A 57671-nucleotide genomic window follows, 5' to 3' on the forward strand; every position below is an offset into this window, starting at 1 on the left:
AGGCCGAATACATTGATGCAGCTCTCACGTTTGTCACTCTGCCAACATCATCTTGCGACGCACGGCCGGACCATACAAAGTGGCACCAAGCGGAAGTACGCAGAATGTCGGTGATGCAGCGATAACCGGACTTTGTTTGGGGCAACTGCCGATTGCCTAGATCATTCGCTTCGTGCAGGTTTGGATACGCGTCTTGCCGTATCTATTCGCCGCCATGTCCCATGTCGGACACCGGTACGGAATGGACCTTCTGATGGTAGTGGGTGACATCACCGATCAGGATCTCTGCGAGTCCATCGATCTCTTGCACCACGCGGTCAATCTGACGGTATTCCGGACGGCCGATCGGGATGTCGGCCAACGTCCGCGTGAGGAGATGGCGGGTCGGCCGCAGAGCCTCCAATAGCCTGTCGGCGACCTCCCGGGTCATGAGGCGCCGGGACTTTCTCGGATGACCGTGTCGCATGGAATCAAGCCCTCAAAGTTCCGTATTCGCTCAAGCCGATGACGGAGGTGACGATACCAACGCAGTGCGAAGGGCGATCAGGTGGTTTCACGATGGCTGGAACCGGAGTAGCCCGACGTGACACCAATCCGCCCGCGCACGTACCCGAAGGACAGCGCTGAGGCGAGGCGTTCGATTCTCTGCTCCTGAATGAGGTTCTCAAGGAGGAGGGCCTTGATGGCAGTTCTCGGATCGCCGCCACTGGCCTCGATTACGGCTGTGACATCAGCCTCTATCTGGTCCGTGTCGCACGCGGGTTGAACCTGATCAGTCACTGTCACCTCCCTTGAGAGCCGTGACGTTACTGATTTGGAATTCCAGTCGCCATCGAAATGTTCTTGGTTTGTTCGAGGCCTGTGGAATACGGGGAAATCCAGTGTTCCCAGTATCTCGGGCTTTTCGCATGCTGCTTGCGCTGGTCGAGCAAGGACTGCGTTCACTGGCGTTGATTCCTTGCTCCGGACGTGCCCGGGAGCAAGCCGGAGCCATGGCAGGCCCAACCGGTCGGCCGAGACCTCCGGCAGCAGGCCCGGACGGTCCATTTCCCGGAAGATCGCCGTCCCTGTCGGGTCAGGGCCGTCAATCCGATTTGCGCGTTTGGCCAAGGCATCCAGGCCGTACGCGAAACCCAGGACCGGACACGCCATCGTCCGGTTCGAATGTCACTCCCTTGGTCTCCAACGCCTCCTTGACCGCGCGGTGAAGACGCCTGTTCAGATCCAGACCGGCCTCCACGCGCGTCAACGACCGCAGCCCAATGCGTGCGGTATCGGCAAGTTCACGCTGGGTGAGGCCGATCGCAATGCGGGCAGCCTTGAGCAGGTCGGGCGCGGGATCCATGCGCGCCAATGAGCATGCGCCGCCAGAGAACGCCAGCTTGTCAACAATTGGCGCATAATACGCCTGTTCAGGCGCTCCATAAGCCTATTCTGGCGCACTATGCGCCAAAAAAGCTGGATCCAATCCTTTGGGTGGGCTATCGTCAGGCGAATCACTCGTTCCTGATCCCCGGGGAGACACATGACGGTTTGGGCATTCACAGGCTCCATGGACAAGAGACCGCCGACGATATCCGGCCTCGCGCTCGCGGCCGGCGCATGCGGTCTGGCACTTCGCCCTCTCCGTGTATGGGACCTTCCTCCCAGGCGTTCTCAGCCCCGGGGACGGTCCGCCAAGTTCCCTTCGGCACGGCCTCGATCCCGGCGGACGGTGCAGGGCTCGCCGCCCGAACCCGGCTCCTCGTCTAGGGAAGTCCCGAGTGCTTGCCCATCATCGTCAGCATGCCGTGCAAAAGGATTCGCACGACCATGCACATGCCGGCCAGCGGCAGGGCCCAGGCCGGCTGCCGATGCGGGACGGAGTCGGCAGGCTTGCAGATCGCACCTGCGCACATCCCGCGCGTGACGGATGAAGATCGCTCCGCGGCCGGAGCAACCCCGTCGAATAGGAGACTTCGAATGTTCGAACTCGTGGGCGAAGAATTCGCCGACGCCGATCAAATGCTTCTGACAGCCAGTCGGCTGGAGCGCCTCGCCGCAAACCTGAGGGCGATCCACGCAAGCGCCGGTCCAACCGCGGAGGACCTCTCCAACGCCCCGGTGATCGAGAACTGGGCCATGGAATACGTACCTGCCAAGGCTCTGTTCGGACGTGTGGCGAGCCACCTGCCGGAGAAGTATCTCGGCTTCTGCTCGACGGACCTTTGGGTCCTGGCCGAGCCGCGGGGCTGGGTCCTGACGCTGGAGCGCTGGTACCGTCTTGGGCGACCGGAGAAGCTCCAAAATTAACACGTACCCGGTGGGACGGGTGCGCCCGCTCCGCAGGGAGCCACTCGTCTCAGCGCACGAAGCCCTGATCCATCGTTCCGAGGAGTGGGCCTACCGCACGGCCGTGCCCCAGCCGTGCCGCACGTCCTTGCCGACAGACGCCGCTTCAGACCATAGGAGGGACTTGATGTTCGTAATCCTCAAGGATCGGATCCTGGGCCGGGACGCCGTCGCCCGGCTGATCGACGGCCTCGAACACCTTAGCGCAGTTCTCCGAGCAATTCAGGATGGGCATGGACCCACTGCCCAGGATCTGGCTGAGGCTCCAATCCTCAACAATTGGAGCATCGAGATCAATTACACGCCATCCCTGAGGATCATGGCCGACTCGACTGACGATCTGTTCCTTCGAAAGGGCGAAACCCTCAGGGAGATGCCGGATCTTTGGATCTTCGCTGAACAGCAAGGTTGGGTGAGGGGCCTCGCGGGCTGGTACCGCCTCGGAAGTCCGCTGGGCCCTAACAGTCCGTCGTGAAAAACAGGATTCGCCATGTCAGCAGACATGCCACCCCGGGATCGTGACCGAAGGCATTTCGACCGGAGGCGGAAGGCCGCTCTGGCAGGCCTTCATCTGCCGACGGAGCAAGAGCTCCTCGAGGGAATGCCATTCCTTGGCGACGACATCCAGCAAGACATGCAAGCTTTTGCTGAGCGGCTGATGCCTCGATTGCGTCGGAGGGCCGACCATGCCCACTTCGCCGCTGTCGTCAACGGCTTGGAGCAACTCACCGTATGCGCCGGAGCGGACGAAGTCAGGGCGCTTGCGGACGTCCTTGATGATGCCAAAGCCAGTCTGCCACACGGCGTTCGGTCCTGGCGACTGCGGGCCCGGATCTATCTCGCGCACCTTGGTGACCATCGCGCTGCGCTCGCACTCGCCCGCGATACAGTCGCGACGGCCACTACGCTGGAGGCATATCCGAGCGAGCGGGCGACGGCTCTCAAGATGGTCAAGGCCGCACTGGGTTGGCTCTTCTACGCAACGTTCGATCCTGAGTACGCCTATCTTGGACGTGAAATCCGGCTACGATGCCGGGACGAGCCAGCGACAATGGTTGACCGCTACGGGAAATTGCTCATCGAGTTCGTGGAGCACCAGGCACTCCAGACAGTGCTCGCCATGACGGATGGAGGGGAGGCTGCAAGCGGAAAGCTCCCAGCGAGCGAACCTGCGAAGGGTCCGGGAGGCTTATCCCCAACGGAACGCTCGGAAGTCGCCATGCCGGCATCAGCGGTTATTTTCAGCCACGTCGGCAACGCCAATACGGGGGAGGGGAAGAAGGTCGCAAAGGAGCTTGAGGGGCTCACCGGAAAGGCTCTGCCCCTGGTTCCAGTACCTGATCTCAAGGCGGCTCGCGCAACGTTGAGGGCGGAGTTCCCGTATGCGACGGACGTGATCGACGACGTTCTTCGGGACGTCGCGCTCCGATCCCATGTCCAGATCCGCCCGACGATCCTTGTCGGCACTCCTGGATGCGGCAAGTCCCGCTTCGCGACCCGCCTCCTGAAGGTTCTCAATCTGCCGCACGACATGATCCCATGCGGTGGGGTTTCCGACGGAACATTCGCGGGTACCCCACGTCGATGGTCGACCGGCGAACCGTCCCTGCCATTTGCCCTCATCACTCGCTACAAGGCCGCAGGACCGGGTGCGATCCTGGACGAGATCGAGAAGGTCGGGACCTCTCGTCACAATGGTCAGGCCCACGACGCACTTCTCGCGTTTCTGGAACGGGAGACCGCATCCCGCTTTCACGATCCCTATGTCCAAGCTCCGTGCGACCTTTCCCATGTCATATGGCTGATGACAGCCAACTCTCTTGAGGGACTTTCGGCCCCGCTCCGGGACCGCTGCCGAGTCATCCCGTTTCCTGAACCCGGACGGGACCACCTACCGACGCTCAGCCGCCAGATCCTCGCGGAACTCCTTGCCGAGCAAGGACTGGATCACCGCTGGGGCAGCCCGCTGGACGGGGTCGAGATCGAAGCCGTAGCGAAGGCCTGGCCGGGCGGTTCGCTACGCAAGCTGCGGAGCATGATCGAGGTGGTTCTGGCGAGCAGGGACGTGCGGCACTGACCTCGATCCGTGCGCATGGAGGACGGATGCATGGTCCGGTTATGGACTTCCGAAGGAAAGCGGGGTTCCCGACAGCGTGCCTGTCGGCGCGGCCTTGGGACATCCGCCGATCCCCGGGGCCGGACGGGTGGTCCGCACGTCCGGCATCCGGATCATGTCCGAGGCCTGTCGATGCGCTCGACGCCGTCGCGTCGGCAGCGTCCTAGCCGACCTGATGCGGCGGCTTACGAAGAACAGGCCTTGGGTGTCGTAGGGAGGCTCAATGAACAGCAGGATTATTTCGGACATCCGTGCGGGGCGAAGGCTCCCGAAAGGCGCGGAACTCGAAGCCGGATTCCCCTTCTACTGGAACAGCATCCGTGCCGATATGTGCATCTGGGCAGAGCGCATGTTGCGGCGGGAGCGGGAGGAGCCGGACACGGGCTGGGACCGCTCGGGGTATCTTGCCGCCCTCCATTCGTTGCGGGGCGGCGCGAGGGATCCCCGCACGGCTGACCAGCACTTGCTCGAACTCGTTCGCCAAGTGGTGGATGCCCTGCCGCCTTGGGCCCTCATCGAGCACCGCCGCTGCCAAGTGTATCTGAACAGGCTCAGGGCACATCCGCTCCCGACGGATGAGGAAAGCCGACGGAAGCCCAGTGGGTCGGCTGACGTGAATGCCGGCACGGGTGCCGATCGCCAGGCCGCACGTGTGGAAGCCGATCGCCATGTCCGACATCCGGCTGCCGTTGCGTCGCAAGCGAATGATCCTTCGGAACGCATGAGGGACATTCTCGCGGGACGCGGATGGCCCGAGGCCATGGAGCTCCTGCGAGGGATGCCCTTCTTCAAGGACAGCCTCCACGAGGACATGCGCCACTACGCCGGGCGCCTGCTGGGGGGCATCGAACGGGACGGCTACCAACCCGACGACTGGAGTGGCTGCGAAGCGACAATCATCCATCACGCCCGGCACCTGCGGCAGGTGGCAGGCAGTCGAGCCCCGACCCGGTGGGACTTGCGTCCGATTGTCGATCGTCTGATGCTCGCGTTCCCCGCAGCCTATCACGAGGGGTGGCTCCGGTGCAGCTACTACCGGGCGGCACTCGAGGTGAGGGAGGCCAAGATCGACATTGCGACCACGGCAGTCTCGTTGGCCCTGGTCTCGGCCGAGGCCGGATCGCCTCCCGAGGCAGACTGTCAACTGATTGCCACGGCGCTGGGCTGGCTGGCGGATGTGGCGGCGGGTGACCCTGCACTGGTGGGGCAACCGAGACCCATCCGCTGCGACGCGCCGGCACACACCGCACGACACCACGGGCAAACGCTCGTTGATTTCTTGCGTATGAGTCTGCGGAGGGATGGCTCATGACGGTCCGAACCGCTGAAATCCATGCTTACAACACCCGTCAGGGCCACATCCTGGCCGGACGAGCTCTTCCGTCTGCCGACGAACTGCTGCGCCTCATGCCCTTCTTTGAGGACAGCATCCGTGATGACGTCCTTACCTGGGTCAAGGGCGAGATCGCCCGCCTTGAGCGGCTCGACCCACCCGAGCGCCGGGCGCTCCTCCCATTTCAGGGGCTGCTCAACGACTTGGAAGACTCTGGTGTTGTTGGTGCAAAGCTAGCCCAGCGCATTGACATGCTGATGCTCGCACTGGCCGAAGAAGATCGTGAGGGGCGGCTGCGGTGCAGCGTCTACCGAGCTGCCCTCGGGCAGCGCGCGAGCATGATCACACTCGCCTGCAATGCGGCAATTGCCCTCGCGGCATCCGCCGAGGCGTCACCGGAGCCGACACTGGCGGATCTCACGCTCGCCTGGGCGGCACTGGGCTGGCTCGCCGCGCTTGCCACCGACGACGCGTTCGTGCCGCTGTCGGGGCACCCTCGGCCGGAATGCCTTGAGTCATCCGTCGACACTGCCCTGTGGCACGGCCGGGCGATCGTACGGTTCCTGACCGGAGAGGCGCCACCGAAGGTGCTGCTGCCGCAGAACAACCGCGGCGATGCAATCCAGCATCGCGACGTTGCCGAGTATAAGCAGTGGCTGATCCGCAAGGCCGGTGGCGTGGTGGAAGAGGATTTGGTGGCCGACTGGCTCGGCATGAGCCTTCCGGAGTTGCGGCGGTACACGGAAGGGGGCGAGCTGATCGCCGTCGACATGGACGGCCGTACCGTCTATCCGGCGTTCCAGTTGAAGAACCCGACGACAATCCTGCACATGCGCAAGATCCTCTCTGTCATGCCGATCAAGGCTCCGTGGATGCGGCTGGAGTGGTTCCTGACACCGGACAGCGCACTGGATGGCGACAGCCCATGGGAAGCCCTCAGGGCAGGGCGGGGGGAGGCTGTTCGTGGCTGTGCAAGAAGCCACGGCGCGGATTAATGAAGCCTTGGGTCGTGGTCCGGTGGAAGGTAGGACAACAGAAAGGCAGTCCTGCCACGGAGCGTGGCCGGGTAGAGTATGACCGACAACGTGCCCGAAGCTGCACACGCTGCATTGCCGGATGAATGCAATGAAGCAGAGCCAAAATGTCCAGATTCCTTGTGGGCCCTGGGTCACAAGTCGGCGGTATGAATTATCCTCTTGGCCCTGGAGCCACATTGCTCATCTGGCGTACCAGACGTCGAAGCATTGAAAGTGTGGTATCGTTAACTGTTCCACCATTCGAGGCTGAATACCCTCAGGTCACAACAGGGATCTCTCACGGCGGGCGGCCGTGACACAACCGACGGATTGCCATGGCCCTCAAGCATCTGACCCCAATCGACGGCATCTACATCAATGACGATGGTATTGAGGTCGAGCCGTTAAGCCGTTTCAAACAGTTCCTAGACCAGCGAGCGAACAGAGGGACGTCGAAGACGCGCTACCTGTATGCTGCCGCAAGGTTTGTTGATTACCTGATCGAGTGCCGTGTGTTCGGCGAGGTGGCCTCACCGAGTCGCATCTCAGAGGCGATGAAGATTTATCCGATATTCCTGAGAGATGGAGTTGGCATAGAGGCGGCTGAGTTCCCGGACCTTTCCGTCTATGCAGCCGAAATCGAATTCGTGGAGGGCCTCGCGAAGAGGAGCTTCGCACCGACCCTTGCTGCTGTGAACCTCTTCCTGCGACTTGCCCGCGATGAGGGATTGAAGGCGGTCTCCGCCCTCTCGGACGAAGGCGTCTGGGTAGACTTGCTGGACCTAAAGATGACCTTCTCGGCGATTGAGGGCGTCGTTGGGTGGTCCCGTGCCGAAAAGGACCGCTTTCGGCAGAAGGCCATGATCGGTGGGGTCGTACGGATCCAGGACAAGCTGGACCGTCCCAGGGGGTTGAGGAATCCGAAGCACGGCGGCGTTCAACGCGATCTGGAGGCCAAGGAATTTCCGCTCTCTCACCTCGCTGACCTCCTCGCTGCTGCCAATACAAGTCGTGATCGGGCACTGTGGGCGCTGCTTGCGGGCGGAGGTCTGCGTCTGCACGAGGCGCTGCGGATCCAACTCTCCGATTTTGACGTGAAAACAGGAACCATTTGGGTCATCGATCCCGATACGCGTCGCTTCGCAGGCCAGATGGAGGATGAAGACAAGAAGCGCTTCAAGGGCCGCTTGATGAGCAGGGTGTATCTGTACGAGCCGCTGCGAACGATCTTCTGGGAGGCGCTGCGTGACTACCTTCGCAATGAGTTCGTTCCATCCGGCATGGGCGATCACGACTACCTGTTCAAGATCCTCGATAAATCCCGGCGCGGCGAACCTCTGAAGGACGCAAGCGATACCGCGCTTGGGAAGCAATTCAAGGCGGCTGTACGCCGGGCGAAGGTGCCTGGGCCTCCCGAGGCACCCAACCATGTATGGACCCTTCACTCGCTTCGCCACAGTTACGGAGTCTACATGCACAACTACATTCCGGTCCCGGGCGGGCCAGGTCTCCGGCTCACGGAAGTCCAGATGCTGATGGGACATGCAGATCCGAGCAGCACGGCCATCTATGCCCGCAAGGACCGCTTGATCGTAGAAGCTAGGATCGAGGCAGCCGACGATATCATCTTCAACGGATTGGACCCGGCAACGGCGGAATTGGAGAGGTTGCCGGCGATAATTGCAGCCCGCTTTCGACGTGCCGCCGACGAGATCGAGTCTCGGAAGACCAACAGGGTTGGGCAGGTGAAGTCTGATTCACGATGAGAAGCCTACTGTTTCCTCGCCTGAACGCCATACCAGCGCACTACGGCGAGGGAACCCGCAACCGGAGACTTGGAAATGTGTCAATTGCCAGCGCGAACTGAGTTCCCGGGAGATCAACTCATCTGGCGGCACTGCGCGATGACGACCGAGGCACTTGATGCTTGACCATCCATGGTCCCGACAACTTCTCGCAATTCAATGGGGCCGATCATCTTCCCAAGGCGCTGCGGTTCGGTGCGGCATTGATGCTTGGCCCTCCGGCCGACAGCGGAGCGAACGCGGTATGTCCAGCCCGCTCTCCTGTCTGGGCGGGCTCCATCCCTGACGCCGCAGCAGAGGCGTGGAAGCGCTTACATCGGTCGCAGACGAATTCCGCTCCATCAAGCGCCAAGCCGCGATAGACCATCCGAAGGCTGCTCTCAGTCTCTCAGGGATATCTGACGCCTGTCAGACCAAGCCGGGCCCGGCCTTTCACAAGTCAGACCGAGTACATGCCCCCGGAAAACTGTTGATAACGCGAATTTTATCACAGGACTCGCGAAATCAAAGGTCAACTCCAAATACTTGTCAACAATTGTCGGAAGCATGGTTGCGGCGCAGCCAGAAAACGATGCGGCGTATGCGTCGTGAAGGACTCCACGAAGTCTTCTTGCTAACCCCACGTGTCGCGACGAATCCTTGCAAATAATTGTAACCACGCATTCGGTGGCAATATTTACACTGGAGATCAATTGGTACAGCCTGCGGCGCTTTCAGATTGGAGGGAGCATGCAGGCCACACAGAAACCCGGCGGACTTCGGGCATACGCGGAAATACCAGAAGAAGAGGATCCTATCAGCGCCACGATGTCTTTTCCTGGAGAGCTGCGATCAGGTCTGGCCGCCGTACGGAGCGCCAATGACTATGGGGCCGTAATCAACGCGTCACCGGAGTTGTTGCTGACGGCCCCGATCGAGGAGCTCCGATTGCTGTTCGCCCGGTTCGTGCGCGAGGCTGCCTGCGCAGACCGGCAACGCCGGGAGGAGGGCATGACCTCCACGCGGAGCCAAACCCTTGATCATGTCCTAGCTGAGCGCCTAGAGAACATCGGCACCCTCTCGGAGGACGATCTCCGGGTCGCGTTCACTTTCTTCGAGGGACATGCCCAGGGGAAAAGGAATGAGCAGATCGTGTCCCGTGCTCGTGCGGCCCTAATGATGACAGACAGCCCAGCCAGCCATGACGCGATCATCAATCGGTGGCTGAAGTACGTCTTCCTTCAGCTATGGAACAATCGCGCCGTCCAACTTCCTCTGCACTTCAAAGTGGAGCGTTCCTTCTCCAAGGACGAACTGAAGTGCATTCTCCCATCATTCGTGACATGCCACCTTGATCATCCCTCTAGGGAGCAGGCGTCCTTTGGCTTCCGCTTTACCCTGACCACGCCTTGGCATGACTTTTCCGAAGTTGATCTTGATGGCTTCGGACAACACTGTTTGGACCTCAGCAAGGATCGATTGAAGCGCGCGATGCTCGGCCTTCCCAGGAAGCGTCCATTCACGCCCTTCACGGCAACTCTTCGGACTTGGCGCAAGCACGGGGCGTCCCTAGGGTTTCCCTACACTGAGGAGGATATCCGCAATTACCTCTTTTGGGCTGAGCGAGCGCGGCGGGGAGCCACCGACCTCAAGCCTACAGAATTCATTCCCGGCGCCGTCGATCGGAAATTGCAGACGATAAGGAACGGGAGGGCACGCTATTCGAGACGTCGCGACGCCGCGCAGGTTGAACTCCTCGATCATGGCAACCGCGAGGAACTCAAGAGGCAAATCCTGGAAGGTGAAAAGACGCTTCATGAAACGAAGCTGGAACTCATCGCGGATAGCGTGAACGATCCGGGTGACATCATCAAGTACATTGTGATTATGCGACGAGGCACTGGTCCGCAGCGAAATAACTATTTTTCCCGCATGCACGCCTTTCCTTTCACGATATGGCCCACCTGGGAAACCATATTCGAACGCTTCCTCAATAACCGGCGGCGCTCCGGGTTTGAGGGGGAAAGCACCTGGAAAACCCTCCGCCTGCTATTTCAAGATTACATTTGCTGCTACTTGCCTTGGTGGCTCGAACTTCATCCAGGTATCGAGTACGCTATTCCCCTTGATCCATCCGATTTGCACCGCTTTGGTGGCTGGACAGATGGGATCGAAGACGAGACGGCGCCGCTCCCGCTGCTTCGATTCTTTGATCAGGTGCGCCGAGGCTCCGATCGTGGGGTCTTCAATGCCTTCATCAACGACGTTCACTCATTCTTTGAGTTCTGCCGGGGAAACGCCCATGCCCTCAAACTTCGGCGTCAAGACTTCCAGAATCCGGTTGTCAAGGAAGTAGACCGAGTCGTCGTGAGGAACCCCTCCAAGACAAACAAGAATCCCATCCCGAGAGCGGTGGTCCCCTACCTTCTTCGCTTTTCATACGCTGTTGAAGAATTCTTCAACAAGCTGACGGAGAGATTGCTCAATGTCGGCTTAAGCGAGGCCGATAGGGGGCGCTTAGCCGTGATCAGGCGTGGGGCCAAAGGCTACATTCCTAGCGAGTGGGACATCGACGTCGGCTTCGAGTTCAACGGAATTCAGTATGAGATCGACTACATTCCGGCACTTGTGGGTTGGGACTACCGACTCATTCGTGGGCGGGACGATCACAAGATACTTCTGCCGCAGGTATCAGCGCTTCGTATGGTGATCGTGGCCTTGGAAACAGGAATCCGGTTTCAGGGAATCCAGTGGCTGTGCCAAAGGACATTCAATTCACTGAATGGCCCTCACCTAGCAAGTGCCGAACTCGTTCCTTTGGTCGTCAGCACGGACAAGGTCAAGGAAAAGCCGTGGAAGACGATAATTGTACGGCGCGCCCATGATGTCCTTCTGCGGGAGGAGGCATTTCAATCTCTCATGGCCGATGCGGACGTGGAGTGCTTTGTGTCGTATGAACGGCGCGAACATTCCCGGTTCGCCCCCGTCATGCCACTGTTCCGCGCTGCTTTTTCTGACTACCCCATTTCTGACAAGACCTATGCGACGGCGTGGGAAAGGCTCATCGTCGCGTTCGGCCACTGGTACGCAGGAGCAGTGCGGGGAGCAGAACCACTTCGGATGTGGCGTTTCGAAGCTGACATCGATCCGATTTCTCGAAAGCCGCGCGAGGAGATCCACGTGGACGGTGACGAGCGGCGTCCATGCTGCCCGATCAAATTGCGTCTCAAGCACACGCCCCACTCCGCACGCTCCACGTTCATTACCTCACGGTCCGTGATCCTGCCCATCGAGGTGACGGGTGCGCTCGTGGGGCAATCTAACGAGGCAACGACGCAACACTACACGGTAGAGCCTGAAAGCGAAGCTGCGGCAAGGGTCCTCGCTGCTGCCAACAGCCTTTGGGAGCCGGATCCAGATAACCCGGTGCACATCCGAGCGGACCGGGTCAACAGCGCGCTGCGGCGGAGCTTCGAGGCAGACCGCCTCGGAACCGAGAAAGCCTTTGGGTTTCATACCCTGTCGCTGCTGAACGAGAGCACGTCAGACACCCAGGGAATTACGCTGTTGCGCTCGAGCGGGATGGCGCAGATCGCGTTTCGCGAGACACACATCTGCCCGGTCGGGGAACAGTGCCCGTCGGATGTCCTGGAGATCATCGTCACGCCCCGGCGCTGTGGGATATGTCCGATCGCCGTTAAATGCGTCGAGCACGTGACTGCGATTGGCGCCAAGAGGCGCGTGCTGCTTGAGCAGGTGAGAGAGGCGGAGACAGTCCTCAGGATCATGCAGGAGCGAGGCGAGCCGGACGCCGCAATGTCCGACGTGCAGGAGCGCCGCAAGCTGGACATGCTGGAGGCCGAGGGCTGGCGGACGACACTTCTCATCCTTGAGGAGACACGCAGGACGCTTGCGGCGTCAGCTCCTGACTTCTTCGTCACAGGAATGCCGGATGCCGTACGGCTGCACCTGAGGCTAGTTTCCAAGCACGCAGGGCCCGCCGAGTTCATAATGCACCGACTCGTCGACAGCCATGCCTATACCTCGTTCGAGACCCCCATCATGCGGGCTCAGGCCGCGCGGCTCCGGCAAAGGCTCTTATCGTCGAGCGAGGCACTCAGCGCGGAAATCGGCAAGCTGGACGGCGACCCAGTAAGAGCATTCCTCTCGAGCCTCAGCGTCGCCCTGCAAGCGCACGGCGTTGCACCCTCCTTTAAGGCGTCCCTAGCGACAATCAAGGAGGACCTCCTGTCACCACCTGCGGATTCGGGCCGTCCCGACATGCTGGAAGGCATCCAGAGGGACTGAGCAATGGGGGCCCGCAAAGGACAAAACAATTTCAAGGTGCACCAATCGGACGTGATCAATGCTGGCTTGAATCGGGTGAAGCTGGCCTTGAAGGCTCTCCCGGGGCGCACGCGCTTCGAGGATTTCAATGCATTGGCGCGTTATGTCGCCAACGCTGCCGGAATGCACCCGACCACCATGACGAGAAACCCCCGGTACAGGAAGGCGGTTTGGGATCATATCCACGCCAAACCTAGAATTATCTCAGGAGAGCCGGAGCAGGTCCAGGCATCTGTGGAACTCGAGGTCTTGAGGATCGAAGCCGCTCTGCTGAAGCGCCACAACGAGCGGCTTCAGAAAATGCTGTCGAACCGGTTGTCTCACGAGTTTGAAGCAACCGAAGCTATTTCCTGCACAAACGACGGGGAGGCGAGGACGAACGACCTGCGACGATCGTTCGAACTAACCGCGACTGTGCTTGCGCGCCTATTGAATTGGGCGGCCGAGAAGGAGATCGGGATCGTCGCCGACCTGGACCGGGGCGAGATCCTGGATGCTGCCGAGATCGGCGGCAATCGGGTGATTGCCGCGCGGCCGGATACGACGGCCTTCATCGATTGGCTGAAGCGACATTCCGGCCACGCCTATGGCTCGGACCAGTCCTAAAAGGAAGGTATGCATGGCTCGCCCCTCAAAGATTCGCGCTTTTCAGGAGCTTTTAGAGAGCTATCTCGATGGAAAGGATGCCGCTTGGACACAACAGGATATTTCTAAGGAAAAACGAGTTCCAACACTGCCTCAGACATCTGACGGCAAAGTCAACGTACGGGCACTTGCGCGAGAGCTTCAGGCATTCGCGATTAAACGCGGCGAGGACGCAAACCTGGTTCCGGCCTCGGCATGGCAATACTTCTACAAGCACGAATCCTTGGCGGTGATGGTCGATCTCATAGCCAGCGAGCAAGGACTGGCGAAGATTGCATCTCGGACACGCGATGACGCCAAGGACAATGCCGCGACCGAGAAGATCTCCCGCCTGAGCAAGTGCCTAAAGGGACAGGCCGAAGGACATGTTCAATCCAAGGTTCGTGTCACCCAACTCGAACGCGATCTGGCTAACGCTCAAGCTGAAAATGATCGCCTGAGAGAACGTCTAGGAATCATGCAGCGAACCGGGCTCATAATCCGGACGGGGGACACAACACATTGAGCGCGCCGAAAATCACGTCATTGGAGCGCCTCACGGTCCAAGTGGCCTCGATCTTATGGTCGGGGGACACAGCTACAGCCTTCACCGGGCGGGTCTCCAGAGCTGAATCCATAAGGGTTGTCGGAAGGGGTCGGCTCTTCCGGCCAGCCATTGGGGAGGTCTATGAAGTCATCGGCGAATGGTACGACAGTCCAAAATATGGCCGACAGTTCTATGGCGACGGTGCCGGGTTCCGGCGTCACCTACCGTCTGGGACTCTCCTTGTGCCATGGCTCCAGAGCCTCGATGGCGTCGGGCCAACCCGTGCCAAAAGAATCGTGAAGGCGTTCAAGGGCAATCTCGAGGGCGTGTTCGAAGGTGGCGTGGCGCTCGATAGGCTGGCCGACATCATCGATCCGGAGCGTCCAAACCTCGCGGCCCGTGTGGCGGTTACGGTCACCCGCCGTTGGCAGGAAATCAAGGACGAGTACGAAACCATCCGGTGGCTTGAGGACCAAGGGGTCGAAGACGTTCACATCGCCAAACAGGCAGCACGCCTGCTTGGGCCAGGTGCTGTGAAAATACTGAGCCGAAACCCTTACGTCCTGGCTACGATCCTGCCGTGGGCTCGGCTCGACCAGATGGCCAAGCGAGTGCTCCGTCGGCGGCCGGATATCGACGATCACATCCGATGCCCTGAACGACTGGTTGGAGCGATCGACGTTGTTGTCCAGGAGCACGTTTCCGAAGGCCATACGGCCTTTCCGAAAGCCGACTTTGCGGCAGCAGTCGCTCGCAAGCTCGGTCTCGACGAGACGCCCGATCTCGCAGCCTGTATCAGGCGCATCGGGGAGGCAAATCGGGCCGTCGTTGATGGAGATGATCTCTGGCGGGCACCTGGTTGCGCTATCATGGAGGATGAGATCCGGGCCCGCTTTACCGGGATGGCCTCCGGTACCAAGAAGGGCGGCGTTAAAATCCCAGGCGAGGTTGATCTACGACGGATCCTGGCCATGGTTGAACGCCGGGGCAGGTCGCTTCACCAGGAGCAGCGTGAGGCGGTTCTGAAGGTTATGAGGAATCCGATCACATGCCTGACGGGTGGAGCAGGAACCGGCAAAACAACGACCTGCCGGGCCATCGTGGATCTCTGGGAAATCCTTGGCGGACGTGTCGAACTCGCCGCCCTATCTGGAAAGGCTGCGTTGCGGCTGACGATCGGTGCAGGCCGTGATGCTCCCGGGCGTCGGCCCGCGCTGACAATCCACCGGCTGCTCCTGGGCCTCAAGAGACGCGGCGAAGGGCAAACCCATTGGGGACAGATTACGGACGACGGCGGGCCGCCGAACCCGGCTCGTGAGCTCCCCCAACTCACTGACCGCACGCTGCTTGTCATCGACGAGGCCTCAATGGTCGACCTAGGGCAGATGCATCAACTCGTCGAGCTCATGCCGCTCGGCGGTCGCTTGCTCCTGGTTGGCGACGCTTTTCAACTGCCTCCGATCGGGTTCGGCTTAGTGTTTCATCATCTTGTCTCTCAGCCGGAGATCTCGGCCACTCTGGAAACGATCAGGCGGCAGCAGGACGGGACCGGAATTCCGGAGATCTCCCGGATTATTCGTTCGGGGCAGAAGCTTGATCTTAGTCCTTATCATCCCGGCAGGGGCGGGGTCTCCTTCGTTCAAGCGGCGGAGGGGCGGATCAGCGAGGCGATCGAGGCGGTCGTCCGTGACCTTGGAGGCTTCTCTGCCGGACCACAAAGCTTAATGGTGCTGGCTCCGGTCAACCATCGACCTACTCGCCCCGATGGGACAGTTCGGGACCTCAATCGGCGCTTTCATCTGCGAAACCTCGGCGATCAGGATCTATCGGAGGAGGAACTCGAGACCTGCTCGGTCCGCGGTTATCTCGGGAATGCCTTCGCGGAAGGCGATCCCGTTAGCTTCCTTCGCAACGATTATGACGTTGGCTTGAGAAACGGGAGCCTCGGCCGGGTCGTGGCCATCAACGCGAAGGCTGGCACCGTGACCTGCGACTTCGAGGGTGACGAGAAGGAGTTCGGCAACAAGGATCTCATCGACCTATCGCTCGCCTATGCTCTTTCGTGCCATCGAGCCCAGGGAAACCAAGCGAAAGCCGTCGTCATCTCCTTGCTCGACGCGCCGAACGTGGACCCAAGTTGGATCTACACGGCCGTGACGCGGTCTGAGGAGAGTGCCGTGCTGGTCGGAGATCTGGCCGTTCTTGAGCGTACCCTAGACCGTACACCAGCCTTCAACCGCCGTCTTACCGGAAGTATTATGCGTCTTTCGCCATAGTCAGTCGATGCAGGGAACGGGGCATCCCCGTTCCCTGCCTGTCTGGCAAGGGCCGGGGTGGCAAGTGCCCGGGCGAAGGACCAGGAGGGAGATCACTAGGTCTGCACAGAGCGAAGCGAAGGAAGATCGGGAAAGCCGGTCCTTCGGCGGCTTGGCGGAGCCCGGCGTGCGCGAGGGGCGGAGCCCCTAAGCCGCTCGAGCCTGGCCGGACCTGTGACTCATGGTCCGATCTACTTCAGTGCGGTATTGATGGCGCTGATCAGGCCGCTCCACTGGCGTCGTTCAGTGTCCGACAGACCCCCCGCGCCATAATCCCTTGACCATCGCATGAAGGCCTTGGCCAGCTTGTACTTTGAAAAATCCTTGCTGGCCTTCGAGAGAAGATCAACGATCGGCCTTTCTGGCTGGGCGGCAGCTTGGGCGGTGACATCAATCCCAAGCGTGTCCTTTGCGATGACCATAAGCGTGTCGCGAAGTAGATCCTCAATCTCAGGCTTCGTGACATTGCCCTCGATGTAATCCTTCGTGCGAAGGATCGCCTTCTGTCCAAGAGAGTGAACGAGCACCTCTTGATTAGCGGCTTGGTCCCCGGCGCTGTCCGAATCAAGAAGGGCAGCCACCTTCAGGTTGTGTGCATGGAGGATGGTCGCGAAGTAGACCACCTTGCTCGCAGTGTTTGAGGGGATAAGGGCTATTTTGTCATTGAGTCTAGCGGCCCCTGCCTCGGCGAGGAGGTCTGCGACAGCCTCCAAGTACCAGTAATCGGTTAATCCCTCGAGAAGGAGGTTCCGCTGTTGCGCGAACAAGCTTTGGGCGAGGTCATAGCCAAGCGCCTCTTGGAGAGGGAGGAGCGCCGCAGGATCACTTGATGTCACGGAAGTATGGACCTTTGTCCCAGTCGTCCGGTCCATCATTTCGACAACTCGCACGAGGTCGAGTTCGTCTGGCCCAACCAAGAAGGGTGAGTGCGTCGTGTAGATAGTCTGGTTTTTCTCCGCCAGACGCGAGATCGTGTCACGGAAATCACGCTGCTTCAGCGCATGCAGGCTGAGCCCAGGCTCATCGAGCAGAAGGATAGCATTTTCATGCCGATCAGCCGCCTCCGCGAAAAAGACGATGAAGAACGAGACCAGCCACTGAAAGCCTTCCGAACGCTGATCGAGTTCGATCTCGACCCCAAGATCGTCTTCGACGACAACCTTAAGGTATTGGCCATCCGCCTGAACCCTTAACCTGTCAGCCTCAGCCCTACCCGGGTTAGGGTTCCAGACCGACCGGATCTCGTTGGTTAAGCGAACACTCGCAGCATTGAGCTGGTACGTTCTCTTATCGAGTTGATCACGGTAGGTCTGTAGAGCGATCGGGTTATTCGCGTCCGGTTCAGCCGCACGACCGAGATCCGAGAGGGCTTTGGCGGTGAATCCGAGCAACTTCAGCAGACAGGCGTTACCATAATCGTACTGCTCGTCATCGAGCACCTTGGTTTCGAGCCTTTGGGCAAGGTGCGCGAGATGGATGATCGGGCGCACTCGGAAGTAGTTGCTGAAAAGAACGAAGACTGGAATCCGCTTTTCGAGGGTTTCGAGGACTTTGCTTCGTTTGGCAGCAATCTCGACCTGCGAGAGAAGCCCATCGAGGCGCTTCTCCTCCTTCTCATCGTCCTCATTCACGAGAGCCACAACCGATTGCAACCACTTCTTCAGCGGTTCAACGGTGGCCTCGTCAAGGGCGGTAGTGTCAGACCACTCCAACGTGATCGTGGAAAGGCGGTCACTCGGTGTCTTCGGAACCGGCTGCCCATCGGCAGGCAGTTCAACTCGGTTATCAACGTGGGCGGCTAGGCGAAAAAGATCCTTCTTGAGGCCACCATAGGTCGGGATCCGCGGGCCATTATTGAGCCCATGCCTCGCGCTATTATCGAGGTAGCGTATATAGTAGTACTCGCAGTTGTGGAATTCCTCCGGGATGAGGGCCTTGTCGCTATCCTCCAGTTCGAAGGTTGCGGTCGTGACACGCACATTCTCCGGTTTGATCTTACCGGTAGTGATGTCATTGTAGAGCGCCCTGGGATAATCTCTCAAAGGGTCAAACCGCTTGACCTCTTTGGGCGCGTTGATTTGCTGAAGAGCCTGTAGGATTGCGGATTTGCCGGCCTCGTTTGGGCCAACCATGATTGTCTTGCTTGGCTCGATCTCGAACTCCCCTGTGTCGCGAATGCTGCGATAGTTTTGAACTCGGGCCTTTTTCAGTCTCACATTCCACCCCTACTACAAGTCCGAACCCGAACACATTGGTCGGGTCTCGTTTTGTTCCCTCATCGAGATGGGCCACGCTGTGCCCATCTTGCCTCTGATATTAGCGATGCAGTCTTCGCCCGAACCGGCCGAAAGGTGCTCAGCCTTAATCCCAAGCCCCGATCATTTGCTCTTCTTGCTTCTCAATCGAGCGGGTGACCGGATCAGGTGAATGCTCGGCCAGGAACTTCTCGGCCTCCAGGGCCGCCATGCACCCCATGCCAGCGGAGCTAATGGCCTGCCGGAACACTGGGTCGATCACGTCGCCGGCCGCCATGCACCCGGAAACCGATGTTTTCGTCGACCAGGAACTGACCTTGATGTAGCCGGACTCATCCATGTCGAGCTGGTCGCGGAACAATTTGGTTGCGGGATCATGACCGATGGCGACGAAGAGGCCATCCGTGGAGAGCTCCTTCGTCTCGCCCGTGTTAGCGTTACGGATTCGAACGCTCGTCACCGATTTCATCGGCTCTTGTTTGCCGATCACCTCGTCGATGACGTGGTTCCAGACCACCTCGACGTTCGGCTTTGCCAGGAGACGGTCCTGAAGGATTGGTTCTGCCCGGAAGCGATCACGGCGGTGGATAACAGTAACCTTGGCGGCAATGTTTGAAAGATAGAGAGCCTCTTCCACAGCAGTGTTACCGCCGCCAACAACTACGACATTTTTGTTGCGGTAGAAGAAACCATCACAGGTCGCGCAGGCCGAAACCCCGTGCCCGTTAAAGAATTCCTCCGAGGGCAATCCAAGCCACCGAGCCTGGGCTCCCGTTGCAATGATGAGCGCGTCGGCCACGTAGACGTCACCGGAGTCACCCTCAGCCCGGAATGGACGCTTGGAGAGGTCCACATTGACGATCGTGTCGTACACTAGATTGGCGCCGACATTTTCAGCCTGCTGCTTCATCTGCTCCATCAACCATGGCCCTTGAACGGGCTCCGCGAACCCAGGGTAGTTCTCGACATCCGTCGTGATGGTGAGCTGCCCGCCGGGTTGCAGGCCGGTCACAAGGAGCGGCTTCAGGTTGGCACGAGCAGCGTAGATAGCGGCGGTATATCCAGCCGGTCCGGCCCCGATGATCAGGACCTTGGTGTGATGCGTGTTCATAGTGAGATCTCAGGAATCCAAGGGTTATTGAATGAATGTGCATTACGCTGCGTGTTTATTCTCAGCGCCCGGAGCGTTGTCATTCAAGGCAGACAGGTTTGAATACACACACTCAGGGAGGTCATTTGGTTCAGAGAAAGGCTCGAAGACGCCCGGGATATTGGTGTCCGTGGAGCCCGGCTTCGTCACCAGATAGCCGCCGGACTTCATGTCGAGCTGTCCGACGAACAGTTCCGTGGAGGGCTTGTGGCCGATGGCGATGAACACGCCGTCAGTCTTGAGGTCGGAAGCCTCGCCCGAGACCAGGTTCTTCAGCCGCACATGGGTGACGGAGGAGGGGTTCTCCGTGCCGCAGATCTCCTCGACGGCGGAGTTCCAGACCACCTCGATCTTGGGGTGCTTGAACAGGCGGTCCTGAAGGATGCGCTCGGCGCGCAAGCTATCCCGGCGATGGACGAGGGTGACCTTGGACGCGAGATTGGCGAGGTACAGCGCCTCCTCGACGGCGGTGTTGCCGCCGCCCACCACCACGACCTCCTTGCCCCGGTAGAAGAAGCCGTCGCAGGTCGCGCAGGCCGAGACGCCGAAGCCCTGGAACTGGCCCTCGGAGGGCAGGCCCAGCCACTTGGCCTGGGCGCCGGTCGCAATGATGAGCGAGTCGCAGGTATAGGTGTCGCCGGAATCGCCCTCGAGGCGGAACGGGCGCTGCTTCAGGTCCACCTTGGTGATGTGGTCGGCGATCATCTTGGTGCCCACATGCTCGGCCTGCAGGCGCATCTGCTCCATGAGCCAGGGGCCCTGGATCACGTCCGCGAAGCCCGGATAGTTCTCCACGTCCGTGGTGATCATGAGCTGCCCGCCGGGCTGGAAGCCAGAGATCATCACGGGTTCGAGCAGGGCGCGCGCCGCATAGATCGCTGCCGTGTAGCCCGCCGGCCCCGAGCCGATGATGATGAGCTTGGCGTGAGAATGGGCCATCAGGGGGTCTCCAATGAAAAGGCGAAATCCGGCAGGCCAAGGGCACGGCGGTGGCGGCTGAAGCCCTCAGCGATAGCCTGCGCGACCTTGGGGGTTGAATTTAAGGGTTCATAGGGCCCTCCTACAAGACGGCCCTCGAACGGATGCACAATTCCATGGGCTTTAAGCTCACGCATGTAAACATCCAGTTTCGGGTGGCCGCCGGAGGGTTCGAAAACGACGATCGGGCGCCCCGTCGCAGCAGCCTCTCCGATCATGTTGAAGGAATCCGCCGTTGCGACGATGAAATCGGCCAGCGCAAGGAGGTCCACGTAAGGGTTCTCGCTCGTTCCGTCCCAGAAGAAGCCGCCATGCCTGGATGTGAGGGCCGTCAGGGCCTCCCGCAGGGCCGCAGGGGTGCGGCGAGAGGCCGTGACCATCAGCCCCGCTCCGGCCTCCGCGACGGAGGTCAGGTGCCGGACGAAACGGGCGACGTCGTCGGCCGTGAAACGGTGGTGCCGGCTGTTGCCTCCGGCCAGCACCGCAACACGAGGATGAGGCAGATGGGCGAGGCGCGGATCGGGCTGCGCGCGGGCAGCGGCGATGCGCCGTCCTGAGACCCGGTGGGGCGGGGTGAGGGTGGTGAGGACGTTCGGCCCGCGCAGACGGTCGTAGCTCGGAGACCAGATGAGATCGGCGGTCGTCGGGCCGATGCGGGGATCCTTCAGGAACACCGTGAAGGTGCGCCCGCCGGAGGCCCGCTTCACGTGGCGCAGATAGGCCACGGCCCGGCGGCCGGAGCCGATGAGAAGGTCGGGGAAGGGCGGGGCGAGGGGGCTGCCGGGAGCGCCCGGCCGCTCGCGCGGGTCGACAGGCCCCCAGGGCATCAGCCACGTGAAGGGCGGCTTCGGCCGCACCCTGCGGATCTCCGGGACCACGCCCAGCGCCTCGGCCACGCTCAGGGCCTGCAGCTCGTCCCCGGCCTTGCCGTCCGTCAGCACCCAGGCATTGAGGCCACTTTCCTTGCGCAACATTCGATCAATGAGCCTGTGGAGTTCATGAAGTTCGTTGCGACTTAAGCGCCCGTCCTCCTTGTGCGGAACCTTTATACGGTCTAGTCAGCCAAGACGAGATTTTTTGACCTGATACCGCATGATCCGAACGACAGGCCGGTTTTTCGCCCGTCCCGACCATGCCTACGGAGTTACCGTGCGCGGACGCCTCGATTCCATCGACTGGGCCATTCTGAAAGAACTGCAGGCCGACGGCAGCATCACCAACGTGGAGCTGGCCCGTCGGGTCGGCCTGTCGGCGCCCCCGTGCCTGCGCCGGGTGCGGGCGCTGGAGAGCGCCGGCATCATCAAGGCCTACCGGGCGATCCTCGACCCGAAGAACCTGGGCTTCGAGATCGTCTGCTTCGCCATGGTGCAGCTCGACATCCAGGGCAAGAAGGAGCTCAGGGAGTTCGAGCAGCGGGTAAAGGACTGGGCCATGGTCCGCGAGTGCTGGACGCTTTCGGGCGATATCGACTTCATCATGAAATGCGTGGCCCCGAACCTGTCATCCTTCCAGGGCCTCGTCTCCGAACTCACCAGCCTGCCGAACGTGCGCAACGTCCGCACGGCGCTCACCCTCGACCTCATCAAGGACGACCCGCTGGTGCCCATCGAGGACGTGGCGGCGGTCGAGGGCTGAGTCAGCTAAAACCTAAATTTGCCGCCTCAGCCAGCGCACCCAGTGCTGGGTCACGGCGACGGTGCGGCGCTGCTCGGCGGGATCCCGGCTGCTGGCATTGGCGTCGAGCACGGCCAGCATCGGGTGCCGCGCGAGGATCTCGCCCCGACGGCCGACCGCCAGGGCTTCACCCTCGACCGCGTCATGCCCTCCGCCTCCACCGCCGCGCCAGCGGAAGCCGCCATCGCCGCCGGGAAAGGGCGTGAGGGTCACGCCGGTCAGCCGCACCACGAGCCGGGGACCCCGAGGGTCAGTTCGGTCGGCAAAGGAGCGCCGCAGCTCGTCGAGAGCGACGTCAGCCACGAAATCGGCATAGGGCCCGAGGCCCTTGGCCTTCAGGACGCTCACATCCACCGCAAAAGACGAGAATCCTTGAGGGAAGCTCTGGGCGTGAGCGGGCACGGCGAAGCCTGCGCCGGCGAGGCCGGCACAGGCGAGAGCTTTCAGGATGGAGCGGCGGGAGAGAGGGGACATCATCGGATTTCTCACTGTTTGAAGCCCCCTTCTTCGCATCAGGCGCCGAACTGGACGCCGACAACCTCGTAGGACTTGCCGCCGCCGGGGGTCGAAACCTCCACCGTGTCGCCGATGGTCTTGCCCATGAGGGCGCGGGCGATGGGGGAGGCGACCGAGACGCGGCCGGAGCGCACGTCGGCTTCGGGCTCGCCCACGATTTGGTAGGTCTTCTCCTCCTCGGTGTCCTCGTCCACGAGCTTGACGGTCGCGCCGAACTTGATCCGGTCGCCCGAGAGCTTGGTGATGTCGATGACCTCGGCCCGGGAGATCAGGCTCTCCAGCTCGAGGACGCGTCCTTCATTGAGGGACTGGGCTTCCTTGGCGGCATGATATTCGGCGTTTTCCGACAGGTCGCCAAGCGCGCGGGCTTCCGCAATCGCCTGGATGATCCGGGGGCGTTCCACCTGCTGCCGGTGCTTGAGCTCCTCCTCGAGCGCCGCAAAACCCTTGATCGTCAGAGGGACCTTGTCCATCGTTTGTCTCGTCCAAAAAGAGGTACGAGGCCGCTGTTCCCAGCGCCCTCGCATGTCAACGAAAACTTACCAGAAGCTTCGCAGTTCCAATGTGAGGCCGGATGCCTCAGGCAAAGTATTCCTGAAGCGCCCGGACTTCGAGATCGCCGCTGAGATAGGCCTTGATGCCCTCGGCTGCGGCGACCGCTCCTGCAAGAGTGGTGTAGTAAGGTATCTTATGCAAGAGGGCCGCTTGTCGTAAAGACCGGGAATCCGACAGGGCCCCGGCCCCTTCGGTGGTATTGAAGACGAGCTGGATGTCGCCGTTCTTCATGGCGTCGACCACGTGGGGGCGGCCTTCCAGCACCTTGTTGATCCGCCGGGCCTTGACGCCCTGCTCCTCGAGATACCGCTGGGTCCCGGCCGTGGCCACGATCTGGAATCCGGCTTCCTCCAGCATCTTCACCGCCGGCAGGATGCGCGGCTTGTCCGAGTCGCGGATCGAGACGAACAGGGTGCCGGTCTTGGGCAGCTGGCTTCCGGCTCCGAGCTGGCTTTTGGCGAAGGCCACCCCGAAGCCCCGGTCGAGGCCGATGACCTCGCCCGTGGAGCGCATCTCGGGCCCGAGCAGCACGTCGACGCCCGGGAAGCGGTTGAAGGGGAACACGGCTTCCTTCACGGCAATATGCGGCAGCTCCTTCGGCGTGAGGCCGAAGTGGCTGAGGCTCTCGCCGGCCATGATGCGGGCCGCGATCTTGGCCACGGGCTCGCCGATCACCTTGGCCACGAAGGGCACGGTCCGCGAGGCGCGGGGGTTCACCTCCAGCACGTAGATCGTGCCGTCCTTGATGGCATATTGCACGTTCATCAGGCCGCCGACCTCGAGGGCAAGCGCCAGGGCCTTCGTCTGACGCTCCAGCTCGGCGATAATCTCCGGCGACAGGGAGCGCGGCGGCAGCGAGCAGGCGGAATCGCCCGAATGGATGCCTGCCTCCTCGATATGCTCCATGATGCCGGCAATGAAGGTGTCCTTGCCATCGCAGAGGCAGTCCACGTCCACCTCGATGGCGTCCGAGAGGTAGCGGTCGAAGAGCAGCGGGTTCTTGCCCAGAACCGTGTTGATCTGGCCGGTCTTGTCGTTGGGGTAACGGGCCTTGATGTCCGACGGGATCAGGCTCGGCAGGGTGCCGAGCAGGTAATCCTCGAACTGCGCCTCGTCGCGGATGATCGCCATGGCCCGGCCGCCGAGCACATAGGATGGGCGCACCACGAAGGGCAGGCCGAGTTCGGCCGCGATCAGGCGGGCCTGCTCCACCGAATAGGCGATGCCGTTCTTGGGCTGCTTCAGGTGCAGCTTGTCCAGCAGGCGCTTGAACCGGTCCCGGTCCTCGGCAAGGTCGATGGCCTCCGGCGAGGTGCCGAGGATCGGCACGTCGGCCTCTTCCAGGGCGCGGGCGAGCTTGAGCGGGGTCTGGCCGCCGAACTGCACGATCACGCCGTGGAGCGTGCCCTTCGAGCGCTCGGTCTCGATGATTTCCAGCACGTCTTCCTGCGTCAGCGGCTCGAAATAGAGCCGGTCGGAGGTGTCGTAGTCGGTCGAGACCGTCTCCGGGTTGCAGTTGATCATGATGGTTTCATAGCCCGCGTCCTTGAGCGCGAAGCAGGCATGACAGCAGCAATAATCGAACTCGATGCCCTGGCCGATGCGGTTCGGCCCGCCGCCGAGGATGATGACCTTCCTGGCGTCCGACGGGTTGGACTCGTCCGCCGGAGTGCCTGCGAACGGGGCCGTATAGGTCGAGTACATGTAGGCGGTGGGCGAGGCGAACTCCGCCGCGCAAGTATCGATACGCTTGAACACCGGACGCACGGACAGCGAGCGGCGCTGCTCGCGCACCTCGGCCTCGGTCTTGCCGGTGAGCACGGCGAGGCGGGCATCCGAGAAGCCGAGGGCCTTGATCTGGCGGAAAGCGCCGGGCGTCTGCGGCAGGCCGTGGGCCTTCACCTTGGCTTCCATGTCGATGATGTCCTGGAGCTGCTCCAGGAACCAGCGGTCGATCTTGCACGACTCGTAGACCTCGTCGTGGCTGACGCCGAGGCGCAGGGCCTGGGCCACTTTGAGGATCCGGTCGGGCGTGGGGGTGCCGATGGCCGCTTTGATGGCGTTCTTGTCGTCGCCCTTGCCGAGGCCCTCGATCTCGATCTCGTCGAGGCCGGTGAGGCCCGTCTCCAGCGAACGGAGCGCCTTCTGGAGCGATTCCGGGAACGAGCGGCCGATGGCCATGGCCTCGCCTACGGATTTCATGGCGGTGGTGAGCGTCGGCTCGGCGCCGGGGAACTTCTCGAAGGCGAAGCGCGGGATCTTGGTGACCACATAGTCGATGGTCGGCTCGAAGGAGGCCGGCGTCGCGCCGCCCGTGATGTCGTTGGCGATCTCGTCCAGCGTGTAGCCGACGGCGAGCTTGGCCGCGACCTTGGCGATGGGGAAGCCCGTGGCCTTGGAGGCGAGCGCCGACGAGCGCGACACGCGTGGGTTCATCTCGATCACGATCATGCGCCCGTTCTCCGGGTTGATCGCGAACTGCACGTTGGAGCCGCCGGTCTCGACGCCGATCTCGCGCAGCACCGCCAGCGAGGCGTCGCGCATGATCTGGTATTCCTTGTCGGTGAGCGTCAGCGCAGGCGCGACGGTGATCGAGTCGCCGGTATGCACGCCCATCGGGTCGAAGTTCTCGATGGAGCAGATGATGATGCAGTTGTCCGCCTTGTCGCGGACGACCTCCATCTCGTACTCCTTCCAGCCGAGCACGCTCTCCTCGATCAGCACCTCGTTGGTGGGCGAGGCGTCGAGGCCGCGCTCCACGATGTCGAGGAATTCCTCGCGGTTATAGGCGATGCCGCCGCCGGTGCCGCCCATGGTGAAGGAGGGGCGCAGGATCGCCGGCAGGCCCACCTCGGCGAGAGCCAGCAGGGCCTCGCCCATGGCGTGCTCCTGATAGCGCTTGCGCCGCTCGTTCTCGCCCGCATCCCACTTGAGCTTGTAGGCGGCGATCATGCGCTTCTTGTCGCCCGGATGAATGTCGAGCGCTTCCATGCGGGCGAGCTCGGCCAGATAGGCGTCGCGGTCGGCCTTCTTGAGAGCGGAAGCATTGGCGAGACGGGATTTCGGCGTATCGAGGCCGATCTTGGTCATGGCCTCGCGGAAGAGCTGGCGGTCCTCGGCCTTGTCGATGGCCTCCGCCGTGGCGCCGATCATCTCCACGTTGAACTTGTCGAGCACGCCCATCTTTTTCAGCGACAGGGCGCAGTTGAGCGCCGTCTGGCCGCCCATGGTGGGCAGGATCGCGTCCGGGCGCTCCTTCTCGATGATCTTGGCGACGATCTCGGGCGTGATCGGCTCCACATAGGTGGCGTGCGCGAGATCGGGGTCCGTCATGATCGTGGCGGGGTTCGAGTTCACCAGGATGATGCGGTAGCCTTCCTCCTTCAGGGCCTTCACGGCCTGGGTGCCCGAATAATCGAACTCCACGGCCTGGCCGATGATGATCGGACCGGCGCCGATGATGAGAATGGAGGAGATGTCTGTCCGCTTTGGCATTGGGCCACCCAGGCGTGTCCAGCCGCGCGGCCGTAAAGCTACGGCGCTTCGAGCGCAGCCGGGATGTGATCGGATTATAGGTTGAGGGAGGCTCTTACACGGACCTTGGGCAAATTCAAAGGCCCGAGCCATGAATTAGACAGCCAATGTCCATGCTGTAGGATCCGCCGGGACCGAGTCGGCAGGGGAGTTGGGAAAACATGGCCATAGCTGATGAACTGCGCTGGACGGTCGTAACGGGAGCCTCCAGCGGGATCGGCGCGGAACTGGCCCGCGTTTTCGCGGCCCGGGGCTACCCGCTGGTCCTCACCGCCCGGCGGCACGAGCGGCTGGAGGCGCTGGCCCACGAGATCCGCCAAGCCCACGGCGTTCCGGTCGAGATCATGGCCCTCGACCTCGAAGACCGGGAGGCGCCCCAGGATTTGGCCGAGATGCTTCGGGAACGGGGCATCGCGGTCCATACCCTCGTGAACAACGCCGGGTTCGGGCTGCGCGGATACTTTGCGTCTCTTCCGCACGAGAAGCAGCTGGCGATGATCGACCTCAACGTCACGGCGCTCACCTCCCTGTCCCGCCTGATGCTGCCGGGGATGATCGAGCGTCGGCGGGGCGGGATCCTGAACGTCGCCTCGACCGCAGCCTTCCAGGCCGGGCCCTACATGGCGGTCTATTACGCCACGAAGGCTTTCGTCCTGTCCCTGTCCGAGGCTCTGCACGACGAGGCCAAGCCCCACGGCGTGACCGTGACGGCCCTCTGCCCCGGCCCCACGGAGAGCGAGTTCTCGGATACGGCGGGCCTGAAGGATTCCCGCCTCTTCAAGGCCGGCGCCATGTCCTCGGCCGAGGTCGCCCGCATAGGCATAGAGGGCTACGAGGCGGGCCGGGCCATCGTCGTTCCGGGCGCGAAGAACCGGGTGGGCACCATCGGGGCCAAGCTCATGCCACGCTTCCTGTCGCGCCGGATCGCCGGGCTTCTGCAGGGAATAAAGTGACGGGCGGGGCAGAAGCCGCTATCGAAGTCTCGTGACCGCCTCTCGCCCCCTTCACCGTCTTGCCCGCCAGTTCACCGCCTTCTTCGGTGTGGGCCTTGTCGCGGCCGTCATCCATTATGGCCTCCTGATCGGCCTCGTGGAGGGCGCGAGCCTTCATCCGGTTCCTGCGACCCTGGCCGGTTACGTGGCGGGAGGGCTGGTGTCATATGCTCTCAACCGCCGGCACACCTATGGCAGCGAGCGTCCGCACCGGGAGGCGACCTGGCGCTTCGCCGTGGTGGCCCTCATCGGCTTTCTCGTGACCTGGTTCCTCATGCACGCCTTCACAGTCTGGCTCGGCGGCCCCTATCTCCCGTCGCAGATCGTCACCACGGGCGTCGTGATGGTGTGGAGCTTCATGGCGCACAAGGCGTGGACCTTCGCCTGAGGATCAGGCCGGCCGTCCCACGAAGGTCATGCGTGCCTGATTGTGCCCGAGATTGCGTAGCGAGCGCTCCGGCCTGAACCCTGCATCCTCCAGGAGATCGACAATCTCCTCCTCGCTGTACTGCGCAAGCCCCACTTCCTCGCGGATCTTGCGGTATTCGGAAAAGGCCGTGCGGGCGAGGCCGGTCAGGGCCGAGCGCAGGAAGCCGCCCTGCCAGGCGAAGGAGAGCAGCGCCCTGGCATCGGTGACGGGGCTGATGTCGGGCGGGATGATGTCGCCGAGGATCAGCCTGCCGTCCTCCTTCAGCTTGTCGTGGGCAAGCTTCAGAAGGGCGCGGAACTCATCGAGCGACAGGTATTGGACGAGGGAGTTCACCACGATCAGATCGAAGGAAGCGTCCGGCAGATCGGCGACATCGTCGGTCGACAGCACGGTGATCCGACCGTTGCCCTTGTACCGCTCGTTCAGGCGCTCGCGCACCAGCGGGGCCGCATCGCTCAAAGTGAGCTGGGCGCATTTCGCCGCGATCTTGTCGGCAAACAGCGCCTCGCCGCAGCCATAGTCCAGCACCGCCGCATCGGGGGAGGGGATGAGGCCGATGATGTCGTTGGCGATCAGCCGATAGTGCAGCAGCTTGTGCCGCTCGCCCGTATAGATCGGCGTGTCCTGGTTCCAGTAGTCGCGCCAGTTCATCGATAAAGCTTTCCCTGCCCGGTTCAGGATTTTGCCGATAGCGAGGCCGAGTCATGAAGCCTGCCGCGCAGTTTCGCAACCTGCTCGGTCAGTGCGCGCAGTTCATCCATCGGAAGGCCCAGCACGCAGCCGACCTCCTTCGGGATCTCCTCGGCCTTCTCCCGCAGGGCGCGCCCGGTCTCGGTGAGTGAAATCCGGACTTGCCGCTCGTCCTTCCTGTCCCGCGCCCGGCGGATGTGGCCTGCGCTTTCGAGCCGCTTCAGCAGCGGCGTCAGGGTGCCGGAATCGAGAAAGAGCCGGTCCCCGATCTCCTTCACGGTGAGTTCGTCCTGCTCCCAGAGCACCAGCAGAACCACGTATTGCGGATAGGTCAGGCCGAGCGGGTCCAGGAACTGGCGATAGGCCCGGCTGAAGGCATGGGAGACGGAATAGAAGGCGAAGCACAACTGGTTGCTCAGCGCCAGGGGACTGGGGTTTGTCGTCATCGTCAACTCCAACTGCAACCAACTTACGAAAGAAATAGGTTGCGCACAATCTAAATCGGGTTTATGGCTCTATATAGATTGTACGCAATTGAATTGTAAGCGTGCAGTCTGACAGCCTGACAAGCAGGTGTGACAATGCAAGGAGCACTCCGATGACCCCTCTCTACACAGCCCATGCCTCGGCCCAAGGCGGCCGCGAAGGCGTCGCCGCTTCCAATGACGGAAAGCTGGAGGTTCGCCTCTCCACGCCGAAGGAACTCGGCGGCGCGGGCGGTGAGGGGACCAATCCTGAGCAGCTCTTCGCAGCCGGCTACTCCGCCTGCTTCCTGGGCGCCCTGAAGTTCGTGGCGTCCCAGAGCAAGGTCACGCTCCCGGCGGAAACCTCCGTTGAGGCGTCTGTCGGCATCGGCAAGCGTGACGACGGTGCGGGCTTCGGTCTGGTGGTCGAGTTGAAGGCCAGCCTGCCGGGTCTGCCCCAGGAGCAGGCGACGGACCTGCTGCACAAGGCCGATGTGGTGTGCCCGTATTCGCACGCCATCCGCGGCAACGTGCAGGTCACGCTGTCGGTCTAAAGCATTCCAGGCGAAGCGAACCCGGTTCGCCTGAAGTGCGACAACCCAAGAAAGAGAGATGATCTCACTGTCCTGAGATCCTCTCCATAAAAAATCATCGACGCCGTAGGGGCGAAGGCCTCCTGCTCACCGGGCAGGGGGCCTTTTTCATGGTCAGGTCCACAGCTTCATGAGCGGCCCGTCGGCACCGTCCACAGGGTCGGCACCGGGCAGGGGCACCTGGGCGATCCGCTGCTGCGAGGAGGCCAGCGCCTTGGGATCGTCGCGGACGGTGTCGTAATCGGCTCCGTTCGGATAGGCGCCCACCACGGCGAAGTCGTCGCTGGCGTTGATCAGCGCGTGCGCGACGCCGGCCGGAATGACCACCACGTCGCCCATGGTGACGGAGACGAGATCGCCCTCCTCGCCGCCGAAGCGGATCTGGCCCGAACCCGACACGATGCCCAGCACCTCATGGGTGTTGGGGTGGTAGTGGTGATAATCGTGGATGCTGTCGAGCCACGCATTCGTCCAGCCGTTCTTGGCGAAGGTCGCCTTGAAGGCCTTGGTCGGATCGTCCTGAGAGGGCGGGATCGCCCCGCGGCGGACGATCAGCGGCAGCGACGAGTTCGGCACGATGCCGTTGCTGCGGAACACGTACGTGTCCGTTCCGAGCGGTGCATTGTAGCCGTGCGGATCGCCGTATCCTTTCGCCTTCGCCATGCGTCTCTCCCTTCAGGTTGGGGAGGGAACGCTCGGGGCAGGCGAAAGATCGAGCGGGGCCGTTGGAAAGATTCCAGACCCTACATGCCGATCAGCATCGCCGCGACGGCACGGTCGATGGACAGGTAGAACATGCCGAAGGCCACCAGGGCGGCGATGCCGAACTCGATGATCTGGTTCTTGAAGATGCGAACCTGGGCAAAGAGGTTCTGGCCGAAGATCGAGATCAGCCAGGCCGTGGTGAGCACCACCGGGAAGATGAAGAGATAGGACCAGGTGCTCTCGACCGTGCCGACGTTGGTCGGGTCGATCAGCGGGCGGATGTTGCGCACCCACGGGGCATAGGCAGCCGCATAGAGCGAGGTCAGCCAGGCGAGCGTGACGGCGATGCCGAGGTGGAACGTGAACAGGTTGTGCAGCCGGCTGAATTCGCCGGAATCGTCATCGAAATCCATGGATGAAACACCCCCAAATCAAGAACCGGAATCATTTGTTTTTTATGGTTAATGATCGGTTACCGTGATTTGGGCGGCTGGCGCAACCGACCCGTTTGTCGCGGCGCCAGCCAATGGGCACTTTATTATCAGGCCTGTGACTTCTTCTCGTCCATCAGCTGCACGAAGCGGTCGAACAGGTAATGGCTGTCCTGCGGGCCGGGCGAGGCCTCCGGGTGGTACTGCACCGAGAAGGCCGGGCGGTCGGTGAGCGAGATGCCGCAATTGGAACCGTCGAACAGGGACACGTGGGTCTCCACGGCGTTCGTTGGCAGGGTCTCCGGATCCACCGCAAAGCCGTGGTTCATGGAGGTGATCTCCACCTTGCCGGTGGTCCTGTCCTTCACCGGGTGGTTCGCCCCGTGATGGCCCTGGTGCATCTTCTTGGTCTTGGCGCCGACCGCCAGGCTCAGCATCTGGTGGCCGAGGCAGATGCCGAAGGTCGGGATCTTCTCGTCGAGCACCTTGCGGATCACCGGGACTGCATATTCCCCGGTGGCGGCCGGGTCGCCGGGGCCGTTGGAGAGGAACACGCCGTCGGGCTTCAAGGCCAGCACGTCCTCGGCCGTGGCGGTGGCGGGCACCACCGTGACCTTGCAGCCGGCCTGGGCCAGAAGCCGCAGGATGTTGCGCTTCACGCCGTAATCGATCGCCACCACGTGGTGCTTCGGTGCGCCGTCCTGCTGGCCATAGCCCTCGCCCCGGTTCCAGGTGGTCTCGTCCCAGTCGAAGCGCTGGCCGCTGGTGACCAGCGGCACGAGGTCCTGCCCGTCCATGGACGGAAGGGCGGCGGCCTTGGCCTTGAGGGCCTCGATGTCGAACTGCCCCTCCGGGTCGTGGGCGATGACCGCGTTGGGCATGCCCCTGTCGCGGATGAGGGCGGTGAGCGCCCGGGTGTCGATCCCTGTGAGGCCGACGATGCTGCGGGCCTTCAGCCACGCATCGAGGTCGCGGGAGGCGCGCCAGTTGGACGGCTCGGTGATCGTCGCCGCCAGCACGACGCCGCGCACGCCCGAGGACGAGGCGGCATTGACGCTCTCGATGTCTTCCTCGTTGGTGCCCACATTGCCGATATGCGGGAAGGTGAAGGTGATGATCTGGCCGGCATAGGACGGGTCCGTGAGGATCTCCTGGTAGCCGGTCATGGCGGTGTTGAAGCAGACCTCGCCGGTCGCCTCGCCGACGGCGCCGATGCCGAAGCCCTCGAGAACCGTGCCGTCCTGGAGCACGAGAACGGCCGTCGCGCGCGGCTCGGTCCAGCCACCCGAGGAGGACCCGGTGGTGTCTTTGTCTTGCAGCATCGTCATGATCTCTTTAAGTCCGGGGCCAATGGGCCGTGCTTGAGCAGGCCGCTAGCGGGCCGCCCTTGAACTGTCCTCGTGACTTAAGGGGCGTTCCGCATTCCGTCAACGCTCAGGCGACTTAAAAACCAAGGAGATCTCGATGCTGCGCGAACGTTTCACCGCCGACATGAAGGAGGCCATGAAGGCCGGGGAAAAGGGCAAGCTCGGCGCCATCCGGTTGATCCAGGCGGCCCTCAAGGACAAGGACATCGAGGCCCGCGGCGCCGGCAAGGAGCCGCTCTCCGACGAGGAGATCCTGGCTCTTCTCCAGAAGATGGTGAAGCAGCGCCAGGAATCGATCGCCATGTACGAGCAGGGCGGCCGCACGGAGCTGGCCCAGCAGGAGAAGGACGAGGTCGCGGTCATCACCTCCTACCTGCCGCAGCAGATGGACGAGGCCGAGACGAAGGCCGCCATCGAGGCCGCCATCGCCGAGACCGGCGCCGCCTCCATGAAGGACATGGGCAAGGTCGTCGGCGTGCTCCGCGCCAAGTACGCCGGCCGCATGGACTTCGCCAAGGCGAGCGGCCTCGTGAAGGACATGCTGCCGAAGGGGTGAAGCCTCTCAGCCGCTTCGCCGTCATCCCCGGACTTAATCCGGGGATCCTCGTCTTTGCCGCGGTTGAAGACGTGGATGGCCGGAACAAGTCCGGCCATGACGATGAGGATTTCAGGCAGCCGCCGCTGCAGACCTCTTGAGCGAGCCGACGATCTCCGCCGTCGTCATCACCTTGGCGAACTCGAAGCGCAGGGTCGCCACGTGAGCCTGATGGCTCGCCCTCGCCGGGATCGTGCCGCCCTGTCCGTCGGGCAGGTCGAAGCAGTCGCAGGCATCCTCCGCGAGGATCATCTCGTAGCCGAGATTGGCCCCGGTCCTGACGGTCGTCGACACGCACATGTCCGTGGTGATGCCGAAAACCACGACCCTGCGGATGCCGAGGCGCTTCAGGCGCAGGTCGAGATCGGTGCCGATGAAGGCGGCGTTGACGCTTTTTGCCACGACCGGTTCGCCGTCGCGGGGCTCGAAGCCGGGCCGGAAGGCATTGCCCGGCTGGCCTAGTGCCAGGGTCGAGCCGGGCTCGACGGAATCGTGCTTCACGTGAATGATCGGCAGGCCCCGGGCCCGCCAGGCATCGAGCAGGGCCAGGCCGTTGCGGTCGACGGCGTCGTTCCACCGACGCGGCCAGGAGGGACCGTCGAAGGCCTGCTGCATGTCGACGGGAAGAAGAACGGTCTGGGTGAAGGTCATGGGGATCATCTCCTTGATGGTCCCCTGTCTTCGCCTGTCACGGCGCCGGTTTCACTGGACAAGATGACCGGTCGACCGGCTAAGTGCCGGTCGAGACGACGGTAAGGCGGCATTCGGCATGATGCTGGACGACAAAGACAAGATCCTGATCGCGGCCCTGCGCAGGAACGCCCGCGAGAGCCTCGTGGGGCTTGCCCGCAACGTCGGGCTGTCGCGCAGCGCCACCCAGGAGCGGATGCGCCGCCTGGAGCGGGAAGGGGTCATCAAGGCCTACACGGTGGAGCTGGCCTCGGCCCAGGATCCCGGCGTGCGGGCCATGATCGCCGTCACCTTCGAGCCGGGCTTCCGCTGCAAGCAGGTGGTGCCCCGCCTTGCGGGCATCCCGGAGGTGGTCGCGTGCCATTCGCTGACCGGCTCCATTGACCTGATGGTCAACGTGGCCTGCGACTCGAACGCGACCCTCAACCGGATCCGGGACATGGTCGCCTCCGTGCCGGGCGTGGCCACCGCCACGACCCACATCGTCCTCGCGACGGAATGGGCGCGGGACTAGGTCGTTCACCACCGTCAGCTCAAGGCTGGTTCGGGCTGACGGCGGAGGATGCGATGTCAGGGCTGGCCCTAGTTGCCGGGCTTGGCGGCAGGCGCCGCGGCATTGGCCTCAGGGGCTTGGCCGGGATTGGCGAACGGGCTCGTGCGGCGGTTGCGGGCTTCTTCCGCCTGCTTCTGGAGCTCCTCCTGGATCTTCTTCTGCTGCTCGGCCAAAACCTGCGGATCGACCGGCGGGCCGTCGAAGGCCTTGCCGAAACCGTCCATCGGCACCGTGAAGGCCACTTCCTTGCCGGCCTGGTTCCGGGCGCTGACGGTCAGGACCGCGCCCTTCTTGAGGGTGGCGACCAGGTCGTCCTTCACGGCCGCCTCGGCGAAGCAGCCATGCGGGAAACAGGCTGAGTAGCGGCCGGCCACCGGCTGGCTTTTCTCCGCCGAGATCCGGATGCCGGGCGGCACGAGCAGGCCGAGCGGCATGAGGACCCGCAGGGTCTTGGGCGCGTTCTTGGCCTTCACGTCATAGAGAGCCACGGCCAGGACGCGCTGCCCCTTGTCGGTGACGAAATCGCGCGTGGTGTAGCAGATTTCGGCCTTCGCCTGCTGGTCCGTGGCGCAGACCTTGGTCCATTCCGGCTGGGCCGGCGATGGCTTGAGCCCGACCACCACGGGGGCGGCCGCCGGAGGCTGGGCCTGCTGGTTCTTGGGCGCGGGCTGCTCCTTTTGTGCAGGCTGCTTCGGCTTCGGAGCCTGTCCCGAGGTCTGTGCCAGAGTCGGCAGAGGGCTGAGCGCCAGCATGGCGGCGATCGCAGCTCCAGGAAGGCGGGAAGAGAAGTTCATTTCGGGAGTTTTCCTCTCGTTGGATCGGACTGTCGCTGGCCGGCTCTCCCGGCAGGCGCGTGGCGCTCGGCTGGAACCCGCCTCGGGCATCGGCCGTCTATCGGGGAGGTTGATGTCAGAATTTGGATGACGAGCCGTTCAGGCCTATGTGCAGGAGATCGCGCGAATGAACAAGGGATTTGGCGTAACCGTCACCGTGCCGCAGCCGGACGGTCGGGAACCCAAGACCGCTCCGCTGGTGGTCGTGGCCCGTGACGAGCGCGATGCCGAGCTGGTTGCCGCTAAGGCAGCAGGGCCGCAGGCCTCCGCCGAGACGCTGCGCGAACTCACGGACGAGGAGGTTCTGGCCTACGATCTCGATCTCCAGGCGCATGGCAGCGCCAAGGTCCTGCCCATCCTCAACCTCTAGCCCTCGGGTCAGGGCGAACGGCCGCAGCTTTCGGCATCATCGTATGATGTTCAAGCTGCGGCTTTGCTGCTAGGCAGATTAGAGATCCTCCAAACTCCTCTCCAATGTCCTTGCAGTCCATCATCGCCGTGTCCCCGATCCATCTGCCGATCCTGTCCGCCGCTACCGGGGTGGGGCGAAGCCGTGACGGGCATGGGACAGTTGCGATCGTCGTGAAGGGCGACCGGGAGGATCGGAGCACCGGTGAGCGCAATGCACGGTAAGCCGGACGCTTCCGTGCGCTCTCCAGGAGATGCCCCGACAGACCGCCTGCGCCTCTTCTTCCAGCAGGCGCCCGGCATGATCGCCATCCTCAGCGGGCCCAATCACGTCTTCGAGTTCGCCAACACGGCCTATCTCGATCTCGTCGGCCGGCAGGAGGTCGTCGGCAAGCGGGTGCGCGACGTGCTGCCCGAGCTGGAGGAGCAGGGCACCGTCGCGCTGCTCGACCAGGTGTATGCCACGGGGGAGCCGTTCATCGGACGGCGGATGCCCGTCGCTTTCCGGCGACAGGCGAACGCTCCGGCGGAAACCCGCTACATGGACTTCGTCTATCAGCCGGTGTTGGACGATGAGGCTCGGGTGACCGGCATTTTCGCCCAGGGCTTCGACGTGACCCGGCAGGTCGAGACCGAGGCAGCCTTCAGCGAGAGCGAGGCCCGGTATCGGCTCTTTTCAGAGGAGACTCGGGAAGGCGTGGTCGTCCACAACGGCGACGTCATTCTCGACTGCAACCCGGCCTATGCCCGGGTTTTCGGCTACGCTGATGCCGCCGAGGTGATTGGGCTGCCCAGCACGGCCTTCGTGACGCCGCGCAGCGCACCCCTGCTTCGGGAGAAGGGCGCCAGCGGCGACGAGGAGCCCTACGAGATCGAGGCGATCCGTAAGGACGGCTCCGTCTTTCCGGCCGAGTTCGTGGGGCGCGTGGCCACATGGAAGGGCCAGAAGGTGCGCATCGGCCTCGCCCGCGACCTGACCGAACGCAAGCGGCGCGAGGCGGCACTGCGCGACAGCGAGGCCCATTTTGCCGCGATTTTCGACCAGTCCGCCGCCGGATTCGGCGAGGTCGATCTGACGGGGCGCTTTCTCCGGGTCAACGACCGCTTCTGCGAAATCTCGGGCTATACCCGGGAGGAGCTTCTGAGCGGCCGTCGCATGCAGGACATCACCCATCCCGACGACTTGCCCGAGAACGTCCGCCTTTTCCGGCATGCCGTCGAATCCGGCGAACCGTTCGAGATTGAGAAGCGCTACATCCGGCCGGACGGTTCGGATGTGTGGGTCAGCAACACGGTGACGCTGATCCGCAACGAGGCGGGGCAGCCGCAAACGGTTGCGTCGGTGAGCCTCGACCTCACGGCCCGGCGCGAGGCCGAAGCCGCCCTGCGCCAGAGCGAGTCCCGCCTTCGCCTTGCACTCGATGCCGGCCGGATGGCCGTGTGGGTCAGCGACACGCGCACCAATTCCGTGACAACTTCGCCGGAACTCAACCGCCTTCTGGGCTTCCCGGAGGATGCGACGCCCGCCATCGAGGAGGTTAGGGCCCGCTATGCGCCGGGGGCTCGGGAACGGCTCCAGGCTGCGGCTGCGGCTGCGCTCGGACGGGGTGAGCGCTATGCCGAGGAGGAACTCGAGATCGTCTGGCCGGACGGCTCCCACCATTGGCTGCTTCTCAGGGCAGACCTGGAGGTCTCGTCCGGGGCGGAGGGCGCCGCCTATGTCAGGGCAACAGGCGTCGCCTTCGATGTTACTGAACGCAAGCTGTGGGAGGAGCGCCAGCGCCTTCTGATCAACGAGCTGAACCACAGGGTCAAGAATACGCTCGCCACCGTGCAATCCCTTGCGACCCAGAGCTTCCGCAATACGGGCGCCGGCAACGGGCCGAACTTCACGGCCTTCCAGGAGCGCCTGTTCGCCTTGGCCCGCGCCCATGACATTCTCACCCGCGACAACTGGGAGGGAGCCGAGCTTCGCGACATCGTGGGCGAGGTGATCGAACCCTATTGCCGCCTGTCCAGCGGGCGCTGCGACATCGATGGTCCTCGTGTCCGGCTCACGCCGAGCATGGCGCTCGCCCTGTCCATGGCCGTTCATGAGCTTGCCACCAATGCGGCGAAGTACGGGGCTTTGTCGGTGCCGGAAGGCCAGGTGTCGATCTCGTGGTCGGTCATGCCCGGCAAGCCGAGAGAGCTGACCCTGTGCTGGCAGGAGCGGTGCGGTCCTCCCGTGGCATTGCCGGAGCGCAAGGGGTTCGGCACAAGGCTGATCGAACGAAGCCTCGCACAGGAGCTCGCAGGCGAGGTGAGCCTCGCCTACGTTCCCACGGGAGTGGTGTGCACGGTCAAGGCTCCGCTGCCGGAGGCAATGGCTTAGGCACGGCCGGAATTGGGCCGCCGCTCCCGCTCAGGGGCGCGGCCTCGGGATCGGGCTCGAGTGCCGCGGCTTGGGAGCCTCCACGAGCCGGAACCGCACGGGAGCGGATGTCCAGCCGGACGGCAGCCGCAGGGGGACCTCGCAGGTCGTAAAGAGGCTTTGTCCCTCGGCATTCATGACCTCGAAGACATAGCCGGGCCGCTGGAGCTGCGGGCACTCCTTCCAGCGCTCGAAATCAACCCACTCGCCCAAGACCCTCTCCGTTACAGATAAAAATCCGCCGTCCTCAGCAGCACGACCTTCGACAGGCGGATCTGAAGATCGGCCACCGCGTCGCCGTTCACGTCGCCCGACAGCACGCCGCCACGGAGGTTCAGCTGCCCGGCATGGCCCGTGAAGGCATGGCCGCCGATGAACGAGAACGCCTGGTTGCCGGAAATGGTCGTATCGGCATCGATGTTCCGCAGGTGGATCCTGTCCGTGCCGGACACGAAGTCCACGATGGTATCCCGCGCGCGCGGCGCGCTGTCGCTCAGGGCCTTGAACACGAAGAGATCGCTCCCTGACCCACCGGACAGAACATCGGCACCTGCACCGCCATACAGGGTGTCGCGACCGCTGGAACCAGAGAGGGTGTCGGCTCGGAGACCGCCATCGAGATAATCGTTGCCGTCGCCCCCCTTGAGCCGATCTGCGCCGCCGCGACCGTAGAGGCGGTCCGATCCGGAGCCGCCCGTGAGAGCGTTCGCGGCATTGTTGCCTCTCAGATTGTCGGCATGGGTGCTGCCGATCAGGTTCTCGATGCTGACATACCGGTCGCCCGAGGCATCCCGCGTGTTTCTCCATGCAGCCATCAGATCGGCGGTAACGCCGGCCCCGGCGGTGGCATAGCTGGCCGTGTCGGTCCCGGTGCCGCCCTCAAGAGTATCGCGGCCCGCCCCGCCGATGAGAAGGTCGTTTCCGGCCAGGCTGCTGATCCGGTCGTTGCCCTGAGCGCCGTCGAGCCTGTCAGCGGCGCCAGTGCCGGTGAGCACGAGATCCTGCCTGGCCAGGGGATCCCCGGCGACGGACGGTTCGTCCGTCACAGGCGGCTCCACCGCGACGGATGGCTCCTCCGCGATGACCTGCACGACGGGAGGCTCGGCGATCACCGTCTGCTCGGCGGCGGTGAGTTCCGCGAGCGCGTAGGCTCTGTCGCTGAACTGGAACGTCTCGATGTTCCGGACGATGTCCGTGCCGTCCGGTGCGCCCTTGCGCAGGTCCATGACCTTCAGCGACCCGTCTGCCAGCAGGGTGACGCCGTAATCCGAGCGCCGGCTGCCGAACACTGCGATGTCGCTCCCGGCTCCGCCGTCGAGCAGGTCGTCGCCTTCCGCGCCCGTGAGCCTGTCGTTGCCGGCATTGCCCTTGAGCGTGTTCGCCGCCTGATTGCCGACAATCGTGTCCGCGCCCGATCCGCCCACGACATTCTCGATCAGAGAGCGTGTATCGCCCCGATGGAGCAGGGCGTTGGCGATGTTGCCGGCTGCAAGCCGCGAACCGTCATAGCGCAGCTTGGCGAGCTGGCCTGCGGCCGTGGTGGTCCAGCCTCCGGGCCGCAGATCGACCTTCAGGTTGGTGCCGTAATTGGAAAAATCATAGGTGTCGTTACCGCCGCCGTCCCAGATCGTCAGCAGGATCCTGTTGCCCCCCGGGGCTCCCTGACCGACGCCGTCGATGAACATCTCGCCGGTCGTGGCGCTCCAGCGATAGACCGTCCCGGCGCTGTTGGCGGCGTAGTTGGCGCCGTAGAGATGCTGCAGGGCAGCGATGTCGAGCATCATCAGCGACTGGGCGTAGCCCCAGGTCTCGTTGACGTAGCCGCGCGTCGTCGAGGCCCCGATATAGGACCGGTAGCTCATGACCGTGTACTCCATGGAGTCGCGGTCGGCCGGCATGCCGGCCTCATGAGGATGCTCCAGTCCGAGGGAGTGCCCGATCTCGTGAATGAAGGTTGCGAACGCGTAGTTGCCCTTCACAGGCTTGCTGTACGCGCCGCTCGATTTGTTGAACCAGGCATCGCCCCCCTCGGCAGCCGTGGTCGGGTAATAGGCCCATGCGGTGCTGGGCAGGTCGGACTGGCCGAAACGCAGATCTGCATGGGTGGTCGCCGTCTCGGCGATTTCCGTGAAGGTGAGGTTCGCCACGGAGGCGAACATGGACAGGGCGGCACGAGCGGTCGCCTGCTGGAGAGGGTTGAGAACACCGAAGCTGGCGGGTTCACCCTCGCCGTAGGATGTGCCGTAGAGGGAGGCGCTTGTCGGGAAGCTGTAGGTGAAATCGTTGACGGCCCATTTCAGGTTTCCGAGAAGGCCGTCGATGTAAGTATCGCCAGTCGAACCGATTGCTGTAACAGCGGGCATTGGCCCTTGCTCCAAAAGAACTTCGTTACGGGATTTTAAATACTGAAAAATGTTGGCACTTGGCCGTTAATAATCTTGAAACAAACGACGCGACTTACTCAGAAACTGACTCCTGCATGGCAGGCGAATCAGAAGGGTAAGCGGTCGGCCGGGCCTTGAGAAGGTGCTTTCCGGGGTCTGCGACGAGGTTCCCTCCGACCTGGACGGCCCGCTCCTGTGGATTGCGTGCAAAGGAAAGCGTGGCCTTTGGGTTTTTAACTCGGCCGCAGCCGCCCTAGGTTATGCAACAGGTTTGGAGATTCACGCCTCGTGCGATACCCGCCCCAAATCCTTGAAGAGATCCGCGCCCGGCTGCCGGTTTCGGCCGTGGTCGGCAAGCGCGTGCGTCTCAAGAAGGCCGGGCGGGAGTGGAAGGGGCTGTCGCCCTTCAACGCGGAGAAGACGCCGAGCTTCTACGTGAACGACCAGAAGCAGTTCTACCATTGCTTTTCCTCCGGCAAGCACGGGGATATCTTCACCTTTCTCATGGAGACGGAGGGGCTGTCCTTCCCTGAGGCCGTCGAGCGCTTGGCGGGCGAAGCGGGGGTGCCCCTGCCCAAGCTGTCCCAGGAGGACCGGCAGGAGGAGGTCAAGCGCAAGAGCCTCTACGACGTCATGGAACTGGCCGCGGCGTTCTTCGAGGCCTCGCTGCAGGACCGGGTCGGGGCCAAGGCGCGGGACTATCTGGCCGGCCGAGCTTTAAGCCGGGACACGCAGGCGCGCTTCCGCATCGGCTATGCCCCCCCTGAACGGTTTGCCCTGCGCGACCATCTCGCCGGCAAGGGCGTGCCCATCGACATGATGGTGGAGGCGGGCCTCCTGATCGCCGCCGAGGACGTGAAGGTTCCTTATGACCGCTTCCGTGACCGGGTGATGTTCCCGATCTGCGACCTGCGCGGCCGGGTGATCGCCTTCGGCGGGCGCGCCATGAGCGCCGACGTGCCGGCCAAGTACCTGAACTCGCCGGATACGCCGCTCTTCAACAAGGGGCGGCTCCTCTACAACTACCATCTCGCCCGCCAGCCGGCCCATGACCGGGGCACCGTGATCGCGGTGGAAGGCTATGTGGACGTGATCTCGCTCAATGTCGCGGGCTTTGCCCATGCTGTCGCCCCGCTCGGCACGGCCCTCACGGAGGACCAGCTCACCCTGCTCTGGCGGCTGGCCGAGGAGCCGATCCTCTGCTTCGACGGCGACAAGGCCGGCCAGCGGGCCGCTTACCGGGCCCTGGATGTGGCCCTGCCGAACCTGATGCCTGGCAAGTCCCTGCGTTTTGCCATGCTGCCCGAGGGGCAGGACCCGGACGACCTCGCCCGCGGGGGAGGGCCTGCCGCCGTGGAGCGGGTGCTTGCCGCGGCCCGGCCCCTGGTGGATGTGCTCTGGACCCGGGAGTTCGAGGCGGGGCCCCTCGATACGCCCGAACGGCGGGCTGCCCTGGAGCGGCGGCTGCGCGAATCACTTGCCCTGATTCGCGACGAGACCCTGAAGAAATACTATCGGGAGGAGGTGGAAAGCCGCCTCGCGGCTTTAAGCCCCGACACCCGGGCCAACCGCTTCAACCGCCAGGGCGGCGGCCCGCGGCGGGACTTCCAGAAGCCTCAGCCCATGACGCCAAGCTCCCGCCTGAGCGTTTCGCCGATGCTTGCCCGGAGTGCGCTCTTTGCCGGCGGAACGGCCGAGTCCCCCCGGGAGGCGATGATCCTCTGCACCTTCCTGGTTCACCCGGAACTCCTTCAAAATCATGCGGAAACCCTTGCAGATCTTGAACTTGAACGCCGCTCCACCCAAATGGTGCGTAGTCTCCTGCTCGATGGAGCGGCGAGCGGCGAACCTGCCGACCTGACGGTCATGAGGGCCCGCCTTGAGCGAGCCGGTCTCACGGCCGAGGCCAGCAGGCTGACGGCCCTGGTCCGTCCCGGCGACCGGTGGATGCTGGATCCTCACGCGGATCCCTTGCGTCTAGAGGACGCATTGAGGCAAGCCATCACCTTGCATCGCCGCGCACGCACGTTACATAGCGAACTTCGAGCAGCCGAGCGCGCACTCGCCGAAGATGATAATGAGGCCAATCTCGCCTGGCTGCGGGAGGTCCAGAACCAGCTGTCTTCCGTCGAGGGTGCCGAGGCCGACATGGACGATGCAGGGATCCCCGGGGGTCACTGATGGTCAGGATTTCAAAACTGCGGCAGGTCGGGCGGCTGCCACAGTTTGAGCAGGAGATGGTTAACGGTTAGTCAGCGACTCACTGTTTATAATCGGGAATGAATTTCGGGTGGCGGAGCCTTCAAGGCTGGCCGCCCTTTCGCGCAGCGCAGGTCCTGTAGGGGGGACAGGCGGGGCGCTGGAGTTGAGCAAAGCATGGCAACGAAGACAACCGGCGGCGACGAAGGCGATACCACGACCACCGAGCAGCAGACCGATGGGCCTCTGCTCGACCTGAGCGATGCCGCCGTCAAGCGGATGATCAAGCTCGCGAAGAAGCGTGGCTATGTCACCTATGACGAGCTGAACGAGGTTCTGCCCCCCGAGGAATTCAACTCGGAGCAGATCGAGGATGTGCTCGGCCAGCTCTCCGAGATGGGCATCAACGTCGTCGAATCGGAAGAGGCGGACGAGGGCGAGAAGCCGGAAGCCGAGGAGGAGGAAGCCGAGGGCGGCGACCTCGTCGAGGCGTCCCAGACCCGCGCCGTCGCCGTTCGCGAGACCACGGCCAAGGAACCCACCGACCGCACGGACGATCCGGTGCGCATGTACCTGCGCGAGATGGGCTCGGTGGAGCTTCTCTCCCGCGAGGGCGAAATCGCGATCGCGAAGCGCATCGAGGCCGGCCGCGAGGCCATGATCGCGGGCCTGTGCGAAAGTCCCCTGACCTTCCAGGCCATCATCATCTGGCGCGACGAGCTCGTCGAAGGCCGGGTGCTGCTGCGCGACATCATCGACCTCGAGGCCACCTATGCGGGCCCCGACGGCAAGGGCGCGCCCAAGGTGGACGCTCTGGGCGAGGGCGAGGCGGAAGAAGAGACGCCCGAGACCGAGGAGGGGATGACCCCGCCCGAGGGCGATCTCGACGACGACGACATGGAGAACAACGTGTCGCTCTCGGCCATGGAGGCCGAGCTGAAGCCGCGCGTTCTCGAGACCTTCGACTCCATCGCCGACAACTACAAGAAGCTGCGCCGCCTGCAGGTCGAGCATGTGGAACAGCGCATGCAGAACAAGCAGCTGACCCCGGCCCAGGAGCGCAAGTACAAGGAACTCAAGGCGGATATCGTGGGAGCGGTGAAGTCGCTCTCGCTGAACAACAACCGCATCGAGGCCCTGGTCGAGCAGCTCTACGACATCAACAAGCGCCTCATCTCCCATGAGGGCCGTCTGATGCGCCTGGCCGAGAGCCACGGCGTCGCCCGCGAGGAGTTCCTCAAGCACTACCAGGGCTGGGAACTCGACCCGAAATGGGTGCTGCGGGTGTCCAAGCTCGGCGGCAAGGGCTGGAAGGACTTCGTTGCCAAGGCGAAGGACGGCATCCACGACCTGCGCGAGAACATCCACAATCTGGCGAGCGAGACCGGCCTGGAGATCCAGGAGTTCCGCCGCATCGTCATGATGGTGCAGAAGGGCGAGCGCGAGGCCCGTCAGGCGAAGAAGGAGATGATCGAGGCGAACCTGCGCCTCGTGATCTCCATCGCCAAGAAGTACACGAACCGCGGCCTGCAGTTCCTGGACCTGATTCAGGAGGGCAATATCGGCCTGATGAAGGCGGTGGACAAGTTCGAGTACCGGCGCGGCTACAAGTTCTCGACCTATGCCACCTGGTGGATCCGGCAGGCGATCACCCGCTCGATCGCCGACCAGGCCCGCACGATCCGCATTCCGGTGCACATGATCGAGACGATCAACAAGATCGTCCGCACCTCGCGCCAGATGCTGCACGAGATCGGCCGCGAGCCGACTCCGGAGGAATTGGCCGAGAAGCTCGCCATGCCGCTGGAAAAGGTGCGGAAGGTTCTCAAGATCGCCAAGGAGCCGATCTCCCTTGAGACGCCGATCGGCGACGAAGAGGATTCGCACCTCGGCGACTTCATCGAGGACAAGAACGCGATCCTGCCCATCGATGCGGCGATTCAGAGCAATCTTCGTGAAACAACGACGCGAGTTCTCGCATCGTTGACCCCGCGCGAGGAACGCGTGCTGCGCATGCGCTTCGGCATCGGCATGAACACCGACCACACCCTCGAGGAGGTCGGCCAGCAGTTCTCCGTGACCCGCGAGCGCATCCGTCAGATCGAAGCGAAGGCCCTGCGCAAGCTGAAGCATCCCTCGCGGAGCCGGAAGCTTCGGAGCTTCCTGGACAACTAGGCAATTTCGAAAGGCGGGCCTCGTGCCCGCCTTTTTCGTATCAGCCGAACAGCACGAAGGCGCCGCCGCCCGCCGCGAGCGCGGCTGCGCTTGCCCCCGAGACGATCCAGCCCGCCTGCACCGTGCCCAGGCTGAAGGCCATGGCGGCCTTCACGGCCGTGTTGACGGCCACCGCAATGCCGATCCCCAGCGCCGCCGTCGCGACGGCGAGACCGTCATTCGTCAGGCGTGCGAAGGACAAGGTGATGGCATCCACATCCGCCAGCCCGGAGAGGGCAGCGAGCACGATCAGGCCGGCTCCGCCCATATAGGCGGTGATGATCTTGGTCAGGAGGCTGATGACGGCGATCAGTCCGGCAAGCTTGAGGGCCGTCCCGAGGTCGAAGGGGCTCTTGATGGTGAGGTTGGGATACTCCTTGCTGTCCTTGCCGAACCTGAGCAGGAGCAGGCCGGCCACGCCGGCCAGCACGAGCGCCGCCGCGCCGAGGGGCCATGCGAGTGGAAGCAGGAGAGCCCTGTTGAGGGCGCTCGCCACCACCAGCACGCGGAGCACCATGACGAGATTGGACAGGAGAATGCCGCCCGCGAGCAGAGGGCTGGCGGCCGGGTGCTCCCGGGCCATGCGGGCAAGGGTCACGGTCGTGGCGGTCGAGGAGGCCAGTCCGCCGGCCAGCGCCGCCATGGCGACGCCGGCCTGGCTGCCCATGATCCTGATCGCAATGTAACCGGCAAAGGAGATCGCCGCGATGATGATGGCGAGCAGCCAGATCTCCGCCGGATTGATGGCCTCCCAAGGGTCGACGGTGCGGTTCGGCAACAGGGGCAGCGCCAGGAACGTCATGGCGAGCAGGACGAGCGCCGAGCGGATCTCCAGCCAGGTCAGGCGCCGCAGCCATTGGTGGAGCGGCTGCTTCAGGGCGAGGATGAGCGTGACGACGACGCCGGCCGCGGTCGCCACCTGGAGGTCGCCGAGAACCGCATAGGCGCCGAGCGCGAAGGTGATGAGTCCTGCGACGACCCCCGTGACGCTGAAATCCCGCTCCACCCTCGCCTCGAGCCACGCAAATGCGCTGAAGGCGATGGAGAACCCGAGGAAGGACAGGGCGAGAAACATCGCATGGGTGGCGCTCGACAGAACCGCCGACAGAGCGCCGAGCACGGCCACCAGCGTGTAGGTCCGAAGTCCGGCCGTGCGCTCGCCTTCCGCCTCCTCGCGCTGCTGCCAGCCGCGCTCGAGGCCGATGAGCAGCCCGATGGCTAGAGCAACGGCGAGGCGGAGCAGGAGGTCGGTGTCGTTCATCGGCTTTCGTCACACAGCCGATCCGGATGGGGGTGACGCTTCCCGGACCGGCTCCTCCGGTCGTAGCACGGCCAAGCTCGCAGCAACAACGCTCGTCGGCTCGGATGCCTAACGGCGCTTCCGGTCTGCGGCCTGCCGGCGGACCGATCAGGGGATCGGGGTCTGCTGGATGCTGCCGGTTGCATCCTCGGGCTTCGGCAGAAGCGCCGGGACGATGCCGTCGGCGACGAGCGCGTGGAGCTGGCCGATATAGTTGTCCTCGCGGGACGGCTCCGTGGGATCGGACGTCATGGTGACGGTCAGCCCGAGGCTGGGGATCACATAGAGCATCTGCCCGCCGAAGCCCCAGGCGTAATGGGCCGTGTGTCCGCGCATGTCGCGCATGAACCAGCCATAGCCGTAGCGGTCGCCGGTGAAGGGCGAGGATGTGCGCGGCGTCCAGGATTCCCGGATCCAGCTCTCCGGCACCACGCGCTTGCCGTCGATGGTGCCGCCCTGGCGGTACATCTCGCCGAAACGGTGCAGCGCACGGGGCGAAAGCGCCATCTCGTTGCCGCCGAGATAGATGCCCTGCGGGTCGCGCGTCCAGGGCGCGACGTCGATCTCCAGCGGCTCGCCGAGCCACTCGCGGGCAAGTTCCAGGGTGCTGCGCTTCGAGGCGCGTGTGAGCGCCGCGGAGAGCAGATGCGTGCTGCCGGTGGAATAGAGCATGCGCCCGCCGGGCTCGTCCACGAAGGGGCGCGAGAGAGCGTCGCGCACCCAGTTGCCGCTGCTGATCCAGGCGCCGTAATTGCGGCCCGAGGTGCGCTCCAGCCCGGCCTGCATGGAGAGCAGGTGCCCGATGGTGATCTGCCTCACGCGCGGATCCGCCTCGTCCGGGATGCTTCGCTCGAGGATCGACGCCACCGGCTGGTCGACGCCCTGCAGCACCCCGCGCTCGATGGCGATGCCGACGAGGGCTGACATGATGGTCTTCGAGGCCGACTTGATGTTCGTCGGGCGGTCCAGCCGGGCGCCGCCGAACGCCTGCTCGGCCAGGGCGGTTCCGTTGTGGGTGACGATGAGCGAGCGCAGGTTGGGCAGGTCCTTGGCGCGCTCCACCGTCTCCTCGATCCGCCGGGTGTCGGGGGAAATCGGCGCAGGGGAGGCGGGCTGGGCCCCGGCACCGACGCTGCCGGCGACAAGGAGCAGGAGCGACAATCCGGCGTTGCGGAAGCCAGAATGAAGACGAGGAGGCATGTGGGTTCTGATGTCCTGTTGCTGCCGGACAAGATCCGAGATGAGCCTGCGTTCCTCGCCTGCAACCCGCCACACGCCAATGTGAGCCGAACCCTTCCATGCGCCTGGGCAGCGTCAGCCCTGCGCCCGCGACATTTGTGCTCTGCCGGTGCATCCATTATTTGCATGTATATTCGTAAATATAAGGCAATTCACATGTTGCAATTGTGGTTTACCCGTCCGCTCTGGCAGCGGGTCGCGGTGGGCTTTGCCCTCGGCATCCTCGCGGGCGTCCTGGCCGGCGAGCAGGCGGCCGTCTGGTTCAAGCCGCTCGGCGACATCTACCTGAACCTCGTGCGGATGATCGTCATCCCGCTCGTGTTCTTCACCATCACGTCCAGCGTGGCGAGGCTCGCGGAAGCCGGCAACGTGGCACGCTTGGGCCTGCGCACCCTGTTCTGGTTCGTCGCCACCTCGACGATCGCCGTGCTCGTCGGCATCGCGTTCGGCCACCTGATCGACCCGGGCCTCGGCCTGTCGAACCTGCCGCTCGGCGAGGTGAAGCCGCGCACGATCCCGACCCCGCTCGAGGTGCTGATCGGCATCGTGCCGACGAACCCGATCAAGGCCATGGCCGACACCAATGTGCTGCAGGTGCTGTTCTTCTCCGGCATCGTCGGCGCGGCCCTCGTGTCGCTCGGCGAGAAGACCGCGGGCATCCGGGGCTTCGTCGATCAGGGCGCGGCGCTCGTGTTCCGCATCACCCGCTGGGTGCTGCAGCTCACGCCCATCGGCACCTTCGGGTTGATCGCCTGGGTAGTCGGGCGCTACGGCCTGTCCTCGCTGCTGCCTCTCGGCAAGTTCATCGCGGCCATGTATCTCGCCTGCCTGTTCCACATCGTCGTGGTTTATGGCGGCCTCCTGAAGCTGCACGGCCTGAAAGTGGGCCGCTTCTTCCGCGGCGCGCTGCCGGCGATGCAGATGGCCTTCGCCACTTCGTCGAGCCTCGCCACCCTGCCGATGAGCTTGCGCGTTGCGGTCGAAAAGCTCGGCGTGCCGCAGAGCTATGCCAGCTTTGCGGTGCCGCTCGGCGCCAACGTGAAGATGGACGGCTGCGGGGCGATCTATCCGGCCATCGCTTCGATCTTCATCGCGCAGTATTTCGGGCTCGATCTCACGCTCACGCAGTACGTGCTCATCGGCCTCACGGCCGTGCTCGGTTCGCTCGGCACGGCAGGCGTGCCCGGCACCTCCATCGTGATGCTGACGCTCACCTTGAGCACCGCAGGCCTGCCGCTGGAAGGCATCGGCTACATCGTGGCCATCGACCGCGTGGTCGACATGATGCGCACCATGACCAACGTCACCGGCCAGGTCCTAGTGCCCGTGCTCGTGGCGAAGGAGGAGGGCGTTCTCGATCAGGCCGTCTATGACGGCACCATCGAGACCCGCGCACCTGCCCGCGAGACGGTTCTGGTCGCAGCCGAATAAGGGTCTCGACAACCGATCAGCAAAAAGGCGGGCCGAAAGCCCGCCTTTTTCTTCGCCGCTTGCGATATCCTCAGAACAGGAAGTCGGAGGCGCCGATCAGCGAAACCTTCACGTTGAGCAGGGCGATCGACTGGCCGTCGGCCTTGATGATCACGTCATCAGCCCTGCCGTCGCTGTCGCCGTTGCCTCGGGCGATACTGAGCTCGCGGAAGCTCAGGCCGTTGCCGCGCAGGTCGATGCGGTCGATGCCGTTCCTGAAGTCGGAAACCTTGTCCGCACCCCATTTGCCGGCGAAGCGGAAAGTGTCCGCACCGGAGCCGCCGCTCAGGATGTCGCTGCCCGTACCGCCCGACAGGATGTCCTTGCCGTCGCCGCCATAGAGCCTGTCCTTGCCGGTCTCCCCGAAGAGCTTGTCGTTGCCGGTGCCGCCGTAGAGCTTGTCGTTGCCGGAGCGGCCATAGAGCTTGTCGTTGCCGCCCAAGCCTTTGATCGTGTTGGCCGCCGAGGTGCCCTTGAGGGTATTCGCCGCTGCCGTGCCGCTGGTCGTGCTGCTGCCGGTGGTGGCCGCCGCCGGATCGATGAGGTCGAGCTTCACGTTCGCCGACCCGATGGTCACCTGCTGGGTCACCGGAGCATAGCCGCCGCCCGAGAAGGTGACCGTGTAGGTGCCCGCCGCCAGGGCGAGGCTGTAGCCGCCCCCGCTCCCGGTCGAGGTGGTATACTTCGCCCCGCTCGCGCTGACGGCCGACACGGTGATGCTGCCCAGACCCTCGTCGATGTCGTAGAACCGGTCGCCGTCCTTGTCGTCCATGGCGACGCCGGTCAGGAAGGCCTTGCTTCCCGAGCGGGCGAAGTTCTGCGTGACGAAGGCCGCGTCCCAAGTCAGATAGCCGCCGGTCTGGAAGCCGATGCCGATCTCCTGGAAATTGCCGTTGAGGATGTTCGCCTTGTGGCCCGGGCTGTTCATCAGGTTGGTGTGCAGGAACTCCACCTCGTCCTGCAGCCCGGACGGGTCCCGGAGACTCGCCCAGGCGATGTTCTCGCCCGAGGCATAGGATCCGGTGAAGCTGTAGCCGGCATCGATCATCCGCTGGTGCGGGGACGAACCGCCCAGGCCCGTGTGGTTGAAGACGTCGGCCGAGATCATCCAGTCGCTATGCGCGTCCGCCGATTCGTTGAGATCGCCGTTGAAGGCCAGCGGCTGGGCGCCGGCTTTCGCACGCTCCCGGTTCACCAGCTCGAGCATCAATTGCTCGTAGGACGTGGCCTGAGACATGAAATACCCCTTGCTTCAAATCGCTTGTCCCGGTTCCCGGGCCTATTGCTTGGTCTCTCGCTGTTATAGACGAAATGGGAAAAAGTTGTGACCCGTGCGATACTATGTTGCAGGTAAGATGGGGCTGGCAGGATAGGATCCTGCCCCGCCTGCGCCGTAGCCCTGGATTGCAGGATGGGCAGGGGATAGGCGCCCCATTCTGGGTTATAGGAGGATCGGAAACGCTGCAGAAGGTCCGTGCCACAGGCCGGTCCCATCAAAAAGAACCCGCAATGGACACCAAATCACCCGTCATGCCCGCTGTCTCCCTCAAGCTCTCTGCCGAGAGGGTTGCGGTGCCTGTGCTCGCCGCCATCAGCGTGTCCCACCTGCTGAACGACCTGATCCAGTCCCTGCTTCCGGCAATCTATCCGATCCTGAAGGACAATTACCGCCTCGATTTCGGCCAGATCGGCCTGCTGACGCTCACCTTCCAATTAAGCGCCTCGCTGCTGCAGCCGTTGGTCGGCATCTTCACGGACCGCAGGCCGCAGCCCTTCTCCCTCGTCGTCGGCATGGGTTTCACACTGGTTGGCCTGCTGACGCTCTCGCAGGCGCATTCCTATCCGATCCTGCTCCTCGGGGCGGCCCTCGTCGGCATGGGGTCGTCGGTGTTCCATCCCGAATCCTCCCGCGTCGCCCGCATGGCCTCTGGCGGACGGCACGGGCTGGCGCAGTCGGTGTTCCAGGTCGGCGGCAATGCGGGCACGGCCCTGGGGCCGCTGCTTGCGGCCTTCATCGTGGTGCCGTTCGGACAGGGCAGCATCGCCTGGTTCTCGGCGGTGGCGCTGCTGGCGATGCTGATCCTGTCCGCAGTCGGGCGCTGGTATCGGGCGAGACTCGTGGAGCTGAAGACGAAGCCCAAGGCGGCTGAGACGAGATCGGCCTTCTCACGCAGGCGCATCGCCGCCTCGATTACGATCCTGATGCTGCTGGTCTTCTCGAAGAACTTCTATATGGCCGGGCTCACCAGCTACTACACCTTCTTCCTGATCTCGAAGTTCCAGGTGTCGGTGCAGGATGCGCAGATCTACTTGTTCATCTTCCTCGGCGCGGTTGCGGCCGGCACGCTGCTCGGCGGCCCGGTCGGCGACAGGATCGGCCGGCGCTACGTGATCTGGATCTCGATCCTCGGCGTGCTGCCCTTCACGCTCCTGCTGCCCTATGCCAACCTGTTCTGGACGGCGGTGCTGAGCGTCATCATCGGCGTCGTGCTCGCCTCCGCGTTCTCGGCCATCCTGGTCTATGCAACGGAGCTCGTGCCCGGCCGCGTCGGCATGATCGCCGGCCTGTTCTTCGGCCTGTCCTTCGGCATGGGCGGCCTGGGCGCTGCGGCCCTGGGCTATCTCGCGGACGCGACGAGCATCGAGACCGTCTACAAGGTGTGCTCGTTCCTGCCGGCTATCGGCCTGCTGGCCTATTTTCTGCCGAAGATCGAGAAAGCTCGCGCCTGACGGAGGCAACCGTCAGAGCAGGGCCTCTCTCGCGGCGTTCTCAAGCGCCTTCATCATCATCCGGTAGGGACCCGGCCCATGGCTGATGCGGGCGACGCCGAGTTCGGCGAGGCGCGCGGCCGAGGGCGCCGATGCGCTCGCCATGATGTTGACCGGCAGGGGCGAGCCTTCGACCACGCGGGCGATCAAGGCTTCGTTGACGAGGCCCGGCACGAAGAGACCGTCCGCGCCGGCATCGGCATAGGCGCGGCCGCGTTCGAGAGCGTCTGCCACGAGGCCTTCATGGACCTCTGTCGGGGCAATGAGAAACACGTCGGTGCGCGCGTTGAGGAAGGCCGGAATGCCGAGCCTGTCGGCTGCCTGCCGGGCTCCCCTGAGTCGCGCCGCCTGATTGGAGATCGCGCGCAAGGGTCCGGTCTCGCGGGAGCTGTCCTCGAGATTGCAGCCGATGGCGCCGGCCTGCACCGCGCGGGCGACGCTCGTGCCGACCTCATCGGGCGTCGCGCCGTAGCCGCTCTCCAAGTCGATGGTCACCGGAAGGTCGGTGGCGGCCACGATGCGCTCCAGATTTGCGAGGGCGAGATCGAAGGGCATGTGCTCGCCGTCGTCGAAGCCGTGCGCCGCCGCAACGGACCAGCTGCCGGTCGCGAGCGCCTTCGCGCCGCTGGCCGCCACGGCTTTCGCAGTGCCCGCATCCCACACATTGAACAGGATGAGCGGATTGCCCCGGACGTGGAGCGCCTTGAACGTCTGAGCCCTCGTAACCTGATCGGACATCGTGAACCTCAATGCTGCGATTGTGATGCTGTCATGCGCCGCTCGTGCTCGAGCAGCCATTGCTTGCGCCAGATCTTACCGCCGTAGCCGGTCATGGACCCGTCGGCGCCGATCACGCGATGACAGGGGACGATGATCGCCACCTGGTTGGCGCCGTTTGCCCGCGCCACCGCCCGGACCGCCTCGGGGCGCTCCATCGCGCGGGCGAGCGCGCCGTAGCTGCGCGTCTGGCCGACCGGGATCTGCTGCAAGGCGCTCCAGACGCCGGCCTCGAAAGCCGTGCCCTTCTGAACCACCGGAACGGTGAATGCCATCAGTCTTCCTGAGAAGTATTGCTCGACCTCGCCGGCCAGCCTGTCGAGCATGGCGTGATGCCCGAAGCTGATCGGCCCGGTCCGCTCGCGCAGCCGCCTGATCTCGTTGGGAAGCGCCTTACGCTCGGCGAATTCGAGCAGGTGGACGCCTGCATCGTCCACCACGGCCAGCATCGCCCCGATGGGTGTGTCGAGCCATTGCGCCGTAAGGATCTGGTGCGCCGCCGTGCGAACCGGCGCATCGCCGATGAGCCGGCCGATGGCCTCGCGAAAGCCGCTGCCGGATTCATATCCTGCATCGAGCTGGGCATCGATCACCGAGCCTCCCTGCTGCAGGGTGCCGACGGCAAGACCGAGCCGCTGCGACCGGGCATATTGCGCGAAGGTGACGCCGTATTCGCGCTGGAAGGCGCGGCGCACGGTCGAGGCATCGTAGCCTAGCGCCCTCAGGTCTTCCGCACTCCACCGCCGCTCGGGCTCCGCCTTGACCCGCTCTCGCAAGGTGTGGAGGGCGCCGCTTGCAGGCGACTTGATGTCGAGGGGCTTGCAGCGCAGGCAGGGGCGAAAGCCCGCATCCTGGGCGGCATCCTGGCAGGCGAAGAATACCACGTTCGTGCGCTTCGGCTTGCGGGCCGGGCAGGTCAGGCGGCAGAAGATGCCGGTCGTCTTCACGCCCACATAGGCGAACCCCTCGTAGGAAGGATCGCGGGCGATCAGCGCGGCAAAGAGAGTGTCGTCGTCACGAAGCGGTTGCATGACGATGTTCTAGCGCAGGCACCGGGCCCGTGTCGCCGGAAACGAGGCGTCTATTTTTCCTGTGCCCGGATGCGAATGCCTTACTGCCAGGAATAGTTGAAGCTGATGCTGATGCGCTCGGCTTCCGCCTCGTTGAGGGGCACCTCGTGGCGCAGCCAGCTTTCCCAAAGCAGCACCGTCCCGGGGGCGGGCTTCATATAGGCGAACTGGCGGTTCTCGGGCTTCGCCTTGGCCTTGCGCGGCGGGGCCGCCATCATGAAGCCGAGGCGCGGATCCTCGAGCTTGAGGGCGCTCGCCCCCTCCGGGATCGTCACGTAGTAGGTGCCGCTGATCACCGAATGCGGGTGGATGTGCGAGGTGTGGATGCCGCCCGGCGGCAGGATGTTGATCCAGAGGCTGTCCATGACGAGCTTACGGCCCTGGAGGTCGTATTCCAGCTCCTTGGCGAAGGCCGCCACATGCTTGTCGATTTCCTTCAGGAGGTCGCCGAAGACCGGAACCCGCCAGGGCAGGTCGTTGAGGGACGCATAGGACGTGTAGCCCGGATAGCCGTTCTTGGCGCACCAGCGCTGGCCGGCCTCGTCGTCCTCGGCGATGGACAGGGAGGCCGCCTCAAGCTCGGCGTTGCGGCTCTCAGCCTTGGCGCCGGTCAGCTCGGCCCGGTAGACTTTGGTGACGAAAAGCGTATCGATGCTTGCCATGGCTCGGCTCTGTTGCGGGTCTGGATTCGGTCATATTGATTGACCGATTAAGGCGCATACCAGCTTTCCCGGGCGAATGCCTCCCCCGACTTGAAGGTTTCACGGGGACACCACACCTTGGCCTTATGACGCTTCCTCCCGCCACAGCCCCCTCGCACGATCTCCTCGCCGTGGCCAAGAGCCTGGATGCGGAGAGCCTGTCGCGGGTCGTCGCCCTGCGGGACTGGCTCGTCACCATTGCGGCCCGCATGGAGGATCCGAACGAGGTCCTGGCCGGGTTCCTGAACCGGCTGATTGAGCTGGGCCTGCCGGTCGACCGGGCCGTCTCGGCCATCGAGGCCCTTCATACGGAATATGCCGGCATCGGCCGGTTCTGGACCCGGGAGGAGGGCACGGTCGTGCGCTACCTGCCGCACGGCGACCGCCGCGAAGCCGTCTACCAGGCAAGCCCCTTCGCCTATGTGAACCGCACCGGCGAATGGCTCATCCTGGACTTGGACGAGACCTCCGAAGATCTCTTCGCGGTCATTCCGGAGCTGAAGGAGGCTGGCTACCGGCAATACGTCACGGTTCCGATCCTGTTCACCAACGGGGCCGAGAACGCAATCTCGTTCGCCACCCGGACGCCGGGCGGGTTCGGCCCGCGCGAGCTGACGATCCTGCGCCTGGTCATGCCGTCCTTCGCCCTCGTCACCGAGCTGCGCGCCACGAGCAACCGGCTCGACGAGGTGCTGCGCATCTATGTGGGCGACGATCCCCACAAGGCGATTCTCTCCGGCGCGATCCAGCGCGGGCAGGTGACGCGCATCCGCTCCGCCATCCTGTTCGCCGACATGCGCGACTACACGCATATATCCTCGACGCTGAGCCCCGAGAGCGCGGTCGAGCTGCTCAACACCTATTTCGACTGCATCGTGCCGCCCATCGAGGATGAAGGCGGCGAGGTGCTGAAATATCTCGGCGATGGCGTGCTCGCCATCGTGCGCGACAAGGGCGACGACACGGGCGGGGCTGCGCAGTCGGCCCTGACGGCCGCCACCCATGCGCTGCGCCGCATCGAGGCGGCGAACAGCGAGGGGCGCTTCCCCGTGCCGATCGGCGTGGGCTTTGCCCTGCATCACGGCGATGCGGCCTATGGCAATGTGGGTTCGGGCCAGCGCCTCGACTTCACGGTGATCGGACGCGACGTGAATCTCGCAAGCCGCATCGCCGAGCTGAACAAGCGGCTGGGTGAGCCGCTCCTGATGTCGAAGCCTTTCGTGGAGCACCTCTGGGGCAATCCTTCGCCGCTCGGGGAGCATGTGGTCGAGGGCTTCGCGGAGGCGATCGAAGTCTACCGGCCGTAAGGAGCCTTGCGTTCTTCAAACGAAGAAGGAGCCCCAAGGGCTCCTTCGACGTGTTGACGACCGCTCCTTACTGATTGGCGAAGCGGAACTCCGGAGCGTTCTCGAGCTGCTCCTTCGTGGCATTCGGCAGAATGGCCCGTTCCGGATAATCGCGCATCCGGTCGCCGGCGGTGGCCTGGTAGCCCGTGCCAACGCTGCCTGTCGTTTCAGGTTGCTGCATGGTGCTGTTGGTCATGGCGGTGTTCGTGCCGGCCGCGTTGGTGGAGCCCGTCGCGCCCATCGTGGTGGCACCCGTCGTCCCGGCGGCGCCAGTCGTACTTGGCGTTGCTGCAACCCGATCCTCGCTCTGCTGCCACTGGATAGCATCGTAAGGAACCGCAACGCTGCGCTCGCCCATGCCGAGGAAGCCGCCGACGCCGATCACCACGGCTTCGACCTGACCCTGGCGGTTTACGAGAACTTCGCTGATGTCGCCGATCCGCTCGTCGTTCTGGTTGTAGACGTTGACACCTTCCAGCCGCGATGCGCGCCACAGATCCGAGCGGTTCTGCGTGATGTATTGAACGTCGCTTCCCTGCATGGCAGTTCCTGCGCCCTGGTTCATGGGCGCTTGGTTCATGGGAACTTGCATGGTGGTGCCGCTGGCGGGCGCCTGACCTTGCGGCTGGGCCGGAGCTTGAGCCTGTGCGAAGGCCGGAGCGGCCAGGAGTGCGCTCGCAATCAGACCGAAACCGATACGGTTCATCATATTGTCTTTCCTCTCGAGTAGAGCCCGGACGGGCCTGCTAGTCGAACGGAAGGGACGGATCTAGGTTGCGATCTCCTCCACTTAACGTGATCCTGCTCTGCTGCGCCGGACAACTCTCGGCACGTATAAGGGAAGCGCATCACCTTCCGGACAGTTGCTCCCGCCCATGAGGCGCATCGAGATCCAGGATCGGACCGGCCGGCACGATGCCGGTAGGATTGATGGTCTTGTGGCTCTCATAATAATGCCCTTTGATGTGAGCCATGTTGACCGTCTCGGCGATGCCGTCCGTCTGGTAGAGGTCGCGCAGGTAGCCGGACAGATGCGGGTAATCCGCAATGCGGCGCAGGTTGCATTTGAAATGTCCGACATAGACCGGGTCGAAACGCACCAATGTGGTGAACAGCCGGATGTCGGCTTCGGTGAGCCTGCTGCCGCAGAGATAGCGGCGTGAGGACAGGCGCTCATCGAGCGCGTCGAGGGTTTCGAAGAGCGGGCGCACGGCCTCATCGTAGGCCTGCTGCTGCGTGGCGAATCCCGCCTTGTAGACGCCGTTGTTGACATGGTCGTAGATGCGCGCGTTCAGCTCGTTGATCTCGGGCCGGAGATCCTCGGGATAGTAGTCGCCCGGCTTTGCCCCGATGCCGTCGAAGGCCGCGTTCATCATGCGGATGATCTCGGCGGATTCGTTGCTGACGATGGTGCCCTTCGCCTTGTCCCAGAGCACCGGCACCGTCACGCGCCCCGAATAGTCAGGCTTGGCGGCGGTGTAGACCTGGTGCAGGTAGCGGGCGCCATGGATGGGATCCGGAACGACGCCTGGACCGTCCTCGAAGGTCCAGCCGTGTTCCAGCATGCGCCAGTGCACGACGGAGACGCCGATCATCGCCTCCAGGCCCTTGAGCCTGCGCATGATCAGGGTGCGGTGCGCCCAGGGGCAGGCCAGCGACACGTAGAGGTGATAGCGCCCGGCCTCGGCCCGGAAGCCGCCTTCGCCGGTCGGGCCGGGGGACCCGTCAGCGGTTACCCAGTTGCGAAAGACCGCGTTGGTGCGCACGAAGCGACCGCCCGTGCTGTTGGTGTCGTACCACCGGTCCTGCCAAACCCCGTCGACAAGCAGCCCCATTTCTTCCTCCACGCACCATGAGACCAGAAAGATGGTTGGATTTTGCACGGATCAAGGGCCGGCCCGGCGAGGGGCGACAGGTCAAGGCGCGCGCGATCCCCGGCGCATGCTGAAATCCTTGCAAGATA

General features: G+C 63.6%; 51 protein-coding genes. 24 read left to right on the forward strand and 27 right to left on the reverse strand.

Features of this window, described 5'->3' with window-relative positions:
• Positions 1-202: 202 nt before the first annotated feature.
• The 3 genes from JAO75_RS19270 to JAO75_RS19280 all read right to left on the reverse strand — a co-directional run bounded on the left by JAO75_RS19270 (position 203) and on the right by JAO75_RS19280 (position 1345).
• Positions 203-430, reverse strand: a complete 228-nt coding sequence (locus tag JAO75_RS19270) for a hypothetical protein (RefSeq protein WP_199050769.1) — start codon at positions 428-430, stop codon at positions 203-205.
• A gap of 113 nt (positions 431-543) precedes the next feature.
• Positions 544-780, reverse strand: a complete 237-nt coding sequence (locus JAO75_RS19275; protein ID WP_199050770.1) for a hypothetical protein — start codon at positions 778-780, stop codon at positions 544-546.
• 304 nt (positions 781-1084) lie between these two features.
• On the reverse strand, positions 1085-1345 hold the full coding sequence (locus tag JAO75_RS19280) for a helix-turn-helix domain-containing protein (RefSeq protein ID WP_199050771.1): 261 nt from the start codon (positions 1343-1345) through the stop codon (positions 1085-1087).
• Between the two features lie 617 nt (positions 1346-1962).
• On the opposite strand from JAO75_RS19280, the gene JAO75_RS19285 reads away from it, so the two are divergent.
• From JAO75_RS19285 to JAO75_RS19330, 10 genes are all read left to right on the forward strand, one after another.
• A complete protein-coding gene (locus JAO75_RS19285) occupies positions 1963-2292 on the forward strand; it encodes a DUF6634 family protein (RefSeq protein ID WP_199050772.1) in 330 nt (109 codons plus the stop codon).
• Positions 2293-2458: 166 nt separating this feature from the next.
• Entirely contained in the window at positions 2459-2806 is a 348-nt protein-coding gene (locus JAO75_RS25505; protein ID WP_425523208.1) for a DUF6634 family protein, read from the forward strand.
• A 126-nt stretch (positions 2807-2932) separates the two neighbouring features.
• Positions 2933-4408, forward strand: coding sequence for an AAA family ATPase (locus JAO75_RS19295; protein ID WP_199050774.1), 1476 nt, complete (start codon positions 2933-2935; stop codon positions 4406-4408).
• A 262-nt stretch (positions 4409-4670) separates the two neighbouring features.
• Complete coding sequence (locus tag JAO75_RS19300) at positions 4671-5759, forward strand: hypothetical protein (RefSeq protein ID WP_199050775.1); 1089 nt, start codon at positions 4671-4673, stop codon at positions 5757-5759.
• The gene (locus tag JAO75_RS19305; protein ID WP_199050776.1) at positions 5756-6775 is read left to right on the forward strand and encodes a hypothetical protein; all 1020 of its coding nucleotides are present in this window, start codon (positions 5756-5758) and stop codon (positions 6773-6775) included. Before JAO75_RS19300 ends, JAO75_RS19305 begins: the two co-directional genes overlap by 4 nt.
• Positions 6776-7131: 356 nt before the next feature.
• A complete protein-coding gene (locus JAO75_RS19310) occupies positions 7132-8562 on the forward strand; it encodes a tyrosine-type recombinase/integrase (protein ID WP_199050777.1) in 1431 nt (476 codons plus the stop codon).
• A 768-nt stretch (positions 8563-9330) separates the two neighbouring features.
• A complete protein-coding gene (locus JAO75_RS19315; RefSeq protein ID WP_199050778.1) occupies positions 9331-12888 on the forward strand; it encodes a hypothetical protein in 3558 nt (1185 codons plus the stop codon).
• 3 nt (positions 12889-12891) lie between these two features.
• Positions 12892-13533: a hypothetical protein gene (locus tag JAO75_RS19320; RefSeq protein WP_199050779.1), complete on the forward strand. Its 642-nt coding sequence runs from the start codon at positions 12892-12894 to the stop codon at positions 13531-13533.
• Between the two features lie 13 nt (positions 13534-13546).
• Complete coding sequence (locus JAO75_RS19325) at positions 13547-14077, forward strand: hypothetical protein (RefSeq protein WP_199050780.1); 531 nt, start codon at positions 13547-13549, stop codon at positions 14075-14077.
• A gap of 317 nt (positions 14078-14394) precedes the next feature.
• Complete coding sequence (locus JAO75_RS19330; protein ID WP_199050781.1) at positions 14395-16374, forward strand: AAA family ATPase; 1980 nt, start codon at positions 14395-14397, stop codon at positions 16372-16374.
• Between the two features lie 230 nt (positions 16375-16604).
• Here the strand turns inward: JAO75_RS19330 and JAO75_RS19335 are convergent, their stop codons facing one another.
• The 4 genes from JAO75_RS19335 to JAO75_RS19350 all read right to left on the reverse strand — a co-directional run bounded on the left by JAO75_RS19335 (position 16605) and on the right by JAO75_RS19350 (position 21770).
• Positions 16605-18629, reverse strand: coding sequence for an AAA family ATPase (locus JAO75_RS19335; RefSeq protein ID WP_199050782.1), 2025 nt, complete (start codon positions 18627-18629; stop codon positions 16605-16607).
• A gap of 145 nt (positions 18630-18774) precedes the next feature.
• Positions 18775-19779 (reverse strand): thioredoxin-disulfide reductase, encoded by a 1005-nt coding sequence (trxB, locus tag JAO75_RS19340; RefSeq protein ID WP_199050783.1) that lies wholly within the window; start codon positions 19777-19779, stop codon positions 18775-18777.
• Positions 19780-19821: 42 nt separating this feature from the next.
• The gene (gene trxB / locus JAO75_RS19345) at positions 19822-20757 is read right to left on the reverse strand and encodes a thioredoxin-disulfide reductase (RefSeq protein WP_199050784.1); all 936 of its coding nucleotides are present in this window, start codon (positions 20755-20757) and stop codon (positions 19822-19824) included.
• The gene (locus JAO75_RS19350; protein WP_199050785.1) at positions 20757-21770 is read right to left on the reverse strand and encodes a mitochondrial fission ELM1 family protein; all 1014 of its coding nucleotides are present in this window, start codon (positions 21768-21770) and stop codon (positions 20757-20759) included. The genes trxB (JAO75_RS19345) and JAO75_RS19350 overlap by 1 nt, the downstream gene beginning before the upstream one ends.
• 175 nt (positions 21771-21945) lie before the next feature.
• Between JAO75_RS19350 and JAO75_RS19355 the strand changes: the two genes are divergently transcribed.
• On the forward strand, positions 21946-22431 hold the full coding sequence (locus tag JAO75_RS19355) for a winged helix-turn-helix transcriptional regulator (RefSeq protein ID WP_199050818.1): 486 nt from the start codon (positions 21946-21948) through the stop codon (positions 22429-22431).
• Positions 22432-22443: 12 nt separating this feature from the next.
• Here JAO75_RS19355 and JAO75_RS19360 read toward each other — a convergent pair whose 3' ends face one another.
• The 3 genes from JAO75_RS19360 to carB form a co-directional block, all read right to left on the reverse strand.
• Positions 22444-22947: a twin-arginine translocation signal domain-containing protein gene (locus JAO75_RS19360; RefSeq protein WP_199050786.1), complete on the reverse strand. Its 504-nt coding sequence runs from the start codon at positions 22945-22947 to the stop codon at positions 22444-22446.
• 35 nt (positions 22948-22982) lie between these two features.
• Positions 22983-23459, reverse strand: coding sequence for a transcription elongation factor GreA (gene greA / locus JAO75_RS19365; protein ID WP_036351141.1), 477 nt, complete (start codon positions 23457-23459; stop codon positions 22983-22985).
• Between the two features lie 106 nt (positions 23460-23565).
• Positions 23566-27036 (reverse strand): carbamoyl-phosphate synthase large subunit, encoded by a 3471-nt coding sequence (gene carB / locus JAO75_RS19370; protein ID WP_199050787.1) that lies wholly within the window; start codon positions 27034-27036, stop codon positions 23566-23568.
• A gap of 200 nt (positions 27037-27236) precedes the next feature.
• Here carB and JAO75_RS19375 point away from each other — a divergent pair, with 200 nt between their 5' ends.
• Together JAO75_RS19375 and JAO75_RS19380 are read left to right on the forward strand one after the other, a co-directional pair.
• Positions 27237-28028, forward strand: coding sequence for an SDR family NAD(P)-dependent oxidoreductase (locus JAO75_RS19375; RefSeq protein ID WP_199050788.1), 792 nt, complete (start codon positions 27237-27239; stop codon positions 28026-28028).
• Positions 28029-28059: 31 nt separating this feature from the next.
• Entirely contained in the window at positions 28060-28455 is a 396-nt protein-coding gene (locus tag JAO75_RS19380) for a GtrA family protein (protein ID WP_199050789.1), read from the forward strand.
• Between the two features lie 3 nt (positions 28456-28458).
• Here the strand turns inward: JAO75_RS19380 and JAO75_RS19385 are convergent, their stop codons facing one another.
• Positions 28459-29148, reverse strand: a complete 690-nt coding sequence (locus JAO75_RS19385; protein ID WP_199050790.1) for a class I SAM-dependent methyltransferase — start codon at positions 29146-29148, stop codon at positions 28459-28461.
• A 23-nt stretch (positions 29149-29171) separates the two neighbouring features.
• Positions 29172-29633 (reverse strand): MarR family winged helix-turn-helix transcriptional regulator, encoded by a 462-nt coding sequence (locus JAO75_RS19390; RefSeq protein WP_199050791.1) that lies wholly within the window; start codon positions 29631-29633, stop codon positions 29172-29174.
• 152 nt (positions 29634-29785) lie between these two features.
• Here JAO75_RS19390 and JAO75_RS19395 point away from each other — a divergent pair, with 152 nt between their 5' ends.
• Positions 29786-30205 carry an organic hydroperoxide resistance protein gene (locus tag JAO75_RS19395; RefSeq protein WP_199050792.1) on the forward strand — a complete coding sequence of 140 codons (420 nt, stop codon included), beginning with the start codon at positions 29786-29788 and terminating at the stop codon, positions 30203-30205.
• Between the two features lie 153 nt (positions 30206-30358).
• Here JAO75_RS19395 and JAO75_RS19400 read toward each other — a convergent pair whose 3' ends face one another.
• The 3 genes from JAO75_RS19400 to carA form a co-directional block, all read right to left on the reverse strand.
• Positions 30359-30907 carry a cupin domain-containing protein gene (locus JAO75_RS19400; protein ID WP_199050793.1) on the reverse strand — a complete coding sequence of 183 codons (549 nt, stop codon included), beginning with the start codon at positions 30905-30907 and terminating at the stop codon, positions 30359-30361.
• Between the two features lie 80 nt (positions 30908-30987).
• Positions 30988-31362 carry a hypothetical protein gene (locus JAO75_RS19405; protein WP_199050794.1) on the reverse strand — a complete coding sequence of 125 codons (375 nt, stop codon included), beginning with the start codon at positions 31360-31362 and terminating at the stop codon, positions 30988-30990.
• Positions 31363-31490: 128 nt separating this feature from the next.
• On the reverse strand, positions 31491-32702 hold the full coding sequence (gene carA, locus JAO75_RS19410) for a glutamine-hydrolyzing carbamoyl-phosphate synthase small subunit (protein ID WP_199050795.1): 1212 nt from the start codon (positions 32700-32702) through the stop codon (positions 31491-31493).
• Between the two features lie 142 nt (positions 32703-32844).
• Here carA and JAO75_RS19415 point away from each other — a divergent pair, with 142 nt between their 5' ends.
• Positions 32845-33303 (forward strand): GatB/YqeY domain-containing protein, encoded by a 459-nt coding sequence (locus JAO75_RS19415; protein WP_199050796.1) that lies wholly within the window; start codon positions 32845-32847, stop codon positions 33301-33303.
• 111 nt (positions 33304-33414) lie between these two features.
• On the opposite strand, the gene JAO75_RS19420 is transcribed toward JAO75_RS19415, so the two are convergent.
• Positions 33415-33993, reverse strand: a complete 579-nt coding sequence (locus tag JAO75_RS19420) for a cysteine hydrolase family protein (protein ID WP_199050797.1) — start codon at positions 33991-33993, stop codon at positions 33415-33417.
• A 118-nt stretch (positions 33994-34111) separates the two neighbouring features.
• Here JAO75_RS19420 and JAO75_RS19425 point away from each other — a divergent pair, with 118 nt between their 5' ends.
• Positions 34112-34546, forward strand: coding sequence for an Lrp/AsnC family transcriptional regulator (locus JAO75_RS19425; protein WP_199050798.1), 435 nt, complete (start codon positions 34112-34114; stop codon positions 34544-34546).
• 68 nt (positions 34547-34614) lie between these two features.
• Here the strand turns inward: JAO75_RS19425 and JAO75_RS19430 are convergent, their stop codons facing one another.
• Positions 34615-35379, reverse strand: a complete 765-nt coding sequence (locus JAO75_RS19430; protein ID WP_199050799.1) for an invasion associated locus B family protein — start codon at positions 35377-35379, stop codon at positions 34615-34617.
• Positions 35380-35545: 166 nt separating this feature from the next.
• Between JAO75_RS19430 and JAO75_RS19435 the strand changes: the two genes are divergently transcribed.
• The 3 genes from JAO75_RS19435 (at position 35546) to JAO75_RS19445 (ending at position 38200) form a co-directional block, all read left to right on the forward strand.
• Positions 35546-35788, forward strand: a complete 243-nt coding sequence (locus JAO75_RS19435; protein ID WP_199050800.1) for a hypothetical protein — start codon at positions 35546-35548, stop codon at positions 35786-35788.
• Positions 35789-35892: 104 nt separating this feature from the next.
• Positions 35893-36051: a hypothetical protein gene (locus JAO75_RS19440; protein WP_199050801.1), complete on the forward strand. Its 159-nt coding sequence runs from the start codon at positions 35893-35895 to the stop codon at positions 36049-36051.
• Positions 36041-38200, forward strand: coding sequence for a PAS domain-containing sensor histidine kinase (locus JAO75_RS19445; protein WP_246742611.1), 2160 nt, complete (start codon positions 36041-36043; stop codon positions 38198-38200). The genes JAO75_RS19440 and JAO75_RS19445 overlap by 11 nt, the downstream gene beginning before the upstream one ends.
• Before the next feature lie 30 nt (positions 38201-38230).
• On the opposite strand, the gene JAO75_RS19450 is transcribed toward JAO75_RS19445, so the two are convergent.
• A complete protein-coding gene (locus JAO75_RS19450) occupies positions 38231-38452 on the reverse strand; it encodes a hypothetical protein (RefSeq protein ID WP_199050803.1) in 222 nt (73 codons plus the stop codon).
• A gap of 11 nt (positions 38453-38463) precedes the next feature.
• On the reverse strand, positions 38464-40602 hold the full coding sequence (locus JAO75_RS19455; protein ID WP_199050804.1) for a M10 family metallopeptidase C-terminal domain-containing protein: 2139 nt from the start codon (positions 40600-40602) through the stop codon (positions 38464-38466).
• A gap of 309 nt (positions 40603-40911) precedes the next feature.
• Between JAO75_RS19455 and dnaG the strand changes: the two genes are divergently transcribed.
• On the forward strand, positions 40912-42804 hold the full coding sequence (gene dnaG, locus JAO75_RS19460; protein WP_199050805.1) for a DNA primase: 1893 nt from the start codon (positions 40912-40914) through the stop codon (positions 42802-42804).
• 195 nt (positions 42805-42999) lie between these two features.
• Positions 43000-44997: an RNA polymerase sigma factor RpoD gene (rpoD, locus tag JAO75_RS19465; RefSeq protein WP_199050806.1), complete on the forward strand. Its 1998-nt coding sequence runs from the start codon at positions 43000-43002 to the stop codon at positions 44995-44997.
• A 40-nt stretch (positions 44998-45037) separates the two neighbouring features.
• Here rpoD and JAO75_RS19470 read toward each other — a convergent pair whose 3' ends face one another.
• Positions 45038-46297 (reverse strand): MgtC/SapB family protein, encoded by a 1260-nt coding sequence (locus JAO75_RS19470; RefSeq protein ID WP_199050807.1) that lies wholly within the window; start codon positions 46295-46297, stop codon positions 45038-45040.
• Between the two features lie 147 nt (positions 46298-46444).
• Entirely contained in the window at positions 46445-47536 is a 1092-nt protein-coding gene (locus tag JAO75_RS19475) for a serine hydrolase domain-containing protein (protein ID WP_199050808.1), read from the reverse strand.
• Positions 47537-47731: 195 nt separating this feature from the next.
• Between JAO75_RS19475 and JAO75_RS19480 the strand changes: the two genes are divergently transcribed.
• Complete coding sequence (locus JAO75_RS19480) at positions 47732-49006, forward strand: dicarboxylate/amino acid:cation symporter (protein ID WP_199050809.1); 1275 nt, start codon at positions 47732-47734, stop codon at positions 49004-49006.
• A gap of 70 nt (positions 49007-49076) precedes the next feature.
• Here JAO75_RS19480 and JAO75_RS25235 read toward each other — a convergent pair whose 3' ends face one another.
• Positions 49077-50282, reverse strand: a complete 1206-nt coding sequence (locus tag JAO75_RS25235) for a CAP domain-containing protein (RefSeq protein WP_199050810.1) — start codon at positions 50280-50282, stop codon at positions 49077-49079.
• 272 nt (positions 50283-50554) lie between these two features.
• On the opposite strand from JAO75_RS25235, the gene JAO75_RS19490 reads away from it, so the two are divergent.
• On the forward strand, positions 50555-51775 hold the full coding sequence (locus JAO75_RS19490; protein ID WP_199050811.1) for an MFS transporter: 1221 nt from the start codon (positions 50555-50557) through the stop codon (positions 51773-51775).
• 12 nt (positions 51776-51787) lie between these two features.
• Here the strand turns inward: JAO75_RS19490 and JAO75_RS19495 are convergent, their stop codons facing one another.
• The 3 genes from JAO75_RS19495 to JAO75_RS19505 form a co-directional block, all read right to left on the reverse strand.
• On the reverse strand, positions 51788-52552 hold the full coding sequence (locus JAO75_RS19495; protein WP_199050812.1) for an isocitrate lyase/PEP mutase family protein: 765 nt from the start codon (positions 52550-52552) through the stop codon (positions 51788-51790).
• Positions 52553-52560: 8 nt separating this feature from the next.
• Positions 52561-53622, reverse strand: coding sequence for a bifunctional transcriptional activator/DNA repair enzyme AdaA (locus JAO75_RS19500; protein ID WP_199050813.1), 1062 nt, complete (start codon positions 53620-53622; stop codon positions 52561-52563).
• 80 nt (positions 53623-53702) lie between these two features.
• The gene (locus tag JAO75_RS19505; protein ID WP_199050814.1) at positions 53703-54323 is read right to left on the reverse strand and encodes a TIGR02466 family protein; all 621 of its coding nucleotides are present in this window, start codon (positions 54321-54323) and stop codon (positions 53703-53705) included.
• Positions 54324-54448: 125 nt separating this feature from the next.
• Here JAO75_RS19505 and JAO75_RS19510 point away from each other — a divergent pair, with 125 nt between their 5' ends.
• Complete coding sequence (locus tag JAO75_RS19510) at positions 54449-55669, forward strand: adenylate/guanylate cyclase domain-containing protein (RefSeq protein WP_199050815.1); 1221 nt, start codon at positions 54449-54451, stop codon at positions 55667-55669.
• A 67-nt stretch (positions 55670-55736) separates the two neighbouring features.
• On the opposite strand, the gene JAO75_RS19515 is transcribed toward JAO75_RS19510, so the two are convergent.
• On the reverse strand, positions 55737-56417 hold the full coding sequence (locus JAO75_RS19515; protein WP_199050816.1) for a PRC-barrel domain-containing protein: 681 nt from the start codon (positions 56415-56417) through the stop codon (positions 55737-55739).
• 139 nt (positions 56418-56556) lie between these two features.
• A complete protein-coding gene (locus JAO75_RS19520) occupies positions 56557-57543 on the reverse strand; it encodes a glutathione S-transferase family protein (protein ID WP_199050817.1) in 987 nt (328 codons plus the stop codon).
• Positions 57544-57671 lie beyond the last annotated feature (128 nt).

Source organism: Microvirga splendida (genome assembly GCF_016427565.1).
Classification (GTDB): domain Bacteria; phylum Pseudomonadota; class Alphaproteobacteria; order Rhizobiales; family Beijerinckiaceae; genus Microvirga; species Microvirga splendida.

Bases quoted from the DNA above. Each gene is read 5' to 3' on its own strand.
- JAO75_RS19390 (WP_199050791.1), bottom strand. From the start codon at position 29,633: ATGACGACAAACCCCAGTCCCCTGGCGCTGAGCAACCAGTTGTGCTTC.
- JAO75_RS19490 (WP_199050811.1), top strand. From the start codon at position 50,555: ATGGACACCAAATCACCCGTCATGCCCGCTGTCTCCCTCAAGCTCTCT.
- JAO75_RS19270 (WP_199050769.1), bottom strand. From the start codon at position 430: ATGACCCGGGAGGTCGCCGACAGGCTATTGGAGGCTCTGCGGCCGACC.
- JAO75_RS19315 (WP_199050778.1), top strand. From the start codon at position 9,331: ATGCAGGCCACACAGAAACCCGGCGGACTTCGGGCATACGCGGAAATA.
- JAO75_RS19445 (WP_246742611.1), top strand. From the start codon at position 36,041: ATGCACGGTAAGCCGGACGCTTCCGTGCGCTCTCCAGGAGATGCCCCG.
- JAO75_RS19440 (WP_199050801.1), top strand. From the start codon at position 35,893: ATGTCCTTGCAGTCCATCATCGCCGTGTCCCCGATCCATCTGCCGATC.
- JAO75_RS19300 (WP_199050775.1), top strand. From the start codon at position 4,671: ATGAACAGCAGGATTATTTCGGACATCCGTGCGGGGCGAAGGCTCCCG.
- JAO75_RS19295 (WP_199050774.1), top strand. From the start codon at position 2,933: ATGCCATTCCTTGGCGACGACATCCAGCAAGACATGCAAGCTTTTGCT.
- carA (WP_199050795.1), bottom strand. From the start codon at position 32,702: ATGCTGCAAGACAAAGACACCACCGGGTCCTCCTCGGGTGGCTGGACC.
- JAO75_RS19515 (WP_199050816.1), bottom strand. From the start codon at position 56,417: ATGATGAACCGTATCGGTTTCGGTCTGATTGCGAGCGCACTCCTGGCC.
- JAO75_RS19385 (WP_199050790.1), bottom strand. From the start codon at position 29,148: ATGAACTGGCGCGACTACTGGAACCAGGACACGCCGATCTATACGGGC.
- JAO75_RS25505 (WP_425523208.1), top strand. From the start codon at position 2,459: ATGTTCGTAATCCTCAAGGATCGGATCCTGGGCCGGGACGCCGTCGCC.
- carB (WP_199050787.1), bottom strand. From the start codon at position 27,036: ATGCCAAAGCGGACAGACATCTCCTCCATTCTCATCATCGGCGCCGGT.
- JAO75_RS19350 (WP_199050785.1), bottom strand. From the start codon at position 21,770: ATGTTGCGCAAGGAAAGTGGCCTCAATGCCTGGGTGCTGACGGACGGC.
- JAO75_RS19510 (WP_199050815.1), top strand. From the start codon at position 54,449: ATGACGCTTCCTCCCGCCACAGCCCCCTCGCACGATCTCCTCGCCGTG.
- JAO75_RS19430 (WP_199050799.1), bottom strand. From the start codon at position 35,379: ATGAACTTCTCTTCCCGCCTTCCTGGAGCTGCGATCGCCGCCATGCTG.
- JAO75_RS19305 (WP_199050776.1), top strand. From the start codon at position 5,756: ATGACGGTCCGAACCGCTGAAATCCATGCTTACAACACCCGTCAGGGC.
- JAO75_RS19320 (WP_199050779.1), top strand. From the start codon at position 12,892: ATGGGGGCCCGCAAAGGACAAAACAATTTCAAGGTGCACCAATCGGAC.
- JAO75_RS19470 (WP_199050807.1), bottom strand. From the start codon at position 46,297: ATGAACGACACCGACCTCCTGCTCCGCCTCGCCGTTGCTCTAGCCATC.
- JAO75_RS25235 (WP_199050810.1), bottom strand. From the start codon at position 50,282: ATGTCTCAGGCCACGTCCTACGAGCAATTGATGCTCGAGCTGGTGAAC.
- trxB (WP_199050783.1), bottom strand. From the start codon at position 19,779: ATGAACACGCATCACACCAAGGTCCTGATCATCGGGGCCGGACCGGCT.
- JAO75_RS19310 (WP_199050777.1), top strand. From the start codon at position 7,132: ATGGCCCTCAAGCATCTGACCCCAATCGACGGCATCTACATCAATGAC.
- JAO75_RS19500 (WP_199050813.1), bottom strand. From the start codon at position 53,622: ATGCAACCGCTTCGTGACGACGACACTCTCTTTGCCGCGCTGATCGCC.
- JAO75_RS19325 (WP_199050780.1), top strand. From the start codon at position 13,547: ATGGCTCGCCCCTCAAAGATTCGCGCTTTTCAGGAGCTTTTAGAGAGC.
- rpoD (WP_199050806.1), top strand. From the start codon at position 43,000: ATGGCAACGAAGACAACCGGCGGCGACGAAGGCGATACCACGACCACC.
- JAO75_RS19520 (WP_199050817.1), bottom strand. From the start codon at position 57,543: ATGGGGCTGCTTGTCGACGGGGTTTGGCAGGACCGGTGGTACGACACC.
- JAO75_RS19375 (WP_199050788.1), top strand. From the start codon at position 27,237: ATGGCCATAGCTGATGAACTGCGCTGGACGGTCGTAACGGGAGCCTCC.
- JAO75_RS19505 (WP_199050814.1), bottom strand. From the start codon at position 54,323: ATGGCAAGCATCGATACGCTTTTCGTCACCAAAGTCTACCGGGCCGAG.
- JAO75_RS19400 (WP_199050793.1), bottom strand. From the start codon at position 30,907: ATGGCGAAGGCGAAAGGATACGGCGATCCGCACGGCTACAATGCACCG.
- JAO75_RS19360 (WP_199050786.1), bottom strand. From the start codon at position 22,947: ATGATGTCCCCTCTCTCCCGCCGCTCCATCCTGAAAGCTCTCGCCTGT.
- greA (WP_036351141.1), bottom strand. From the start codon at position 23,459: ATGGACAAGGTCCCTCTGACGATCAAGGGTTTTGCGGCGCTCGAGGAG.
- JAO75_RS19495 (WP_199050812.1), bottom strand. From the start codon at position 52,552: ATGTCCGATCAGGTTACGAGGGCTCAGACGTTCAAGGCGCTCCACGTC.
- JAO75_RS19425 (WP_199050798.1), top strand. From the start codon at position 34,112: ATGATGCTGGACGACAAAGACAAGATCCTGATCGCGGCCCTGCGCAGG.
- JAO75_RS19405 (WP_199050794.1), bottom strand. From the start codon at position 31,362: ATGGATTTCGATGACGATTCCGGCGAATTCAGCCGGCTGCACAACCTG.
- JAO75_RS19480 (WP_199050809.1), top strand. From the start codon at position 47,732: ATGTTGCAATTGTGGTTTACCCGTCCGCTCTGGCAGCGGGTCGCGGTG.
- JAO75_RS19455 (WP_199050804.1), bottom strand. From the start codon at position 40,602: ATGCCCGCTGTTACAGCAATCGGTTCGACTGGCGATACTTACATCGAC.
- JAO75_RS19415 (WP_199050796.1), top strand. From the start codon at position 32,845: ATGCTGCGCGAACGTTTCACCGCCGACATGAAGGAGGCCATGAAGGCC.
- JAO75_RS19280 (WP_199050771.1), bottom strand. From the start codon at position 1,345: ATGGATCCCGCGCCCGACCTGCTCAAGGCTGCCCGCATTGCGATCGGC.
- trxB (WP_199050784.1), bottom strand. From the start codon at position 20,757: ATGGCCCATTCTCACGCCAAGCTCATCATCATCGGCTCGGGGCCGGCG.
- JAO75_RS19475 (WP_199050808.1), bottom strand. From the start codon at position 47,536: ATGCCTCCTCGTCTTCATTCTGGCTTCCGCAACGCCGGATTGTCGCTC.
- JAO75_RS19420 (WP_199050797.1), bottom strand. From the start codon at position 33,993: ATGACCTTCACCCAGACCGTTCTTCTTCCCGTCGACATGCAGCAGGCC.
- JAO75_RS19435 (WP_199050800.1), top strand. From the start codon at position 35,546: ATGAACAAGGGATTTGGCGTAACCGTCACCGTGCCGCAGCCGGACGGT.
- JAO75_RS19395 (WP_199050792.1), top strand. From the start codon at position 29,786: ATGACCCCTCTCTACACAGCCCATGCCTCGGCCCAAGGCGGCCGCGAA.
- JAO75_RS19285 (WP_199050772.1), top strand. From the start codon at position 1,963: ATGTTCGAACTCGTGGGCGAAGAATTCGCCGACGCCGATCAAATGCTT.